Annotated in this window: 49 protein-coding genes, 3 tRNA genes, 2 pseudogenes and 1 riboswitch (1 of these 55 cut by a window edge); of the genes and pseudogenes, 30 read left to right on the forward strand and 24 right to left on the reverse strand. The window is 74.9% G+C overall.

Translation table 11 applies throughout. The features are described 5' to 3' along the window. Positions 1–468: 468 nt before the first annotated feature. Together ACZ5OX_RS05795 and ACZ5OX_RS05800 are read right to left on the reverse strand one after the other, a co-directional pair. Positions 469–1,755 (reverse strand): annotated as a pseudogene (locus tag ACZ5OX_RS05795) (SpoIIE family protein phosphatase); the annotation flags it as partial. 170 nt (positions 1,756–1,925) lie between these two features. After that, positions 1,926–3,311, reverse strand: coding sequence for an NAD(P)/FAD-dependent oxidoreductase (locus tag ACZ5OX_RS05800; RefSeq protein ID WP_465629597.1), 1,386 nt, complete (start codon positions 3,309–3,311; stop codon positions 1,926–1,928). 541 nt (positions 3,312–3,852) lie between these two features. Here ACZ5OX_RS05800 and ACZ5OX_RS05805 point away from each other — a divergent pair. Further along, on the forward strand, positions 3,853–4,743 hold the full coding sequence (locus ACZ5OX_RS05805; protein WP_465628905.1) for a TetR/AcrR family transcriptional regulator: 891 nt from the start codon (positions 3,853–3,855) through the stop codon (positions 4,741–4,743). Positions 4,744–5,081: 338 nt separating this feature from the next. Next, positions 5,082–7,346 carry a sigma-70 family RNA polymerase sigma factor gene (locus ACZ5OX_RS05810; protein ID WP_465628906.1) on the forward strand — a complete coding sequence of 755 codons (2,265 nt, stop codon included), beginning with the start codon at positions 5,082–5,084 and terminating at the stop codon, positions 7,344–7,346. A 106-nt stretch (positions 7,347–7,452) separates the two neighbouring features. Here ACZ5OX_RS05810 and ACZ5OX_RS05815 read toward each other — a convergent pair whose 3' ends face one another. From ACZ5OX_RS05815 to ACZ5OX_RS05825, 3 genes are all read right to left on the reverse strand, one after another. Next, on the reverse strand, positions 7,453–8,157 hold the full coding sequence (locus ACZ5OX_RS05815) for a DsbA family oxidoreductase (protein WP_465628907.1): 705 nt from the start codon (positions 8,155–8,157) through the stop codon (positions 7,453–7,455). A gap of 87 nt (positions 8,158–8,244) precedes the next feature. Beyond that, positions 8,245–8,766, reverse strand: coding sequence for a universal stress protein (locus ACZ5OX_RS05820; protein WP_465628908.1), 522 nt, complete (start codon positions 8,764–8,766; stop codon positions 8,245–8,247). Between the two features lie 153 nt (positions 8,767–8,919). Continuing rightward, positions 8,920–11,073 (reverse strand): asparagine synthase-related protein, encoded by a 2,154-nt coding sequence (locus tag ACZ5OX_RS05825; RefSeq protein ID WP_465628909.1) that lies wholly within the window; start codon positions 11,071–11,073, stop codon positions 8,920–8,922. A gap of 828 nt (positions 11,074–11,901) precedes the next feature. On the opposite strand from ACZ5OX_RS05825, the gene ACZ5OX_RS05830 reads away from it, so the two are divergent. The 8 genes from ACZ5OX_RS05830 (at position 11,902) to ACZ5OX_RS05865 (ending at position 20,755) form a co-directional block, all read left to right on the forward strand. Beyond that, entirely contained in the window at positions 11,902–13,329 is a 1,428-nt protein-coding gene (locus ACZ5OX_RS05830) for an MFS transporter (protein WP_402415666.1), read from the forward strand. A 139-nt stretch (positions 13,330–13,468) separates the two neighbouring features. After that, positions 13,469–13,532: transfer RNA gene (locus ACZ5OX_RS05835), tRNA-OTHER, on the forward strand. 425 nt (positions 13,533–13,957) lie between these two features. Further along, a complete protein-coding gene (locus ACZ5OX_RS05840) occupies positions 13,958–15,535 on the forward strand; it encodes a TROVE domain-containing protein (protein WP_465628910.1) in 1,578 nt (525 codons plus the stop codon). A 209-nt stretch (positions 15,536–15,744) separates the two neighbouring features. Beyond that, the gene (trmB, locus tag ACZ5OX_RS05845) at positions 15,745–16,575 is read left to right on the forward strand and encodes a tRNA (guanosine(46)-N7)-methyltransferase TrmB (RefSeq protein WP_465628911.1); all 831 of its coding nucleotides are present in this window, start codon (positions 15,745–15,747) and stop codon (positions 16,573–16,575) included. A gap of 355 nt (positions 16,576–16,930) precedes the next feature. Next, positions 16,931–18,019, forward strand: a complete 1,089-nt coding sequence (locus ACZ5OX_RS05850; RefSeq protein ID WP_465628912.1) for a PrsW family intramembrane metalloprotease — start codon at positions 16,931–16,933, stop codon at positions 18,017–18,019. 50 nt (positions 18,020–18,069) lie between these two features. Next, positions 18,070–18,143, forward strand: a tRNA-Met gene (locus tag ACZ5OX_RS05855). Positions 18,144–18,339: 196 nt separating this feature from the next. Continuing rightward, entirely contained in the window at positions 18,340–19,128 is a 789-nt protein-coding gene (locus ACZ5OX_RS05860; protein WP_465628913.1) for a hypothetical protein, read from the forward strand. Between the two features lie 478 nt (positions 19,129–19,606). Then, positions 19,607–20,755, forward strand: a complete 1,149-nt coding sequence (locus ACZ5OX_RS05865) for a hypothetical protein (RefSeq protein ID WP_465628914.1) — start codon at positions 19,607–19,609, stop codon at positions 20,753–20,755. On the opposite strand, the gene ACZ5OX_RS05870 is transcribed toward ACZ5OX_RS05865, so the two are convergent. The 3 genes from ACZ5OX_RS05870 to ACZ5OX_RS05880 all read right to left on the reverse strand — a co-directional run bounded on the left by ACZ5OX_RS05870 (position 20,752) and on the right by ACZ5OX_RS05880 (position 22,860). Then, entirely contained in the window at positions 20,752–21,204 is a 453-nt protein-coding gene (locus tag ACZ5OX_RS05870; RefSeq protein WP_465628915.1) for a GNAT family N-acetyltransferase, read from the reverse strand. The two genes, ACZ5OX_RS05865 and ACZ5OX_RS05870, sit on opposite strands and share 4 nt — an antisense overlap. Positions 21,205–21,418: 214 nt before the next feature. Beyond that, complete coding sequence (locus ACZ5OX_RS05875) at positions 21,419–22,159, reverse strand: sensor domain-containing protein (RefSeq protein WP_465628916.1); 741 nt, start codon at positions 22,157–22,159, stop codon at positions 21,419–21,421. 113 nt (positions 22,160–22,272) lie between these two features. Continuing rightward, a complete protein-coding gene (locus tag ACZ5OX_RS05880; RefSeq protein ID WP_465628917.1) occupies positions 22,273–22,860 on the reverse strand; it encodes a GNAT family N-acetyltransferase in 588 nt (195 codons plus the stop codon). Between the two features lie 42 nt (positions 22,861–22,902). Between ACZ5OX_RS05880 and ACZ5OX_RS05885 the strand changes: the two genes are divergently transcribed. After that, positions 22,903–23,778 carry a hypothetical protein gene (locus ACZ5OX_RS05885; protein ID WP_465628918.1) on the forward strand — a complete coding sequence of 292 codons (876 nt, stop codon included), beginning with the start codon at positions 22,903–22,905 and terminating at the stop codon, positions 23,776–23,778. A 59-nt stretch (positions 23,779–23,837) separates the two neighbouring features. Here ACZ5OX_RS05885 and ACZ5OX_RS05890 read toward each other — a convergent pair whose 3' ends face one another. Next, the gene (locus tag ACZ5OX_RS05890; RefSeq protein WP_449788080.1) at positions 23,838–24,686 is read right to left on the reverse strand and encodes a M23 family metallopeptidase; all 849 of its coding nucleotides are present in this window, start codon (positions 24,684–24,686) and stop codon (positions 23,838–23,840) included. 12 nt (positions 24,687–24,698) lie between these two features. After that, positions 24,699–24,857, reverse strand: a riboswitch (cyclic di-AMP (ydaO/yuaA leader). 195 nt (positions 24,858–25,052) lie between these two features. Here ACZ5OX_RS05890 and ACZ5OX_RS05895 point away from each other — a divergent pair. From ACZ5OX_RS05895 to ACZ5OX_RS05940, 10 genes are all read left to right on the forward strand, one after another. Continuing rightward, the gene (locus tag ACZ5OX_RS05895; RefSeq protein WP_449788079.1) at positions 25,053–25,343 is read left to right on the forward strand and encodes a YiaA/YiaB family inner membrane protein; all 291 of its coding nucleotides are present in this window, start codon (positions 25,053–25,055) and stop codon (positions 25,341–25,343) included. Positions 25,344–25,418: 75 nt separating this feature from the next. Beyond that, a complete protein-coding gene (locus ACZ5OX_RS05900; RefSeq protein WP_465628919.1) occupies positions 25,419–26,300 on the forward strand; it encodes an alpha/beta fold hydrolase in 882 nt (293 codons plus the stop codon). 126 nt (positions 26,301–26,426) lie between these two features. Continuing rightward, positions 26,427–26,993 (forward strand): TetR/AcrR family transcriptional regulator, encoded by a 567-nt coding sequence (locus tag ACZ5OX_RS05905; RefSeq protein ID WP_465628920.1) that lies wholly within the window; start codon positions 26,427–26,429, stop codon positions 26,991–26,993. Between the two features lie 294 nt (positions 26,994–27,287). Beyond that, the gene (locus ACZ5OX_RS05910; RefSeq protein WP_465629598.1) at positions 27,288–28,550 is read left to right on the forward strand and encodes an ATP-binding protein; all 1,263 of its coding nucleotides are present in this window, start codon (positions 27,288–27,290) and stop codon (positions 28,548–28,550) included. Continuing rightward, on the forward strand, positions 28,534–28,947 hold the full coding sequence (locus ACZ5OX_RS05915) for a roadblock/LC7 domain-containing protein (protein ID WP_392881869.1): 414 nt from the start codon (positions 28,534–28,536) through the stop codon (positions 28,945–28,947). The genes ACZ5OX_RS05910 and ACZ5OX_RS05915 overlap by 17 nt, the downstream gene beginning before the upstream one ends. Then, positions 28,944–29,291 carry a DUF742 domain-containing protein gene (locus tag ACZ5OX_RS05920; protein WP_465628921.1) on the forward strand — a complete coding sequence of 116 codons (348 nt, stop codon included), beginning with the start codon at positions 28,944–28,946 and terminating at the stop codon, positions 29,289–29,291. The genes ACZ5OX_RS05915 and ACZ5OX_RS05920 overlap by 4 nt, the downstream gene beginning before the upstream one ends. After that, positions 29,269–29,904 carry a GTP-binding protein gene (locus tag ACZ5OX_RS05925; RefSeq protein WP_449788075.1) on the forward strand — a complete coding sequence of 212 codons (636 nt, stop codon included), beginning with the start codon at positions 29,269–29,271 and terminating at the stop codon, positions 29,902–29,904. Before ACZ5OX_RS05920 ends, ACZ5OX_RS05925 begins: the two co-directional genes overlap by 23 nt. Further along, positions 29,901–31,373 carry a cytochrome P450 gene (locus tag ACZ5OX_RS05930; RefSeq protein ID WP_465628922.1) on the forward strand — a complete coding sequence of 491 codons (1,473 nt, stop codon included), beginning with the start codon at positions 29,901–29,903 and terminating at the stop codon, positions 31,371–31,373. The genes ACZ5OX_RS05925 and ACZ5OX_RS05930 overlap by 4 nt, the downstream gene beginning before the upstream one ends. Beyond that, on the forward strand, positions 31,358–32,443 hold the full coding sequence (locus ACZ5OX_RS05935) for a cytochrome P450 family protein (protein ID WP_465628923.1): 1,086 nt from the start codon (positions 31,358–31,360) through the stop codon (positions 32,441–32,443). Before ACZ5OX_RS05930 ends, ACZ5OX_RS05935 begins: the two co-directional genes overlap by 16 nt. A gap of 43 nt (positions 32,444–32,486) precedes the next feature. Beyond that, on the forward strand, positions 32,487–32,747 hold the full coding sequence (locus ACZ5OX_RS05940) for a hypothetical protein (RefSeq protein WP_449788073.1): 261 nt from the start codon (positions 32,487–32,489) through the stop codon (positions 32,745–32,747). A 130-nt stretch (positions 32,748–32,877) separates the two neighbouring features. Here ACZ5OX_RS05940 and ACZ5OX_RS05945 read toward each other — a convergent pair whose 3' ends face one another. Then, positions 32,878–33,702: an isocitrate lyase/PEP mutase family protein gene (locus tag ACZ5OX_RS05945; protein WP_465628924.1), complete on the reverse strand. Its 825-nt coding sequence runs from the start codon at positions 33,700–33,702 to the stop codon at positions 32,878–32,880. Beyond that, the gene (locus ACZ5OX_RS05950) at positions 33,699–34,199 is read right to left on the reverse strand and encodes a carboxymuconolactone decarboxylase family protein (RefSeq protein ID WP_449788071.1); all 501 of its coding nucleotides are present in this window, start codon (positions 34,197–34,199) and stop codon (positions 33,699–33,701) included. Before ACZ5OX_RS05950 ends, ACZ5OX_RS05945 begins: the two co-directional genes overlap by 4 nt. A 141-nt stretch (positions 34,200–34,340) precedes the next feature. Here ACZ5OX_RS05950 and ACZ5OX_RS05955 point away from each other — a divergent pair, with 141 nt between their 5' ends. The 3 genes from ACZ5OX_RS05955 (at position 34,341) to ACZ5OX_RS05965 (ending at position 36,463) form a co-directional block, all read left to right on the forward strand. Beyond that, on the forward strand, positions 34,341–35,123 hold the full coding sequence (locus ACZ5OX_RS05955; RefSeq protein WP_465628925.1) for an NRDE family protein: 783 nt from the start codon (positions 34,341–34,343) through the stop codon (positions 35,121–35,123). 108 nt (positions 35,124–35,231) lie between these two features. Beyond that, positions 35,232–35,447, forward strand: coding sequence for a hypothetical protein (locus tag ACZ5OX_RS05960; protein ID WP_465628926.1), 216 nt, complete (start codon positions 35,232–35,234; stop codon positions 35,445–35,447). A 98-nt stretch (positions 35,448–35,545) separates the two neighbouring features. Then, entirely contained in the window at positions 35,546–36,463 is a 918-nt protein-coding gene (locus tag ACZ5OX_RS05965; RefSeq protein ID WP_465628927.1) for an undecaprenyl-diphosphate phosphatase, read from the forward strand. On the opposite strand, the gene ACZ5OX_RS05970 is transcribed toward ACZ5OX_RS05965, so the two are convergent. Next, positions 36,448–37,158, reverse strand: a complete 711-nt coding sequence (locus ACZ5OX_RS05970) for an alpha/beta fold hydrolase (RefSeq protein ID WP_465628928.1) — start codon at positions 37,156–37,158, stop codon at positions 36,448–36,450. The two genes, ACZ5OX_RS05965 and ACZ5OX_RS05970, sit on opposite strands and share 16 nt — an antisense overlap. Positions 37,159–37,356: 198 nt before the next feature. On the opposite strand from ACZ5OX_RS05970, the gene pdxR reads away from it, so the two are divergent. Then, positions 37,357–38,799 (forward strand): MocR-like pyridoxine biosynthesis transcription factor PdxR, encoded by a 1,443-nt coding sequence (gene pdxR / locus ACZ5OX_RS05975; RefSeq protein ID WP_465628929.1) that lies wholly within the window; start codon positions 37,357–37,359, stop codon positions 38,797–38,799. Positions 38,800–38,894: 95 nt separating this feature from the next. Here pdxR and ACZ5OX_RS05980 read toward each other — a convergent pair whose 3' ends face one another. The 10 genes from ACZ5OX_RS05980 to ACZ5OX_RS06025 form a co-directional block, all read right to left on the reverse strand. Beyond that, positions 38,895–39,077, reverse strand: a complete 183-nt coding sequence (locus ACZ5OX_RS05980; RefSeq protein WP_449788065.1) for a DUF6126 family protein — start codon at positions 39,075–39,077, stop codon at positions 38,895–38,897. Between the two features lie 32 nt (positions 39,078–39,109). Then, positions 39,110–39,745, reverse strand: a complete 636-nt coding sequence (locus ACZ5OX_RS05985) for a helix-turn-helix domain-containing protein (RefSeq protein WP_449788064.1) — start codon at positions 39,743–39,745, stop codon at positions 39,110–39,112. An 85-nt stretch (positions 39,746–39,830) separates the two neighbouring features. Further along, positions 39,831–41,543, reverse strand: coding sequence for a pyruvate dehydrogenase (locus ACZ5OX_RS05990; RefSeq protein WP_465629599.1), 1,713 nt, complete (start codon positions 41,541–41,543; stop codon positions 39,831–39,833). A 136-nt stretch (positions 41,544–41,679) separates the two neighbouring features. Then, entirely contained in the window at positions 41,680–44,085 is a 2,406-nt protein-coding gene (locus ACZ5OX_RS05995) for a glycoside hydrolase family 65 protein (protein WP_465628930.1), read from the reverse strand. Then, positions 44,082–44,828 (reverse strand): HAD family hydrolase, encoded by a 747-nt coding sequence (locus ACZ5OX_RS06000; RefSeq protein ID WP_465628931.1) that lies wholly within the window; start codon positions 44,826–44,828, stop codon positions 44,082–44,084. Before ACZ5OX_RS06000 ends, ACZ5OX_RS05995 begins: the two co-directional genes overlap by 4 nt. A gap of 143 nt (positions 44,829–44,971) precedes the next feature. Then, positions 44,972–45,772, reverse strand: a complete 801-nt coding sequence (locus tag ACZ5OX_RS06005; protein ID WP_449788061.1) for a VOC family protein — start codon at positions 45,770–45,772, stop codon at positions 44,972–44,974. Positions 45,773–46,022: 250 nt separating this feature from the next. Next, positions 46,023–46,511, reverse strand: coding sequence for an SRPBCC family protein (locus ACZ5OX_RS06010; RefSeq protein WP_465628932.1), 489 nt, complete (start codon positions 46,509–46,511; stop codon positions 46,023–46,025). A gap of 132 nt (positions 46,512–46,643) precedes the next feature. Then, positions 46,644–48,356, reverse strand: coding sequence for an LCP family protein (locus ACZ5OX_RS06015; protein ID WP_465628933.1), 1,713 nt, complete (start codon positions 48,354–48,356; stop codon positions 46,644–46,646). 535 nt (positions 48,357–48,891) lie between these two features. Further along, positions 48,892–48,967, reverse strand: a tRNA-Lys gene (locus tag ACZ5OX_RS06020). A 47-nt stretch (positions 48,968–49,014) separates the two neighbouring features. Continuing rightward, complete coding sequence (locus ACZ5OX_RS06025; RefSeq protein WP_465628934.1) at positions 49,015–49,794, reverse strand: nucleotidyltransferase domain-containing protein; 780 nt, start codon at positions 49,792–49,794, stop codon at positions 49,015–49,017. Positions 49,795–49,918: 124 nt separating this feature from the next. Between ACZ5OX_RS06025 and ACZ5OX_RS06030 the strand changes: the two genes are divergently transcribed. The 3 genes from ACZ5OX_RS06030 (at position 49,919) to ACZ5OX_RS06040 (ending at position 52,804) form a co-directional block, all read left to right on the forward strand. Next, complete coding sequence (locus tag ACZ5OX_RS06030; protein WP_465628935.1) at positions 49,919–51,226, forward strand: DNA glycosylase AlkZ-like family protein; 1,308 nt, start codon at positions 49,919–49,921, stop codon at positions 51,224–51,226. Between the two features lie 10 nt (positions 51,227–51,236). Continuing rightward, complete coding sequence (locus tag ACZ5OX_RS06035; protein ID WP_449788056.1) at positions 51,237–51,998, forward strand: SDR family oxidoreductase; 762 nt, start codon at positions 51,237–51,239, stop codon at positions 51,996–51,998. 110 nt (positions 51,999–52,108) lie between these two features. Beyond that, entirely contained in the window at positions 52,109–52,804 is a 696-nt protein-coding gene (locus ACZ5OX_RS06040; RefSeq protein ID WP_465628936.1) for a tyrosine-protein phosphatase, read from the forward strand. 7 nt (positions 52,805–52,811) lie between these two features. Here the strand turns inward: ACZ5OX_RS06040 and ACZ5OX_RS06045 are convergent. Further along, a pseudogene (locus ACZ5OX_RS06045) lies at positions 52,812–53,270 on the reverse strand (RICIN domain-containing protein); the annotation flags it as partial. Positions 53,271–53,359: 89 nt separating this feature from the next. Between ACZ5OX_RS06045 and ACZ5OX_RS06050 the strand changes: the two are divergent. Both ACZ5OX_RS06050 and ACZ5OX_RS06055 read left to right on the forward strand, forming a co-directional pair. Further along, positions 53,360–54,454: a hypothetical protein gene (locus tag ACZ5OX_RS06050; RefSeq protein ID WP_465628937.1), complete on the forward strand. Its 1,095-nt coding sequence runs from the start codon at positions 53,360–53,362 to the stop codon at positions 54,452–54,454. A gap of 74 nt (positions 54,455–54,528) precedes the next feature. Next, entirely contained in the window at positions 54,529–54,864 is a 336-nt protein-coding gene (locus tag ACZ5OX_RS06055) for a hypothetical protein (RefSeq protein ID WP_392881812.1), read from the forward strand. A gap of 107 nt (positions 54,865–54,971) precedes the next feature. Here the strand turns inward: ACZ5OX_RS06055 and ACZ5OX_RS06060 are convergent, their stop codons facing one another. Then, a protein-coding gene (locus ACZ5OX_RS06060) for a TIGR02452 family protein (RefSeq protein ID WP_465628938.1) crosses the window boundary here: on the reverse strand, positions 54,972–55,444 show its 3' portion. Its footprint extends 361 nt past the window's final position; 473 of the gene's 834 nt are visible here — the last part of the coding sequence; its start codon lies beyond the right edge, outside the window; its stop codon occupies positions 54,972–54,974.

A 55,444-nucleotide genomic window follows, 5' to 3' on the forward strand; every position in this document is an offset into this window, starting at 1 on the left:
CTGAGGCCGGGGATGTCAACATATCTGGCGTTGACTTTTGGCACGCTGTTGAGTTCTCAAGGAACGGACGCTTCCTTCGGACCGCCTTCCAGCGGACCCTCCGGGCTTCGTTCTTTCGTGTTTCCAGCTTATCAGATGTTTTCCGCTCCGTTTCCGGGGCTTCGTCATCCAACTCGCCGGTGTCTTCCGGGGCTTGACGCCCTGTCCGACGTTTCAAACTCTAGCCGATCTCCGCTCCGAAAAGCGAATCCGGCCGCAACCCGATAAAACGAGCACGCCAAATAAGCGCTCAGCCGCGACGCGGAAATGCCGACGCGACCCAGCCCGAACCTGGGAAGTGGTGTTTCAGAGGATTGGCCGCCCCGGGACCGTCCGCGCCGATGCGTGTCCGGTGCTCCCTGCCAGGCAGCTCGAAGAACACTAGACCTCTGGACTCTCCGGGTCAAGTGGCGCAAGCGGATTTCCGGCTCCCTCTTCCGCCGGCAGCTGGAAGGCCAGGACGGCGACGTCGTCGTCGTGCTCGGAGGTCACGCCCATCGCCCGCAGCAGCCTGGCGCAGACCACCTCGGGGGCGCCGATCGCTCCGGTCAGGGTGCGGGCCAGGAGGTCGAGGCCCTGGTCGATGTCCTCGTCGCGGCGTTCGACCAGTCCGTCGGTATAGAGGACGCCGGTCGTGCCGGGGAGCAGGCGCAGGGTGTGGGAGACGTGCAGGCCGCCGCCGGTGCCGAGCGGCGGGCCGTTCTGTTCCTCGCTGCGCAGGATGGTGCCGTCGGGGCAGCGCAGCAGGACGGGCAGGTGTCCGGCGGAGGCGTAGGAGAGGGTGCGGCGCTGCGGGTCCCAGACGGCGTAGGTGCAGGTGGCGATCTGGTTGGCGTCGATCTCCATGGCGAGGCCGTCGAGCAGGCGCATCACCTCGTGCGGGGGCAGGTCGAGGCGGGCGTAGGCGCGGACGGCGGTGCGCAGCTGGCCCATGACGGCGGCGGCGCGCAGGCCGCGGCCCATGACGTCGCCGATGACGAGGGCCGTGCGCCCGCCGTCGATGGCGATGACGTCGTACCAGTCGCCGCCGACCGCGGCCTCGGCGCCGCCCGGTTGGTAGGTGGCGGCGACCCGCAGGCCGGCCGGCTGGTCGAGCTTCTGCGGGAGCAGGCTGCGCTGGAGGGTGACGGCGGCCTCGCGCTGGCGGCGTTCGGCTTCGCGCAGGCGGGCGGCGGCGAGGACCTGGTCGGTGACCTCGGCGGCGAAGATCAGCACTCCGGCGGGTTGCCCCTCCACGGGGGGGTCGCCGTTCTCCCCGGCGCCGAGCGGGACGCAGGAGACGTTGTAGTAGCGGTTGCCGGTGAGGCCGAGGATGCAGCGGGCCTTGACGCTGCGCGGGCGGCCGCCCCGGATGACCTGGTCCATCAGGGGCAGGACGCCCATGGTGGCGAGTTCGGGGAGCGCCTCCGCCGCCGGCAGGCCGGTGGGGCGTTCGCCGAAGAGTTCGCGGTACGCGCGGTTGGCGTAGCCGAGCTGGTGGAGCGGGCCGTAGGTGACGGCGACCGGGGCGGGGATGCGGTTGAGGACCTCGCGCAGGTTCTGCGGCTTGTGCGGGTCGAGGAGCTCGGCGGTGGCGGCGGGACCGGTCGGGTCTCGGGGGCTGGGCACGACGACGCCGTCGGGGCAGGGCGCACCGTCCTCGGTGCCGGTCCCGGTGGGCGGGAGGGCACGCCAGGGGACTCCGGCGAGCCGGGCGCTCCAGCGCATGAGGTTCAAACGACGGCCGCTTCCTCGTTTTCCAGGCATATCATCACTTTTTGTGTGCGCAGCACCACAAGGGGTAATGACCAGGTCGGGCTGATCCTGTCAGGCGGAGGCCCGGTTCCGGAAGTCGCACGCCCGGCGTGGCCGTCCGGACGACTGCCGGGCCGGGTCGGCGGGCGCGTTCACCGGGGAGCATCCGGGCCGGCGTCGGACCGCCTCCCGGGCTTCGGGTCGAACCCTCCCTCGAAGGCCGAACGCGGGTGCTCCGTCGCGCCCAGCGAGACCACCTCGCGGGAGAACACCCCGCCGAGTACCCAGTCCATCAGCACCCGCACCCGGCGTTCGGCGCTCGGCAGCCGCCTCAGGTGCCGGGCCCGGTGCAGCCACCAGGCCCGGCGGCCGGTGAGCGTGCCGCCCCGCCGGGTGTGCGCGACGGCCCGGCGCGGGCCGAGCGAGGTCGAGCAGGCGGCGGGGCCCGGCCGGTAGTCGGCCAGGCGGGGGTCGTGCGGCCCGCCGTCCAGCGCCACCACGACGTTGCGGGCGAGCAACTCGGCCTGGGCGAAGGCGTGCTGGGCGTTGGGGGCGCAGGGGGCGCCGTCCGCGTTCGGGTCGGGTACGGCGGCGCAGTCGCCGGCCGCCCAGACCCCGGGCAGGGCGCGTCCGTCCGGTCCGACGGCCTGCAGGGTCGCCAGGCACCGCACCCGGCCGAGGGTGTCCAGCGGCAGGTCGGTCTCGCGCAACAGCGGGGACGGCCGAACGCCCGCCGTCCAGACCAGGGTGCGGGCGCCGAAGCGGCTGCCGTCGGAGAGCGCCACGACCCGGTCGGCGGCGGACTCCAGGGTGGTGCGCAGCCGGATGTCGACGCCCCGCTCGCGCAGTTCGCCCAGGGTGTGTTCGGCGAGTTCGGGCGACTCCCCGGCGAGGATCCGGCCGGTCGCCTCGACCAGGACCCAGCGCAGGTCCTCGGCGCCGACGTTGTGGTAGCCGCGCACGGCGGTGCGGGCCATGTCCTCCAGTTCGGCGAGCGCGCCGACACCCGCGTAGCCGGCGCCGACGAAGACGAAGGTGAGCGCGGACTGGCGCAGCGCCGGGTCGCGGGTGGCGGAGGCCAGGTCGAGCTGCTCCAGGACGTGGTTGCGCAGGCCCACCGCCTCGCCGACGGTGGAGAAGCCGAGGCCGTGTTCGGCGAGTCCGGGCGCCGGAGCCGTGCGGGAGACCGAGCCGGGTGCCACCACGAGGATGTCGTAGGGCAGTTCGACCGGGGCGGGGGGTTCGCCGGGGCCGGCGGCGTCGGCGAGGGCGCGCCGGGCGGCGTGTTCGATCCGGGTGATCCGGGCGGTGAGCACCCGGCAGTCCGGCAGGACCCGGCGCAGCGGCACGACCACGTGTCTCGGGTCGATCGAGCCGGCCGCCACCTCGGCCAGCAGGGGGTGGTAGGTGAAGTAGGCCTGGGGCTCGACGACGGTGATCTCCACCTCGCCGCGCCGCAGCCGTTCCCGCAGGGCGCGCTGGAGGTGGAGTGCGGCGGCCGTTCCGGCGCAGCCGCCGCCGGCGATCAGGATCCTGATGGTGCGCCTCCTGCCGATGCGACGTTTCGTCCCCGGCCGCCCCGCGGCCGGGTGTGTCCCCCCATCACGCCCCTATGAAGGACCGGCGGAGGCGGTCTTGTCCACAGTCCGTACGGGGCTGGTTGCGACACGAGTGACCACCGTGGCCAGTTGTGCCTACTGGGCGACTTTCTGACGCACTTTCGGCCTCGGAGACTGGTGAACTATGGTCGGATTGTGTACCGGGGCGGCCGTCGCCATGACAATCGGCGGCGACGCACCGTGGAGCGGCCACTACGGCCAGTTCCAGCGTTGGCGTGTAAACCCGACTGGGGGCCGGTCATCCGGGGAAGGGTAGTTCCCGGACAGGGCCCCGGACGGTGCCGACGCGCCGAGCCGGACGTGGACCCGGCACGGCGGCACGAACCGTGGTCACCGGATCGGGACGGGCGGCACGAGCAATGGGTCATCGGGTCATTTCTGACGGGCTGAGCTGCACCGGGGGGTGCAGGGGCGGGCGACGACAGGGTCCGGTTTCGGACGCCTGCGGGGGAGAGTTGGGATGATGGATCAGGAGCAGGTGTTGGGGCGGGCGGTCGCACCGCAGACCGGGCCGGGCATGGTTCCCGAGCAACGCGGCCCGGTGGAGCTGCCGCCGCAGAGCGGGCTCGCGCAGGTCGGCATGGTCCAGGCGGCCGTCCCGTACCGGGCCGAGTCGGCGGCGGCCGCCGCGGCGGTGCCCGGGGCCAGGCTGCGGGTGGACGCCCGGCGGAACCTGGAGAGCGTGCTGCGGGCGGCCCGCGAGGTGTTCGGCGAGTTCGGCTACGGCGCGCCGATGGAGGAGGTCGCGCGCCGGGCCGGGGTCGGGGTCGGCACCGTCTACCGGCGCTTCCCGAGCAAGGAGGTGCTGGTCCAGCGGATCGCCGCCGAGGAGGTGGCGTGGCTGACCGCGCAGGCGCGGGAGTCGCTGTACGGCGGTGACGGCGCCTGGGACGCGCTGGCCGGCTACCTGGCCCGCGCGGTGAGCAGCGGTGCCGGGCGGCTGCTGCCGCCGGAGGCGTTCCGTTACGCGGAGGAGCTGGGCCGGGTGCCCGAGCAGCGGACGGCGGAACAGCCCGCGGCGGTCCGCTTCGACCTGCGGGGCGAGGAGGCCCGCTCCGGCGGGGTGGTCGAGCCGTCGGCGGCCGACGCCGACCCCCGGCTGCTCCTCCAGCTGCTGGCCGCCCTGGTGGCGCGGGCCGGTGCCGCGGGCGAACTGCGGCCGGGCGTCACGGTGTCGGACGTGGTGCTGGTGCTGACCGCCTCGGTGCCGGTGCACGCGGTCCGTCCGTCGCTCTCCGCGCCGGCGGCCGGCGGTTTCTCGCCGATTTCTTCGCAGACGGACGGTCAACAGGCGGCCGGGCCCTCGGACCGGCTGCTGCAGATCCTGCTGGACGGCCTGCGGGAGCGCTGACGCCCGCCGGTCGGCCGGTCCGCCACGCCCGGCGGGCACGGGAGTTGGAGGAAGGACCGGCGCGCGGCCCGGGTGCGCGCGCCGGGTGCGGGAGTCGCACACCCCACCGCCGCACGCTGGGCGAACACTCCCGCGACGGCCCCTCGGAGGGGTGGAAGGCGGTCGCTCCGGCTACCGCCCGCCCCTGCGCTATGCCATCCTTTGCCCGTGGTTGGAGCCAATGTCCCGATGCGCGCCGTTCGCGCGCCGTCGGCGCCGTACGCCGGGGAACCGTGCGCCCGCGCACGCCCGCGCGCCCTGCCACACTACGGGGGCTGTCGTGGAATCTGGGGTCCGTTGTGAGCGCCGAGGAACAGAACGACTACGGGTACGGGCTCGACTTCGGAGGCCTCTCCGGTGACGGCGCCGAGGGGTCCGTCACGGGCCCCTGCAGTCTCGGCAAGGCCGGCGGGGCGGCCCAAGTGCCGGGCTCCGCACCGGGTACGGCCGCCGGGCACGTCCCCGACCAGGCCGGGATGCCCAGCCGCGAGACGCTCTCCGCCTCCGCCGCCGCGCTGCCCCCGGGCCGGGTGCCCGGGCAGGCCCCGGCGGGCCGCGGCGGCGTCTCCCCCGAGGCGTTCGTCGGGGAACCGTTCACCGGCGACGGCCGGACCGCCCGGCCGACCGTGCCCGCCCCCGCCGATCCGGTGGACGGCGAGCGTCCGGCCTCCGACGCCGAGTTGACCGCCCGGGTGCGGGCCGGCGACGACGCCGCGTACGAGGAGATCTACCGCCGGCACGCCGACTCGGTGCGCCGCTACGCGCGCACCTGCTGCCGGGACAGCTTCACCGCCGAGGACCTCGCGGGTGAGGTGTTCGCCCGCACCCTGCAGGCACTGCGGGCGGGCAAGGGCCCCGAGTTCGCCGTCCGCGCGTACCTGCTGACCGCCGTGCGCAACGTCGCCGCCGCCTGGCACCGCAGCGAGCGGCGCGAGCAACTCGTCGACGACTTCGCCGTGTTCGCGCAGACCTCGGCCGCCGTGGTCGACGTCGACCTCGCCGACCCGGGCGCCGACGCCTGGGCGATGGCGATGGCCGACCAGCGGATGGTCATGCAGGCCTACGCCGAACTGCCCGAGGACGACCGGGTGGTGCTCTGGCACACCGAGGTCGAGCGGGAATCCCCCAAGACCGTCGCGGTGATGCTCGGCAAGACCGCCAACGCCACCGCCGTCCAGGCCCACCGGGCCCGGGACCGGCTCGCCGCCGCGTTCCTCCAGGCGCACGTCTCGGGCAGCCAGGACCGGGCATGCGAGGCGTACGCCAACCGGCTCGGGGCGTACGCGCGCGGCTCGCTGCGCAAGCGGGCCTCGGCGGAGGTCGGCCGGCACCTCCAGGAGTGCGACCGCTGCACGGCGGCATGCCTCGAACTGACCGAGATCAACACCGGGCTGCGCGCCCTGCTGCCCGGCGGGGTGCTCGTCTGGATCGGCGTCGGCGGGTTCGGCGCCGCCGCGGCCGCCGTGGGCGGTGCCGCCGCCGTCGGCGGTGCGGCAGCGGCCGGGACGGCCGCCGCGGCCTCCGCGTCCTCGGGGGCGGCGGCCGGTGCGGCCGCCGGTACGGCTGCCGCCGGCTCGACCGGGGCGGCCTCCGGCGGGGCCGGTGCCGCCGCGGTCGGCGAGGGCCTGGGCACCGCGGCCAAGGCCGGGATCGTCGCCGCCATCGCGGTGGCCGCGGCCGCCGTCGCCGCCTACGCGTTCACCGGCTCGCCCGAACCGAAGCCCCCGGCGGCCGCTCCCCCGGCCCCCAGCGCGCCGGCCGCCGCCGCACCCGGGGCGCCCGCGGCCTCGCCCGCGCCCCCACCCACGGCGGCTCCGGCCCCGGCCCCGGCGTCCAGCGCCGCCGCCGCGGCCCCGGAAGAGCCCGCGGCGAGCCCCGCGGCCAAGCCGACCACCAAGTCCACGCCGGTTCCGCCGGCCGCCACCGACCAGGCCCCGCAGCCCGGAACGCCCGCACCCGGCGGCCCGAAACCGCCGACGCCGAGCTTCACCCCCCCGGTCGTCACCGTGCCGACCCTGCCGCCACTGCCCACGCCCGACGTGCCGGTCATCCCGACGCCGACCCTGCCGCCGCTGCCGACCCCGACCGTCAGCCCGCCGGTGCCGCCGGTGCTCAGCGACTTCTGGGGCGACTCGCTGCCCGTACTGAAGCCCGGCAACAACCGGGTGCCACCCCCCGAGCCGAGCATCCGGCAGAAGGGCAGCGACAACTTCTGGCAGCGTGACGGCGGCTGGATCGGCGGCGACCACCACCCGCACGCGATCACCGTGCACGCCCCGGCGAGCACCGTGATCGACCTCAACCGCACCTGCACGTCCTTCGACGCGGTGGCCGGGGTGGACGACGCGACGCTCTCGCCGGGCCGGGTCGTCTTCACCGTCCAGGGTTCCGACGGCAGCACCCTGTGGCGCTCCCGCGCGCTGGCCGTCGGCGACGACGCGGTGCCGGTGCACGTGCCGCTGGCCGGGCAGAAGTCGGTCAAGCTGACGGTCACGCCGGTGAACGGGATCTGGTCGGCGCTGAACGTCGCGGACTGGGCCCAGGCCCGCTTCCGGTGCTCGTGACCGCCCGGACGCGGTCCGGGCGGTCATGACCCGAGGCCCGCTCCAGGGCGTCCTGGAACGGGCCTCGGGCCTCGGGGCGACGGTGACCGTCGGGCGGCGTCGACCGTCAGATGGCGCAGGAGCCGTCCGCGCAGGCCTCCCCGGCCGGGGCGACCTGCACCGGGGCGGGGCGGCGCTCGCCGATCTCGGCGGCGACCTGCTCCAGCACCTTGCGGAAGGTCGCCGCGTCCTGGCCGCCCTGGACGGCCCACTTGCCCTCGAAGACGAAGGTCGGCACGGCGCTGATGCCCAGCTCCCGGCCCTCGGCCAGCTGGGCGTCGACCTCGGCGGTGCCCTCGTCGCCCGCCAGGTAGGCGGCCACCCGGTCGCGGTCCAGGCCGGCCGCGACGGCGACGTCGGTCAGCGCGGCGCGGTCACCGACGTCGACGCCGTCGGTGAAGTGCGCCTTCAGCAGCGCCTCCTTCAGCCGGCCCTGGACGGCCGGGCCGTACTCGACCTCGGCGAGGTGCAGCAGGCGGTGGCCCAGGAAGGTGTTGGCGTGCAGCGCGGCGTCGAAGTCGTACGTGATGCCCTCGGCGAGGCCCAGCTCGGCCACCCGCGCGTCCATCGCCACCGACTGCGGGCCGTAGCGCTCGGCCAGCCAGGCGCGGTGCGGGCTCGCGGTCTCGGGGGCGTCCGGGACCAGCTGGTACGGACGGTAGACGACCTCGACCTGCTCCCGGCCCGGGAAGTCCGCCAGGGCCTGCTCGAAACGGCGCTTGCCGATGTAGCACCAGGGACAGGCGATGTCGGACCAGATCTCGACCTTCATGCGGGGGGCTCCAGGGGGCGTCTTGTCAGGGGTGGACAAGATGGGTGAACGATGAACCATCTCGGTACATTCCCGGCACCCCGCCGATCAGGCCGCGGGCGGCGCCGGGACCACCAGCACCGGGCAGGCCGCGTGGTGCACGACCGCCGAACTCACCGAGCCCATCAGCAGCCGGGCGAAGCCGCCGTTGCCCCGGGTGCCGACCACCAGCGTGTGCTGCCGGGTCGCCGCCTCCAGCAGCACCTCGATCACGTTGCCCAGCACCACGTGCAGCGACAGCTCCCCCGCGTACGGCGCGGGGCGCTGGTGCTGCACGGCGGCCACCGAGCGGCGCAGCCCGTCCGCCATGCTCTCGACCAGCGTCTCCACGCTCTCCTGCACCAGCTCCGCCATGCCCGGCGGGTAGCCGGCCGGCGCCGGGTTGACCACGGCGAGCACGTACAGCGGCAGCCCGAACAGCTCGGCCTCCGTCATCGCCCGGTCCAGCGCCCACAGCGACCCGTCCGACCCGTCACACGCCGCCAACACCCCCGGCGGCCGCCCCGACGGCGGACGCCCCAGCACCGACAGCACGACCGGCACCTCCCGCCCCGCGCTCCCACCGGCCACCGCACGTCCTCCTCGCCCCGGACCCACACCCCCGCCATCATCACCGCCCCGTCCACCCGGGCCCGGCAACCGCGCCGCAGACCGGGGCCGACGTACGGGAGGGCCGGGGCCCGCAGGCGGCAGGCCGGGGGCCGGCTGGAGCAGCTGGTGGTGTCAGGACGTGAGCGCGGGTTGGCGGGGGGTGGGCAGGCCGGTCCAGCAGGCGCCGTGGCGGCGGGCGCGGACGCGGCGCAGCCACAGCTCGGTGGAGACGAGGTCCGCGAGGCCGGCGAGGGCGGCCGGGGAGAGCGGGGTGGCGGGGTCGGCGGAGCGGGCGAGGTCGGCCCGGACGGCGGGGAGGTCGATCAGGCCGGCTTCGGCGAGCAGCGGGGCGTCGAAGAGTTCGGCGAGTCCGTCGGCGGCGAGGCGCAGGCCGGCGCGGGTGGGGGCGGTGCGGTCGGGGCGGGGGCTCCGGCCCCAGTCGGGGGGCAGGTCGGTGCGGCCGGCGCCGGTGAGGACGGCGTGCAGGAGGGCGTGCCGGGCGCCGGGTTGGAGGCGGACGTCGTCGGGCAGCAGCCGGGCGGCGCGCACCACCTGGTTGTCGAGGAAGGGCGCGTGCAGCCGCTGGCCGGGCTGTTCGGCGGCGTGCACGAGGGTGCGGAAGGAGCGCGCCTGCCGGTAGAGGGCGTGCCGGGCCCGGTGCGCGCCGGGGTGTTCCTCGGGCGCCGGTCTGCGCGCCGCCAGGCGCAGCCGCAGCGCGACCGAGGAGAGCGCCTCGTCGGAGAGCCAGCGGGCGGCCGGGCCGGGCACGCACCAGGCGAGGTCGACAGCCGAGCGGGCCCCCGCCGTGCCGTCGCCGTCCGGGACGTGGCGGGCGGTCAGCCTGGCGGCCGCCTCGTCCAGCGCCTCCGCGTAGCGGGCCCGGGAGAGCCGGTGGGCGGCCCTGAGCACGGTGAGCGGGGTGCGCAGCGTGCCGGTGAGGACGCCCGCGGCCGCCCGGTCGGCGCCGGCCAGCGCGACGACCGGGGGCAGGAGTTCGCGTGGCCGGCCGGCCCGGATCAGGTCGGCGAGCCGGGCCGGGTGCCCGTCCAGGACCTGGCGGGCGCCGTAGCCGGTGAGGTGGTCGGTGCCGCCGGCGTCGAAGCGGGCCTCGGCCCGGGCGGCGGCGACGAGTTCGGGCCCCGGCTCGTCGGTGAGCCGGCCGGACCGCGGGTCGGCGTCCAGCCCGGCGTACGGGAGGGTGTCCGGGCCGGGGTCGAGCACGGTGTGCCGCAGCCGCGGGGTGTCGGGGGCGAGCGCGAGGCCGGCCGGGGGCTCGGTCTCGCCGAGGGTGACGGCGGCCAACTGCTCGGGGGCGGCGGGTTCCCGGGCGGTGGCGCGGGCCCAGGAGCCCTTGACCGCGCCGCTCCTGGCCCCGGCGGTGGCGGCCCTGGCCGCCAGGACGGACGCCGTGGACGCGGCGGCCGTCGGCGCCGGCGGCAGCGGGACGGCGGCGGCGAGCAGCGCGACGGTCGCGGAGGCCGTCCCGTACGAGAGGTCGACGCCGAGCCGGGCCCGCCCGGCCGGATCGAGGGCCGGGGTGGTGGTGCGGACCCGGGAGCGGACGGACTCCAGCAGGGCGCGGGTGAGTTCGCGGACGGCGGGCGCCTCGTCGCGCGGCTGCTCGGCGCCGGCCGGGTCGTCGTAGCCGGACAGGTACGGGCGGCCGCCGCGGATGCCGAGCACGTGGCCGGGCGGCACCCGCTGGACGCCCAGGTACGGGGTGCCGGTGCCGAGCGCCTCGGGGGACTCGGGGCAGGCGAGCCGGGCGGCCAGGTGGCCGGTGTCCAGCGGGGCACCGACCAGGTCGGCGAGCGGCAGGGCGGCGGTGGCGTACGCGGTGCCGCCGGCCCACGGGGTGTGGAAGACGGGCCGGGCGCCGGCGAGGTCGGTGAGCAGCAGGGTGGAGCGGGTGCCGGAGCGCAGCACGACGGTGTAGCTGCCGGGCCAGGCGGTCAGGTGGCGGACGGCGCCGCCGCGGGCGGCGGCGAGGCCGGCGGCGAGTTCGGCGTCGGTGGCGCCGCAGTGGCCGAGGACGGCGAGCCGGGAGGTGGCGGGGGTGTCCTCGGCCTGGTCGGGGGCGGTGGGGCCGGTGCTGACCACGGCGGGGGCGCCGGGGCGGAGGGTGACCAGGCGGATCTCCCCGGGACGCCAGTCGCCGACGGCCCAGAGCGGGTCGGGCCCGGCCCACAGGGGGCGCGCGGCGATCGGCTCGACCTTGCCCAGCGTCTCGTGCGCCGGGGTGCCCGCGCTCGGCGCGCCCGTGCACCAGCCCGTCAGCCACCGCATCGCGCCTCCACCGGACGAGGACCTGCATCCGTTCGACGCGTTCGCCGCCGCCGGGCGGCCGGGTGGGGTGCCGGACCGGCCCGCGCGCGTCCCGGCGTGCCCCCGCAGCTCGACGCGCCGTCAGGAGACATCGTGCCACCGCGGGGCGCCGCCGTGGTCGGTGTTCCGGGTTCCGTTTCCGTCCGAACCGGCCGTTCGACGGCCGCCACGGCCGCGACGGCGGACGGGGGTGGGCTCCCGGTCGCGCCCGCCGGACCGCTCCGGGCCGGGGGCTCCCGCGCCTCCTCGACCGCTCCGGGTGGACAAGTTCCGCGCGCCGGAGGCGAGTTCGATCCGTCCGTCATTCCCGGGGGCGGGCGGGCCGGGCCTCCCCCTCCCCGGCCCGGAACCACCCGCGAACACCTTTGACATGGGCATCGCGAGATGGCCGAAAGGTGTCGCCCGGCCCGGGAGGGCATCCGCATGCCCTCCCGGACTTCACCGCCACCCGCGGGGATTGAGGCGGCGGCTTCCCCCGGCCCGCCGGGTCCTCGACGGCAGGCCGACCCACGACCACCAGCGAATCGCCGACCTGCCGGTCGGGCCAGGGAGCACGGCCGGGCGCACGTGAACACGGGACCGGAGCACGAGGCTCCGGAGCGCCGCGCGGTCGGCCGGATCCGAGTGGTCCGGACCAACTCCGGTGCTGCACCGCCGAGTGCGCGATCCCGCCATCCGGAATGCGACCTCTTAACCGTCGGAACGCGTCCGACTACGCTAGGTACTGCAGCTACGACCCGGTGCCGCCCGGGCCCCGCGCACAAGGCCGCAGGAGGTGCAGCCGCCACCATGACCGTCAGCCCACGTGGACCGAACGAACGGCTCGGCACGCTCCTGACCCTCGCCCAGATCAGCAACGCCGGGCTGGCCCGCAGGGTCAACGACCTCGGCGCCCAACGCGGGTTGACCCTGCGGTACGACAAGACCTCGGTGGCCCGCTGGGTCAGCAAGGGCATGGTGCCGCAGGGGCCCGTCCCACACCTGATCGCCACCGCGATCGGCGGCAAGCTCGGCCGGCCCGTCCCGCTGGAGGAGATCGGCCTGGGCGACACCGACCCGGCGCCCGAACTCGGCCTGGCCTTCCCGCGCGAGGTCGCCGACGCGGTCCGCTCCGCGACCGACCTGTGGCGGGTCGACCTCGACCTGCGCCGGGGCCCCGGCGGCGGCCGCTGGAGCGACAGCCTGGCCGGCACCTTCTCGGTCGCCGCCTACGCGACCCCCGTCTCCCGCTGGCTGATCAACCCGGCGGACGGCTCGGTGGCCCGCGAGGTCCCGCGCTCCCCCACCGACACCTCCTCCTACCGGGTCGGCCACTCGGACGCCGCCAAGCTCCGCGAGGCCGCCCAGGAGGCCCGCCGTTGGGACTCCAAGTACGGCGGCGGGGACTGGCGTTCGTCGATGGTGCCGGAGTGCCTGCGGGTGGAGGCGGCGCCGCTGCTGCTCGCCTCGTACAGCGACGCCGTCGGCCGGGCGCTGTTCGGCGCGACCGCCGAACTGACCAGACTGGCCGGCTGGATGGCCTTCGACACCGGGCAGCACGAGGCCGCCCAGCGCTACTACATCCAGGCGCTGCGGCTCGCCCGGGCCGCCGCCGACGTGCCGCTCGGCGGCTACGTGCTGGCCTCGATGAGCCTCCAGGCGGGCTACCGGGGTTTCGCCGAGGAGGCGGTGGACCTCGCCCAGGCCGCGCTGGAGCGCAACCGGGGCCTGGCCACCGCCCGCACCATGAGCTTCTTCCACCTGGTGGAGGCCAGGGCCCAGGCCAAGGCACGCAACGCGGCGGCGTGTGCGACGGCGCTCGGCGCGGCGGAGAGCGCCCTCGAACGGGCACGCGCCGGGGACCCCGATCCGGCGTGGATCGACTTCTACGCCTACGACCGGCTCGCCGCCGACGCCGCCGAGTGCTTCCGCGACCTCGGAGTGCCCTCCAAGGTCCGGCAGTTCACCCGCGAGGCGCTGGCCACACCCACCGAGGGCTTCGTCCGCTCGCACGGCCTGCGGCTGGTGGTCTCGGCGATGGCCGAGGCGGAGGCGGGCAACCTGGACGCCGCGGTCGCCGCCGGCGAACGCGCCGTCGAGGTGGCCGGCCGGATCTCCTCGCAGCGCAGCCGGGAGTACGTGGTGGAGATGCTGCGGCGGCTGGAGCCCTTCCAGGGTGAACGCCGGGTACGGGAGTTGACCGAGCGGGCCCGGGCGGTGATCGTCGCTCCGGCGTGAGCGGCGTACGCGCCCGGCTGCGGGCCCGGTGACCGCGCCCGGGCCCGGGCCCGGGGCCACGATCCGGGCCCGGCGGTGGATCCCGACGGTAAATGGAGTGCGGCGGCGGGAGGGGCCTGGCTAGGGTTTCTCCCGTCCAGGTGCGCAGGCAGAGGTTACTTCCACTCCAAATGGGCAGGTCGCGGGTTCGAATCCCGTCATCGGTGCTCCGTGCCGGTGTAGCTCAGTCGGCCAGAGCAGCTTCGTCACCTCAGCCGCCTTCGATCTCTGGACACCTACACGTGAACAGATTCCGCACCTCCCGGTGCGACGGCAGCGGTTACTTCTTGGTGAGGCGTCCGTAGGACGCCGCGGTTCGAGCCCGCGAAACACCGCCGCCATCCTTGATCTCGGGAGGCAACGCGCCCCGGAGTGCCCGGTGCGCAGGCGGGGGTTACTTCGGATCTTGCGGTTCCGGGTTCGAGTCCCGGGCGTGCCGTGCGCGAGCGCGGCCGCTGGCTCAATCGGACAGAGCACAAGGCATACACCTCCGCCGACGTCGGCCGCCCGCGGCCGGCACGATCTCGGGCACCCCTGGCCGCGGCATGCCTCCCTCCCACTGACACCAGCAGGCCGAGGGGGCTGCCGCATGTCCAGGTTCAACTTCCGCAGGACCAAGGCGAGTCCGAGCTCGCCGGTGGCCACCACCGGCCGGCGCACCGTCAACCACAACGGCGGCACCGGATTCGTCCGGGACCGCAAGTCCGAGCTCTTCCTGCTCGCGGTGGCCAACATGGTCGGCCAGGACACCTTCCACGAGCGCGGCGGCGAACGCGACGACCGCTACACCGCGCTGGTGCGCGAACTCGCCGTCGCCGAGCCGGAGTGGACCCTCGGGCTGCTGCGCTGGCTGCGCCACGGCGCCCAGATGCGCACCGCCGCCCTGGTCGGCGCCGCCGAGTTCACCCGGGCCCGGCTGGACGCGGGCGCCCACGGCCACTCCCGGCAGGCCGTCGCAGCGGTGCTGCGGCGCGCCGACGAGCCCGGCGAGCTGCTCGCCTACTGGACCTCGCGCTACGGCCGTGCGCTGCCCAAGCCGCTCAAGCGCGGCGTCGCCGACGCCGTCCGGCACCTGTACGACGCCCGCTCGCTGCTCAAGTACGACACCGCGGGCAAGGGCTACCGCTTCGGCGACGTGATCGAGCTGACCCACCCCTCGCCGGCCCCCGGGAAGGAGTGGCAGGGCGCCCTGTTCGCGTACGCGCTGGACCGCCGCCACCGGCCGGAGGAGGCCGTCCCGCCGGCCGCCGACCGGATGCTGACCGCCAACCGGGCGCTGCTCGCGCTGCCCGTCGAGGAACGCCGGGCGGCGGTGACCGCCGAGGGCGGCGCCGAGCGGCTGGCCGCCGCCGGGCTGACCTGGGAGGCGCTGGCGGGTTGGCTGCAGGGGCCGCTGGACGCCGCGGTCTGGGAGGCGGTCATCCCCTCCATGGGACCGATGGCGCTGGTGCGGAACCTGCGCAACTTCGACCGGGCCGGGATCTCGGACGCCGTCGCGGTCGAGGTGGCCCGGCGGATCTCCGACGGGGGCGAGGTGCGGCGCTCGCGCCAGTTCCCGTTCCGCTACCTGGCCGCGCACCGCAACGTGACCTCACTGCGCTGGGGGCACGCGCTGGAGACCGCGCTCGGCCACTCGCTGGCCAACGTGCCCGAACTGCCCGGCCGGACGCTGGTCCTGGTGGACCGCTCCGGATCGATGTTCGACCGCTCCGGCGGGCCGACCGAGCTCAACCGGGCCGACTCGGCGGCGATCTTCGGCACCGCGCTGAAGGTCCGGGCCGCCGGGGCGGACCTGGTCGAGTTCGGCACCACCAGCCGGGTGGTCGAGGTGGGCCGGGGCGAGGCGGTGCTGCGGGTGCTGGACCGTTTCTCCGACCTCGGCGGCACCAACACCGCCGACGCCGTCCGCACCCACTACCGCGGCCACGACCGGGTGGTGATCGTCACCGACGAGCAGACCGGCCCGAACCACTGGGGCGGCGACCCGCTCGCCGCCGTCCCGGCCCACGTGCCCGTCTACACCTGGAACCTGGCCGGCTACGCCACCGGCCACGGCCCCAGCGGCGGCGCCCACCGGCACACCTTCGGCGGCCTGAGCGACGCGGCCTTCCGGCTGATCCCCCTCCTGGAGGCCGGGGCGAACGCCCGCTGGCCCTGGGAGGAGTAGCGGAACGACGGGGAGAGGGGAGGGAGCCACCGAAGGGGACGGCTCCCCCCTCTCTCCCGAGGCCGGAGCGGCGGCGGCCGGACCGGACGGCGGGAAGTAGCGGCCGACCCCGGCGACGGGAAGCGGCGGCCGGCCCCGGCGGTCGGGCGGATGAGCCCGGTCACAGGCCCCGCCTGAGCGCCCCGACAGCCCCGTAGACTCGGGTGATTGTGACTGCCACCGCCCCGATCCCCCAGCCCTCGCCGTCCGCCCGGCTGTCCGCCGCGCCGGCCGCCTACCCCGCGCCGATGTACCCGCACAAGGCCACCGAGGCCCAGCACCGCGAGCGTCGCATCCGCAGCTTCCAGCCGCGCCGGGGCCGGATGACCAACGCCCAGGCGAGCGCCCTGGACCGGAGCTGGGAGACGTACGGCATACCCATCGACGGCACCCCGCTGGACCTGCCGGAGCTGTTCGGCGGCCTGCCGGTGACCCTGGAGATCGGCTTCGGCATGGGCGAGACCACCGCCGCGATGGCCGCCGCCGCCCCGGACATGGGCATCCTCGCCGCCGACGTGCACACCCCCGGCCACGGCAACCTGCTCGGCCTGCTGGAGCGCGACGGTTCCCGGAACGTCCGGACGGCCGCCGGCGACGCGGTGATCCTGCTGCGCGACATGCTCCCGGACGCCTCGCTGGCCGGTCTGCGGGTCTACTTCGCCGACCCGTGGCCCAAGCCCAAGCACCACAAGCGCCGGCTGGTCCAGCCCGCCTTCCTCGACCTGGTGCTGCCCCGGCTCGCCCCGGGCGCCCTGGTGCACTGCGCCACCGACTGGGAGCCGTACGCCGAGCAGATGCTGGCCGTGCTGTCCGACTCCCCGGAGCTGGAGAACCTGCACCCCGAGGGTGACGGGACCGGCTGGCTGGAGCCCGCGGACCACCCGGACGGCAGCATCCCCGGCTACGCCCCGCGGCCGGACTGGCGTCCGGTCACCAAGTTCGAACGGGCCGGGATCGCCAAGGGCCACGTCGTCCACGACCTGCTGTTCCGCCGCCGCTGACCCACCGGCGCCGTTCGAACAGGCGCCCGCGCGGCGGCCGTTCGGGCCGGCCGGGGACGGCCGGCCCGGCCCGATTCCTCCCGACGGGCCGCCACCGTGGCCTACCCTGTGCCGCATGGGCAGCCCGTCCGGCGGCGGGTTCCGGACGAACGGCCGGACGACGGTCAGCGCCGCCGCCGACGCACCGGAGACGGTCCCGAGCACCGGCGGCACCCGGACCATCCCGGGGCCCCGGAGGCGCCGGGCCCACCGCCTGCTGTCCCGGCCGGGTGCCGCCGCCGGACCGGTCCCGGCCGTCGGCCCGGGGGAACGGCGCCATAAGCCGGCCGGGGCCCCGCCGGGCCGCGGCCGCTCGATGGCGCTCTCCTCCGTCACCGCGACCACCGTGCTGACCCTGATCGGCTGCGGGGTACTGATCCTCCACCTGGTCCAGCGGCAGACCGGCACGGTCGGCCTGCTGGTCGGCCTGGGCCTGGCGATGGTGCCGCTGCCGTTCGTCCTCGGCGGCCTGGCCTGGCTCAACCTCACCGCCCGGGTGCCACTGCGGCACACCGTGTTCTGCCTCGGCTGGGGCGCCTGCGCGGCCACCACCGTCGCGATCCTCGCCAACAACTGGACGGCGAGCTACCTGACCCGGCACCGGGGCCCGTTCGGGGAGCTGCTCGGCGCCGGGATCGCCACCCCGGTGATCGAGGAGACCGCCAAGGCCACCGCCCTCCTGGTGCTCCTGCTCCCGCTCGGCCAGCGGCTGCGCTGCCGCGGCCGCCACACCGGGCGCCCCTGCGCGCCGCTGCTGCGCCGGTCGCCCGCGCCCCGGAGCCCGCGCCCGTACCCGCGCCACCCGGTCGGACCGCACGCCCGCGGCCGGCTGCGGCTGCGCCCGTACCTGCGGCCGCTGCCCTACCTGCGCCCGGCCCCGCCCTCCGGCGCGCCGCACCACCGCTCCCGGCCGCGGACCCTGGCCGCCGGGATGGTGCTCGGCGGGATGGCCGCCTGCGGCTTCGCCTTCACCGAGAACGCCCTCTACCTGGGCCGGGCCTTCACCAGCGACCAGCGCCAGCGGCTGGACAGCATCGGCCTCGGCGACCCGCCCAGCCTGCGCGACTTCGACAGCACCGTGCAGACCTTCGTGCTGCGCGCCCTGCTCTCCCCCTTCGCGCACCCGCTGTTCACCGCGCTCACCGGTATCGGCCTGGCCGTCGCCCTCACGACCGCGCGGCGCTGGCTGGCGCGGTTGGCGGCGCCGGCCGGGCTGCTGCTGGCGATGGCGCTGCACGGCACCTGGAACGCCGCCGCCGACCTCGGTACGGACGGCTTCCTGGTGGTGTACGGGGCCCTGATGGTGCCCTGCTTCGCCGCGCTGGTCTGCTTCGCGGCCTGGGCGAGATGCCGTACGGCCCGGCATCCGGTGCCCGGCCGGGTGCCGGGCACCGGGGTGTCCTGAGGAACCGATTTCCCATCTCGGCGACTTCCCCGTATTGTTGTGTTCACCGACGCGGGGTGGAGCAGCTCGGTAGCTCGCTGGGCTCATAACCCAGAGGTCGCAGGTTCAAATCCTGTCCCCGCTACTCAGTAGCCGGAAGGCCCGGAGGATTCTTCCTCCGGGCCTTCCGCGTTTCCGGGTACGGGCAGAACACGGTCCTGCCACGAAGCTGTAACAGCGGCCGATCCCATGATCCGCTGTCGGAGGCCTGAACCATACTGATGAAAAATTCATCACATTTGGGGCGGGCTGTTCGGGCCGCCCCGGACAGGAATCACCTCATGCTGTCGAAGCGACTGGTCAGCACCGCCGCGCTCTGCCTCGTCCTGGCCGCCGGCACCGCCGCGTGCGGTAGTGAGAAGAGCGACGGGAAGGGCGGGGACGCCAAGGCGGGCGCCTCGAAGAAGCTCGACACCGACAAGCTCAGCGCCCAGGACATCATGAAGCAGGCCAAGGACGCCCTGGCCTCCGCGACCTCCCTCAAGATGGCCGGCACCATCGACGCCGGCGAGGGAAAGATGGAGATGAACCTGTCGCTGGACAACAAGAGCCAGTGCACCGGCACCATGGCGATGCCGGGCATGGGCAAGTTCGAGATCATCAGCGACGGCAAGACCTCCTACGTCAAGCCGGACACCGCCTTCTGGACCAACGTGGGCGGCCCGAACGGCGCCAAGGCCGCCGAGCTGTTCAAGGGCCGCTACCTGACCGGCTTCGAGAACGACCCGTCGATGGGCTCCCTCACCAGCGTCTGCAACCTGGCCGAGTTCAGCAAGAAGATCACCGAGGACAAGAGCGCCAACGAGAAGGCCGAGAAGGGCTCCGCCGGCGAGGTCAACGGCGTGAAGACCTTCAGCCTGAAGTCCACCGACCCCAAGGGCGGGGTCTCGACCATGCAGATCGCCACCGAGGGCAAGCCCTACCCGGTGCGGGTCGAGCACTCCGGCGGCGAGGACGGCAACGGCAAGATGGACTTCAGCGACTTCGACAAGCCGCTGACCATCCAGGTCCCGTCGCCCGACAACACGGTCGACTTCACCAAGTTCAAGGACCAGCTCAAGAGCGCCTGAGCGACGGCCGCGGCAACCCGCGAAATAAATCCGTTGCCCTCCGACCGGGGTGCTGCCTACGCTGGCAGCACACTGAAGGGAGGTGATCCTGAGTTGAGTTACACCAGGATGCGTGAGGTGGCTGCTCGCTAGAGCCGCCCCTGCCTGCGCAGGGTGAGGCCCTCGGCCTCCGGCAGGCGAAATCCAAGCAGTCACCCGGCCCGCGGGCTCACCGGTACATCCCCGGTGCCTCGGCGCCTGGCCAGTGCACGGGCCGGCGCGGAGGAGCAGCCCGCGGGCCGTCTGCGTTCCCGGGGAGCTTCCGGCATCGGTTCCGGAGGCTCCCCGCGGCGTGTCCGGGGTCGGCCCGGGGCGTGGCCGGCGGGGCTGCCCGGGATGTGGCCGGGAGGCCCCCGGGGCGTGGCCGCGGCTGCGGCGCCGCGGCGCTAGAGTCGGCCCGGATTCCGGGGCGGAGCGGCGCGGACACAGGGGGTAGGGGATGGCGAAGGCGCGACGGCTGGGCGGCGGGGCGACCGTGCTGCGGACGGCGCGGTGGGGCGCCGCCGGGGCACTGGCCGGGACGGGGCTGGTCGGGCTGCTGCTGTTCGCGCTCGGCCGGGAGCACCTCTGGCAGGCGCTCGGCGGCGGGCTGGTGGTGGTCGGGGCCTCGGTGGTGCTGGGCGGCGGGCTGGGCTTCCTGTTCGGGGTGCCCCGGGTGCGCGGCGGCGCCGGCTCCGAGGAACCGCCGGGCTCGTACGCGCCGAACACCAATCTGGAGCAGGTCTCGGACTGGCTGACCAAGGTTCTGCTGGGCGTCGGGCTGACCCAGCTCGGCTCGCTCGGCGAGCGGCTGCACGACCTCGGTACGGCGCTGGCGCCCGTGCTCGGCGGGGGCGAGGCGGCGGTGCCGTTCGCGGCGGCGCTGGTGCTGTACTTCCTGGTCTTCGGCTTCCTGGCCGGCTGGCTGGTGACCCGGCTGGCGCTTCCCCAGGCGCTGACCGAGACCGACCAGGCGCTGGACCTCTTCCTCGCCGGGCAGGACCGCGACCGGCACGGCGACAAGGTGGGCGCGGACGACCTGCGGGTCCGCGCGATGCAGCAGCTCGGGCTGCTGGGCGGCACCACGGAGCGCCCGGCCGCGCTGGCCGGGCAGCTGCCGCCCTCCTCCGGCACGCCGGCCGGGCCGGAGGGCGTGGTGGCGGAGGTCCGCTCGACCGCGCGGCGCTCGGCGCTGACCGCCGAGCAGGTGCGGGCCCTCTTCGCGGACGGCTCCGAGGGCCGGCGGATCCAGGCGCTCGCGCTGATGCAGGGCGATCCGGCGCTGGCGGACCTGCCGAGCGTGCTGGACGCGATCGAGCGCCCGCGCTCCGACTTCGAGCAGTACCACGCGCTGCTGGCCGCCCGGGGGCTGCTGTCCCGGCTGCCCGCCGCCGGGGCGCAGCGGCTGCGGGACGCGGTGGCGCGGCAGCTGGTCGACCCGCGGGGCATTCCTTACGGGTCGGACCGCAGCTGGCTGGCGGAGAAGATCCTCTCCCGGCTCCCGGCGGCGGCCGTCCTGCCGGAGCAGCGGTCGGCGCCGCCGGCCGCGCAGGCCGTACCGGCGGTGCCGGACCGGCCGGGCGGGCCGTCCGCCGAGGCCGCCTCCTAGGAGCCGACGGTGAAGCGCAGTTCGGGCCGGTCCCAGGTGATCCTCCCGCGCGCGGGGAAGGTGCCGACGCGTTCGGCGCCCACCCGCAGGTAGAAGCGCTCGGCGCGCGGGTGGGAGACCACGCGCACGCTGGTGACCCCGGCCCCGCGGGCCTGTTCCAGCATGTGGGTGATCAGTTCGCGGCCGGTGCCGCGCCCCTGGGCCTCGTCGGCGACGAACATCAGGTCAAGTTCGGCTGGTTCGCGGATCAGCCCGTAGAAGCCGAGCAGCCGGTCGGTGGCCGGGTCGGTGGCGAGGAACACCTCGTGGCCGGCGATGTACTCGGGTGTCACCCGGTAGCCGTCGACCATCGGCGCGTACTCGCCGTGGTAGGCGGAGGAAGCCTGGATCAGGTCGGTGAGCCGGTCGGCGTCGGTCTCGTCGGCCCGCCGGATCGTCGTCTCGGTCATGCGGGCGAGTATAGGGGTGCTCCGCACTAATGACTATTACATAACCTGGTCGTCGGGCCGCCCGGCGCGGTGGGACGGCGGGAATGCCGGCGGCGGCCACCCGGACGTCCGGACACGCGGCGGCCCCGGCCGCATCCGGAAGCGTCCAGGGTGCGGGCGGGGCCTGGCGGGTGTGGGCGGGGAGCCGGGCGGGGCCTGGGCGGGGCCTGGGTGGTCAGCGGCCGAGCAGGCCCTGGGCGGCGGCCCGGTTGACGTTGGTCAGGCCACGGACCAGCTGGGTGGTGAGGTAGACCAGCACCAGCCCGATGACCGCGAGCCCGGCGATCTGCCACGGCGCCTGGACCTCGTACACGTGCCGGATGCCCTCGTCGTCGGTGAAGTCGAACAGCCGGTACCCGTTCCAGGGGGTGTAGGTCGGGAAGACCCAGTGGTACAGCGGGTAGAGCGTCAGGGCCCAGCCGAGCACCAGGAACACCAGCGTCACCGAGAAGCTGAACACCGCCCAGGGGAACATCACCACCTGGTACAGCACGGCCTTCCAGCCGGCCCCGTCCGCCAGCCGCGCGGTGACGGCGCCCCAGCCGCCCGGGCGGACCTGGCGCACCGGCTCCGGGCCGGGGACGTCCAGGGCCAGCATGCCGCGCACCCGGGCCCGTTCCAGCCGGCCGAAGCCGCGGGCGAGGCCGGTCAGCGCGCCCAGGACGGGCAGGCCGATGACGGTGGCGAAGGTGCCGAGGCCGAGGCACAGCAGGGTGATCGAGGAGGCGAACCCGGCGATCGCCAACGGCAGGCCGCTGAGCGCGAAGCCGACCTCGCGGTAGTAGTAGGCCGAGAACGGCGCCCGCCACAGGGCCGGCCGCCGCTCGGTCCGGCGGGCCCGGACGGGGCGCGGGTCGTCACCGTAACCGCCCGGGACGTCCCAACCCGTGTCCTCCATGCTGCGGCTGCTGCTCATGCTCCCGGCCCCCGGCCCCTCGTACTGTCGGTCGTTCGTCCCGCTGACGGGGTCCAGTCTGGTGGACGCGCCGGCCGGCTGGGATCCGGAGGCCTGGCGGATGCGGGGTGGGGTTAACCCCCCTCCGCCCGGACGGCCGGGCCGCGCCACTCGTCGGCGAGCAGCGAGTAGAGGTAGGAGTCGGACCAGACGCCGTCCTCGAACACGTCGTGCCGCAGCCGCCCCTCCAGTCGGAAGCCCAGCCCGGTGAGCACCTTGACGGAGGCCGTGTTGGCCACGGCGACCCGGGCGGCCAGCCGGTGCAGGCCCAGCGGGCCGAAGGCGAGGTCGCAGAGCAGGCCGACGGTCTCGCCCGCGTAGCCGAGGCCCCAGCACCCGCGGGCCAGCACGCACCCGAGCCAGGCGGCGCGGTGCCCTTCGAGGGTGAGCGAGGCCTGCCCGATCGGCGTCGCGTCGTCCGGCTCCCCGGCGTCGGCGAGCCTGGTGACGGCGAGCCGGTAGGTGTCCCGTTCCTCGGCCATCGCCTCCTCCAGGTAGAGCTCGACCTGGTCGGCGCAGTCCTCCCGGTCGCTCGGCCCGAAGGGCAGGTACCGGGTGACCTCCGGGTCGCCGAACAGCGCGTGCAGCGCGTCCACGTCGCCCTCGGTGTGGTGGTACTCGCGGACGGCCAGTCGCGGGCCGGTGAGTCGTACGGGGACCATGGCTGCCGACCCTATCCCCGCCCGGCGGCTACCGTTCGGACTATGAACGACGAAGACCTGCGGCTCGCCCCGCGCACCAAGGCCGCCGACCTGCTCGCCTGGGCGGCCGAGCAGGGCCGCGCGCCGGTGGCCGAGGAGCCGCTGCGCGCGGTGCTGGCGCTGCTGGAGCTGGGCGAGGGCAGGATGCACGACGGCTGGCCCGAACTGACCTCCGACGCGGTGGAGCACCTGCTCCACGAGCGGCTCCACCTGTACGTCCAACCCGCGCCCGAGGAGGACCCGCTCGCCTACGGCGACGCCGTCCGGCTGCTGATCGACCACCAGCGGGCGGCCCGCCGGCTGAACGCCAAGCGACAGGAGCGGCTGCACGAGGAGGCCGAGTGGCAGGGGGAGGTCGCGGCCGGGCTGCTGCGCCGCGCCGACCTGGTGACCTGGCCCCGGTTGTACGCGCTGCTGCTGCACGCGCACGGGGCGGACGTCACGGATCCGGAGGCGGTGCGGGAGTGGCTGGCCGGCTTCGGGGAGTTCGCCGAGGAGGAGCGGCTGGCGGCGTTCGAGGCGCTGGCGTCGGCCGGCTGGCTGGACGAGCCGGACGAGCGGGGCTGGGGCCCGGGCCGGGTGCTCTCGGTGGGCATGGCCACGGACGGCGCGCGTCGGCTGCTGGAGCAGGGCCTGATGCGGCGCAGCTACCGCAACCTGGCGCGGCTGACCGCGCTGGGCCGGCCGATGCCGGACGAGTTGGCCGGGGACTTCGGGAGGTTCGAGGAGGCGGCGGTGGACGCGGCGCTCGACCTGTTCGGCGCCTGGACGGTGCCGGGGCTGCCGCGGCTGCTGGTGACGGAGTTCCCGGAGCTGGCGCCGGAGCCGGGCCCGGAGGAGATCGACGCGTACCTGGCGCAGCTGCCCGTCGAGGAGTGAGACGCGGCGCGGGAGGCCCCGGTCCAGGGGCCTCCCGCGGGTGCGTCGGTGCGCGTGCGTCAGGGGTTGAGGCCGCGCTGCTGGAGCCAGGGCTCCGGGTCGACCGGGGCGCCGCCGCCGGGGCGGACCTCCATGTGCAGGTGGGGGCCGGTGACGTTGCCGGTCGCGCCGACCTTGCCGATCTGCTGGCCGGTGGCGACGTTGCCGGAGCCCTTGGTGATCGAGGAGAGGTGGCAGTACCAGATCTCGGTGCCGTCGGGCAGGGTCTCGACGATCCGGTAGCCGTACGAGCCGGCCCAGCCGGCCGAGGTGATGGTGCCCTGGCCGAGCGCGTGGACGGGGGTGCCGGTGTCGGCGGCGAAGTCCAGGCCGGTGTGCAGGTTGGCCCAGTAGCGGGCGCTCTGGCCGTAGTGGGCGGAGAGCCGGTAGTCGTTCACCGGGAGGGTGAGGGCGGCGGCCTTGGCCCGCTCGGCCTCCTCGGCGGCGCGCTTGGCCTCGGCCTCCTTGGCGGCGGCCTTGGCCTCCGCCTCCTGGGCGGCCTGCAGCCGGGCGGTCTCCTCGGCGGCGGTGCGCTGGCTGTCGGCCTGGTGCTGGATGCGGGCGGCGAGCGCGAGGCCGGGGTCGGCGGAGAGGGCGACCGGGGTCTCGTCCGGGACCTCGACGGCGGGGGCGGCGGCCGGGGTCGCCGAGGCGAAGCCGGTGGCGCCCAGCGTGGCGGCGACGGCGGTGACGCCGAGCAGCGGGGAGGCCCCGCGGGTCTGACGCGGCATCCGGTGGCGGTTGGTGTCGGCCTCCGCGGCGAACGCCTCCGGGCCGAAGGCCTCGGGGCCGTCCGGGCCGGGGTGGTCGAGGAGCTGGGTACCGGCTGCGGGGCCGGCCGGGTGTGCCGGGGTGTGCGTCGACGCCACGGAGGCGCGCTCCTTTCCTTCCTTCGCGCCTACCGGGTTAGCTGACGGGTTCGGAGCAGGAAGGTCTCCTACGGCCGGGCCGGGGCCCCGCCGATTCACCCCAAGGAACGTGGTTCCCCGGCTCCCTGACCTGCCCGGGGGCGGGTCGGCGGGATTAGGCGACGGCGCACGGTGCCGTCTGGGTACGGCGTTGACAACCGCGCTGCGTTATCAAACGTTAATCCTAGGAAGCTCTGATTCCAAGCCATCCGTTTCGGGCCGCCCGATCACAGGTGAACGGACGTCAACGAACGACCCCTCATGCACGGCCCCATCTGAGTACCCCTACTCATGTGCGGCCCGGCCGGGCGGCCGCATCCTGACGCCATGAGCGCACCGATGCAGACCCGCACCACGGCCGCGTACCACATCCAGGCCGTCCTCTCCTTCGCCCTGTCGGGCATCGCCCTCGCCGCCGGGATCGCCTACCTGCCGGTCGGCGGGTGGACCCGGGCCTTCCTCGGGATCGGCCTCCTCTACACCGTCACCTCCGCGTTCACGCTGGCGAAAGTGGTCCGGGACCGGCAGGAGTCCAACGAGATGGTCACCCGGGTGGACCAGGCCCGGCTGGAGAAGCTGCTCAGCGAGCACGACCCGTTCAAGGTGGAAGGGGTCTGACCGCACCCGTCCGACCGCGCCCCCTTCCCCCGGCCCGCCGGCCGCTTGACGGCTAAGGCTATTAGCCTTAGCTTTATGGCTATCGGCAGTACCGCCGATGCCCCGCACCCGCGGCCCGAGGAGGACCCCGTGAACGGCACCATCACTCCGAGCACCCAGTACCTGACCGTTCCCGGTGGCCGGATCGCCTTCGACGACACCCGGCAGGGCGACGGCACTCCCGTCGTCCTGCTCCCGGGCATGCTCGACAGCCGGGCCGCGTACCGGCACCTGCGCCCGCTGCTGGTCGCCGCCGGCCACCGGGTCGTCACCATGGACCTGCGGGGCTTCGGCGAATCCTCGATCAGCTGGGACGACTACAGCCCGGCCGCCATCGCCGACGACGTCCTCGCCCTGCTCGACCACCTCGGCATCGAGCGCGCCGTCCTCGCCGGCAACTCGTACACCGGGGCGACGGTCGTGAAGGCCGCCGGGGACGCGCCCGAGCGGGTCGCCGGGATCGTCCTGATCGACGCCTTCGTCGAGAGCCCGCCGCCGGGCGCCCTGATGCGCGGCGTCATGGCCCTGATGGGCCCCGCCCTCGTCCACTGGCCGGCCTCCTGGGGCTTCTACCTGCGCCGGATGGCCTTCCCCGGCGCCAAGCCCGCCGACTTCGACGCGTACGTGGACGGGCTGGTCGCCGCGCTGCGCACGCCGGGGCGGAAGACCGCCACCCGCGGGTACGTCCACGGCGACTCGGCGCCGGTCGGCTGGACGGCCGCCGTGCGGTGCCCGGCGCTGGTGGTCATGGGCGACAAGGACCCCGACTTCCCGAAGCCGGAACTCGTCGCCGACCGGCAGGCCGCCGCGCTCGGCGCGCGGAAGGCGATGATCGAGGGGTCCGGGCACTACCCGATGGCCGACAACCCGGCGGCCACCGCGGACGCCCTGCTGCCGTTCCTCGCCGAACTCGGCTGAGCGCCGCCGCCGGCCCCCGCCCGACCCTGACCCTGCCCGCCCCTGCCCGCCCCGCCGACGTCACCGGCACCCGCCCGACAGCGCCCGACGTCACCCGACTTCGACCCGTACGGAGAGCCCGAGCCCATGCCCCGCGTAGGACTGACCCCCGACCAGGTCGTCGACCACGCCCTCGCCCTCATCGACGAGCAGGGCGCCGAGGCCCTCACCCTGGCCTCCGTCGCCGCCCGGGCCGGGGTCGCCACCCCCTCGCTGTACAAGCACGTCAGCGGCGGCCTCGCCGAACTGCGGCGGCTGATCGCCGTCCGGGTCACCGGGGAACTGGCCGACCGACTGGCCGAGGCGGCCGTCGGACGCAGCGGGGACGACGCCGTCGCCGCCGTGCTGCGCGCCTACCACGCGTACGCCACCGAGCACCCGCACCGCTACAACGCCCTCCCCCAGGCCCCGCAGCCGGACGACGACCTGGCCCGCGCGGCCGCCCGGCTCGTCGGCGTGATCGTCGCCGTCCTGCGGGAGTACGGCCTCGACGGCTCCGAGGCGATCCACGCCGCCCGCACCGTCCGCTCCCTCGCCCACGGCTTCGCCTCGCTCACCACCGCCGGTGCCTTCCAGCTCGCCGAGGACCTCACCACCACCCACGACCGCCTCGTGGCCACCCTCACCACCGGCCTGCGCGCCTGGCCCGCGTAGCGGACCGGCACCGGAGCGGACCGGCACCGGTGTTCCCGCACCCGGCCGCGCCCCTTCCGAACACCGTGAGCACGGACCCCACACATCGTGGAACGCGATCCGGCCACCCGGCTCGATTCCGACGTTGCCCGCCGGTGCCGGTCGGGCAGGTACGGCCCCTCGTCAAGCGGTGGGATCGGGGTCGAACGAGTGCCGATTGCCGCCGAATTGACTCGATATTGACAAGATCCGGTCACTTGGCGAGATCCGTTCACACCTTCGTAGGATCATCACCCTAGAATTCGCCGCGTGACGATGACTCAGTGGTCCGTAACGGCAACCGGCGTGCTCGCCGTCCTCGCCCTCATGGCCGCCGCGCGGTACCGCGCCGTGTCCGTCACCCAGCGCGGCCGCGCCGACCGGCTACAGGGCGAACTCGCCGCCGTCCAGGAACAGCTGGCCGCCGAACTCTCCCGCCGCGGCGCCGACCTCGCCGCCGTCCAGCAGGAGCAGGAGCACACCGCCTCCACCCAGCGGGCCTTCCTCAGCGTCGCCCGCCGGATCCTGGTGATGGCCCACGACCAGCAGGCGCTGCTGGACGAGATGGAGCGCACCCACGACGACCCGGCGCTGCTGGAGGGCCTGCTCAAGGCCGACCACGCGGCCGCCCAACAGGCCCGGCTGGCCCAGACCCTGGCCGTGCTCTGCGGCGCGCGGGCCGGCCGGCACTGGCCGGAACCGGTCTCCCTGGAGGACGTCGTCCGCGGCGCCCAGTCGCGCATCCTGCCGTTCCAGCGCGTGGTGGTGCGCAGCCGGATCGAGACCGCGGTGGTCGGCGCCGCCGCCGAGGCGCTGATCCACGCGATCGCCGAGCTGCTGGACAACGCCACCCGCTACTCCCCGCCCAGCACCCAGGTGTTCGTCACCCTGGTGCCCGTGCACAACGGCGCCGTCATCGAGATCGACGACGGCGGCGTCGGCATGCCGGAACAGGCCGTCGCCAAGGCCGCCGCCGCACTGGCCGGCGGCAGCACCCTGGAGGTCTCCCGGCTCGGCGAGGTGCCGCAGCTGGGCCTGGCCGCGGTCGGCCGGCTCGCCGAGCAGTACGGCTTCCGGGTCACGCTCAGCTCGGCGCCCTCGCCGTACGGCGGCGTGCGCGTCGTCCTGCTGCTCCCGAACGCGCTGCTCACCGAGCCGCTGCCGCCCACCGTCCCCGGCCTCGGGCCGGACGACCGCGCGTTCAACCCCGGCCCCCCGCCGGCCTCTCCCTCCGGCCACCCCCTGGTGGAGACCCCACCGACCGGCCGGCACGCCGCCGACGGCACCCCTCCCCCGCTGCCCCGCCGGAGCCACCGGCGCGACCGCAACAGCCGCCCGGCCCAGCACGCCGCTCCCCCTCCGCCGCCCGCGCCGCCCTACCGCTCGGCCCGGGACGCGCAGGCGTTCATGGCGATGTTCCAGGCCGGAACCGCCAGCGGCCGGTCCGCCGCCCGGGCCCAGGCCCAGTTCGACCCTTCCCCGCCCGTTTCCCCCCGACTTCCCCAGCGCTCCGGAGAGTTCCATGACCACCACCCCTGATCTCGGCTGGCTGCTCGCCGACATCATCGCCGTCCCGCAGGTCCAGCACGCCGTCGTCGTCTCCAACGACGGCCTGGAGATCGGCCGCAGCGAGGGCATCGGGCGCGACGACGCCGAACGGCTCGCCGCCGCCTGCTCCGGACTGCAGTCGCTGGCCCGCGGCGTCGCGACGGGCTTCGGCGGACCGGGCAGCGCCACCCGACAGATCATCATCGAGTACGGCGGCGGCTACCTCTTCGTCGTCGCCGCCGGTGCCGGCGCCCACCTGGCCGTGGTGACCAGCGAGGCGGTCGACGCCGGCCTGGTCGCCTACCAGATGCAGGTCCTGGTCGAACGGATCGGCACCCACCTCACCAGCCCGCCGCGCGTCGACCACGCGGCGGGGGGCCACCGGTGAGCGGGCCGGTCCGGCCGTACGTCATCACCGGTGGCCGCAGCCGCCCCACCCGGGCCGAGCTGGCCGTGGAGAGCCTGGTCAGCGCGTCACCCGAACCACCGGACCTGCCCGAGCACGAGCTGCTGAACCGCGAACACCGGCGCATCCTCGACCTCTGCCACAGCCTGCTGTCCATCGCCGAGGTGGCGGCCCACCTGAGGCTGCCGCTCGGCGTCGTCAAGGTGCTGGTCGGGGACCTGTGGGACCTCGGTGCCGTGCAGGTGCTCCCTCCCGTCCCGCAGGCCGAACGCCTGCCCGCAACCCTCCTGGAAGAGGTGCTCGTTGGCCTCCGCCAACTCCGCTGAAGCCGTCCCCGGGGCCGCCGGGTCCACCGACGGGCCGCAGTACCTGCCCTCCTCGGTGCAGGGCGCGGTCAAGATCCTGGTCACCGGTCCGTTCGGGGTCGGCAAGACCACCCTGGTCGGTTCGCTGAGCGAGATCACCCCGCTGCGCACCGAGGAGACCATGACCGCCGCCAGCGCCGGCGTGGACGACCTCACCGGGCGCCCCGGCAAGACCACCACCACGGTGGCGCTGGACTTCGGCCGGATCACGCTCAACTCCCGGCTCGCGCTGTACCTGTTCGGCACGCCCGGGCAGCAGCGGTTCTGGCCGCTCTGGGACGACCTGTCGCGCGGCGCGCTCGGCGCCATCGCCATGGTCGACCTGCGCCGCCCGGACGAGAGCTTCGACGTGCTCGGCCGGCTGGAGGAGCAGCGCATCCCGTTCGCGGTCGCGGTCAACACCTTCCCGAACACGCCGAGTTATCCGGAGGAGGAGCTGCGCTCCGCGCTGGACCTGCTGCCGGAGGTGCCGATCCTGCACTGCGACGCGCGCGACCGCCGGCAGTCCTACGACCTGCTGATCGACTTCGTCGACCACCTGCACCGCAGCTCGATCCTGGAGCTCCAGCGATGACCGCTCCCGAACACCCCGTGACCCCCGGCACCTCCGGCGGGTGCCCCGTCGCCCACGGCGGCAGCCTGCCCGGCGGGCTGCCCGTGGGCGTGCCGCTGACCCCGCTGTACGGCCCGGCCCTCGCCGAGGACCCGCACGGCCTGTACGCCCGACTGCGCGAGCGCTACGGGCCGGTCGCGCCGATCGAGCTGGAGCCCGGGGTCGAGGCCTGGCTCGTCCTCGGCTACCCCGAGCTGCTCGAACTCACCCGCAACGAGGCGCTGTTCTCCAAGGACTCGCGGCGCTGGCGGGTGCCCGCCGAGGGCCGGCTGGCGCCCGACTCCCGGCTCCAGCCGATGACCGCCTGGCGCCCCACCGTGCTCAACCTGGACGGCGCCGAGCACCAGCGGCTGCGCACCGCCGTCGCCGACACCCTCGCCCAGATCGACCACCGGCAGCTGCGCGGCACCACCGAGGCCGCCGCCAACGGGCTGATCGACAGCTGGGGCCCGGACGGCACCGCCGACCTGGTCACCCAGTACGCCAACCGGCTGCCGCTGCTGGTCTTCACCCAGCTGCTCGGTCTGCCCACCGACGCCGGTCCGCACCTGATCCGGCTGATCAACGACATCTCCGACAGCGGCGCCGAATCGGTGCGCGCCAACGAGGAGTTCCACGCGATCCTGGTCGACCTGGTGCGCCGCCGCCGGACCGAGCCCAGCGCCGACCTCACCTCCTGGCTGCTGGCCCACCCGGCCGCGCTGACCGACGAGGAGGCGGTGCACCACCTGGTGGTGATGATGGTCGCCGGGAACGAGACCACCATCGGCTGGACCGGCAACACGCTGCGGCTGCTGCTCACCGACCGGCGCTTCCGGGCCACCCTCACCGGCGGGCGGCTGACCGTCTCCGACGCGCTGGAGGAGGTGCTCTGGCGCGACCCGCCGACGCAGAACTTCCCCGGCCGCTGGGCCACCAGTGACACCGTCCTCGGCGGCCAGTACATCAGCGCCGGCGACCTGCTCGTGCTCGGTCTGGCCGCGGCCAACGCCGACCCGGCCGCACAGGGCGCCTCGGCCGCCGCGCAGGGTTCGCTGGGCGGCAACCGGGCCCACCTCGCCTGGGGCGCGGGCAAGCACGTCTGCCCGGCCCAGCAGCCGGCCAGGATCATCGTCGAGACCGCCGTCGAGACCCTGCTGCACCGCCTCCCCGACCTCCAACTGGCCGTACCGGCCGGTGACCTGACCTGGCGCCCGTCCCCGTGGGCGCGGGCCCTGAACGCCCTTCCGGTGCTCTACAGCGCCTTCACCCCACCCCGTCCGCCAGCCCCCGAGAGGCCCGCATGGACACCACCGACGACGGAACCCGCGCCGAGCCCGTCAGGCTCGACCCCTTCGGCCGCGATCAGCACGGCGAGAACGCCCGGCTCCGCGCGGCCGGCCCCGCGGTCCTGGTGGAGCTCCCTGGCGGGGTGGTGGTCTGGGCGGTAACCCACCACGACACCCTCCAGTCGCTGCTGGCCGACCCCAGGGTCGGCAAGGACGCCCGGCTCTGGAACACCTTCCGGGAGGGACGGCTGCCGGAGGGCTGGCCGCTGCTCAACTTCATCGCCGTCCCCGGCATGGTCACCGCCGACGGCGAGGACCACCGGCGGCTGCGCGGACTGGTCTCCCAGGCCTTCACCCCGCGCCGGATAGCCGGCCTGGCCCCCGCCATCGAGGCCCGGACGATCGCGCTGCTGGACGAGGTCGCGAAGCTGGAGGGCGAGTTCGACCTGCGGCGGCACTTCGCCTACCCGCTGCCGATGCAGGTGATCGGTGAGCTGCTCGGCCTCGCGCTGGAGCAGCAGGACGAGCTGCACGAGCTGTCCGACACCATGGTCTCCAGCTCGGCCACCCCGGCGGCGGCCGTCGCCGCGCAGCGGGGCCTGAACGCGCTGCTGGCGAAGGTCGTGGCGGCCAAGCGGGCCGAGCCAGGCGACGACCTGACCTCCGACCTGATCGCCGTCCGGGAGGAGGGCGACCGCCTCAGCGAGGCCGAGCTGGTCGGCACCCTGCTGCTGATGCTGGTCGCCGGGCACGAGACCACGCTCAACCTGATCACCAACGCCGTCCGCGCCCTGCTCGCGCACCCGGACCAGCTGCGGCTCGTCCTGGACGGGGAGCAGCCGTGGTCGGCGGTGGTCGAGGAGACGCTGCGCTACGACTCCCCGGTCGGGCAGTTCCCGCTGCGCTACGCGATCGAGGACATCGAGGTCGGCGACGTGGTGATCCGGCGCGGCGAGGCGCTGCTGGCCTCGTACGCGGCGGCCGGGCGGGACTCCGGGCACCACCCGGACGCGGACCGCTTCGACCTCACCCGGCAGCCCGCCAGGCACCTGTCGCTCGGCCACGGCCCGCACTTCTGCCTCGGCTCCGGGCTCGCCCGCCTGGAGGCCGAGACGGCGCTGCGGCACCTGTTCGCCCACTTCCCGGGACTGGCCCCGGCGGAGGGCAGGACCGACGAGCCGATCGCCTCGTTCGTCAGCAACAGCGTGCGCACCCTGTGGGTGACGGTCTGATCCCGCCGGTTACCTGAGGGCGGTCCGGGTCGTTCGGCAGGGCATGAAGAAACTCGCCACCCTGGCCGCCCTCACCATGGCGGGCCTCGCCCTCGCCGTCCCGGCGGCCTCCGCCACGACCCAGACCGCCGCCTCGCCGGACGTCACCGGCGGGCTCACCGACGGGCTCTCCCTCTCCCCGGCCGACCTCGCCCTGAAGACCGCCGGCAAGCTCCCGGTGGTCGGAAAGGCCGCCAACGAGATCGAGGCGATCGGGGACAACCAGATGGAACACCCTGGGCTCAGCGGGCACGTCCTGAACTGACGGCCGCTCGGGTGCTCGACCCGTGGGCGGCCGGCCGACCCCCGAACGGCCGGCCGCCCACGGCCGTCGGGCCGCTTCCTTCGGCCCACGGTGCCGGGCCCCCGCGGCGGACGGCCCCGGCGGTTGGCACTCAGCCCGCGGACAGCCGGTTGAGCTCCGGGTAGCTCAGCCCCTCGGCGAGCGCGGTGAACGTGCCGCTCCCGTACACCTCCTCGGCGGCCCGGCGGACCGCCGCGTACGCCACCTCGGCGAGGCCGGGGCCCAGGCTGATCCGGGCCACCCCGAGCTTCGCCAGCTCGGCGACCGTCGGGGCGCCGGGGCCGGCCAGCACGTTCAGCGGCGCCGGGACGGCCTCGACCAGGGCGGCGATGGTCTCCGGATCGGACACCCCGGGGGCGAACACCCCGTCCGCGCCCGCCGCGACGTACGCCCGCAACCGGCGGACCGCCTCGTCCAGCCGGCCCTCCGGGGCGCCGATCCCGCGCAGGAACACGTCGGTGCGCGCGTTGACGAAGAGCGGCACACCGGCCGCGTCCGCCGCGGCCCGGGCGGCCGCGATCCGTTCGGCGGCCTCCTCCAGCGGGCGGCCCTCGTCCTCCAGGTTCACCCCGACCCCGCCGGTGGCGAGCAGCCCGGCGACCGTCTCGCCGACCCCGGCGGCGCTGTCCGCGTAGCCGCCCTCCAGGTCCGCGGTGACCGGCAGGTCGACCGCCCGGACGATCTGGGCCGTCCGGGCCAGCACCTGCTCGCGGTCCGCGCCGCCGCCGTCCGCGCTGCCGAGCGACCAGGACACGCTCGCGCTGGCCGTCGCCACCGCGCGCGCCCCGGCGCCGGCCACCAGCCGGGCGCTCGGCACGTCCCAGGCGTTCGCCAGCACCAGCGGCTCGCCCGGGCGGTGCAGCTCGCGCAGCAGCCCGGCCTTCTCCCGCCGGACGCTCCGATCGGCGGCGCTCACTTCGCCGCCGGGCTCATGCGGGTGGCGATGCTGAGCCGGTTCCAGACGTTGATCGTGGCGATCAGCGCGATCAGCTGGGCCAGCTCGGTCTCGTCGAACTGCGCGGCGGCCTCGGCGTAGACGTCGTCCGGCACGTGGGTCTGGGCCACCAGGGTGATCGACTCCGTGAGGGCCAGGGCGGCGCGCTCGCGGGCGGTGAACCACGGGGTCTCGCGCCAGGCCGGGAGGGAGAGCAGGCGGTGGTCCAGCTCGCCGACCTTCTCGGCCTCGGTGGAGTGCATGTCGATGCAGAACGCGCAGCCGTTGATCATCGAGGCGTGCACCTTGACCAGGTGGGCGAGCAGCGGGTCGAGGCCCTGCCGGGAGGCCCGCTCCACGGCGATCATCGCCTGGTAGTAGGCGGGGGCCAGCTTGAACATCTCCAGCCGCTGCTCGGGGGCGGGCACCGGCCCCTGGTTCGTACGCGTCGTCTCGTCCGTCGTCTCGTCCGTCGTCATGGCCGCCAGCCTAGGAGCGCGGCGGCCCGCCGTCCTGGTGCGATCGGCCATCCGTTCCTTGGGCCACTTCCGGCGTACGAACGGCCGTGCGAGGATCGCTGGCAGGAGATCGCCGACAGGACGAGGTCAGGGGGCACGGCCGTGTGCACGGCGTTCGTCAGCATCGAGCCGGAAGCGGCCGTCCCGGTGCTGCTGCTGTCCGTCCGGGACGAGTACCTGGGCCGGGCCTGGCTGCCGCCGGACCACCACTGGCCGGACCGGCCCGAACTGCTCGGCGGCCTGGACCTCGCGGCCGGCGGCACCTGGCTGGCCGTCGACCCCGACCGGCGCACCGCCGCCTGCCTGCTGAACGGCTTCGGCCCGCTCGCCCCCGCCGACGCCCGGCGCACCCGCGGCCGACTGCCGCTCACCGCCGTCCGGGAGAACGGGATCGGCCACCTGGACCTCACCCCGTACGACCCGTTCCACCTCGTCCTGGTCCGGGCCGACGGCGCCCGGGTGTCCAGCTGGAACGGCGGACGGATGGAGGAGCGCGAACTGCCGACCGGCCTGAGCGTGGTGCTCAACGACGGGCTGGAGGGCCTGGCCGCCGGCCGGACCGCCTCCGCGCGGATCCGCGCCCTGATGGCCGCGCGGGCCGCCCACTTCCGCGCCCGCCTCACCGCCGAGCCCCGGCCGGAGCCGACCGCCGACGGGCCGGCCGCGACGGCCTGGGGCGGCTGGCTGCCGGTCGTCGCCGGGGACGGGCTGGCGCCGGACGCGGACGCCGCGCTGGTCCAGCGGCGGGACTTCGGCGACGGGCGGATCTGGGGCTCCTCGTCGATCTCGCTGCTCGCGCTCGGACCGGACCTGCTGCGCTACGACTTCGCGGCCGCGCCGGTGCGCGCGGACGGGCCGGGCTGGCGGCGGGTCGCGGCGGGCTGACGGCGGGTGGTGGCGGACCGACGACGGGCGTCCGCGGAGAAAAGGACTTGAACCTGACGTCGCGGTAGGCGGCATCGTGGCGCGGGTCGAGCCCGAAGGAGCCCCGCCGTGACCCGTCCGGACCGCCCGCACCGCCATCGCCGCCTGCTCTCCGTACTCACCGTCGCCCTGCCGCTGGCGGGCACACCGGCCGCGGTCACCGCCGTCGTGCTGCTCGGCGACGCGGCGCACCGTGCCGTCCCGTCCGCCACCGTCCTGGCCACCGTGGCAGCGGTGTTGCTCGAACACCTCGGCCACGGTGTCCCGCAGCCGTACGTTCGGTGAACTTCCGACGGCGGGGTTGGCGAACGTCTACACGCGCGTAGTAGCTTCGCGAGGGCCCCTGATCCGGCCGGCCACCGACCCCCGAGCGAAGGTGCGCGATGTCGACCCTGACCTACCCGGAAGCGATAGGCGTCGGCCTGCTCCAGGGCGTGACGGAACTCTTCCCGGTCTCCAGCCTCGGCCACAGCATCCTGCTGCCCGCCCTGGTCGGCGGGAGGATCCAGCACGACCTCGACATGACCGCCGAGGGCTCCTCGTACCTCGCCGCCCTGGTCGCCCTGCACCTGGCCACCGCGCTCGCGCTGGTGGTCCACTTCCGCAAGGACTGGGTGCGGGTCTTCGAGGGGCTGGTCGGCTCGATCCGGCACCGCCGGGTGGAGACCCGCAACGAGAAGCTCGCCTGGCTGCTCGTCCTCTCCACCATCCCGGTCGGCGTGGCCGGCCTCGCGCTGGAGAAGGCGCTGCGCAACGCCCTCGGCAAGCCCGTCCCGGCCGCGGTCTTCCTCGCCCTCAACGGGCTCGTGCTGCTCGGCGCCGAGCGGCTCAAGCGCGGCGGCACCGGCCGCCGCCGGGCCGGGCACGCGGCGGCCGCCGACGAGCCGGGCGTGGACCCGGCGATCGCCTCCGACCGCCGGCTGACCAGGCTGGGCTACGGGCAGGGCGCCTGGATCGGCGCCGCGCAGATCCTCGCGCTGTTCCCGGGCATCAGCCGCTCCGGCGTCACCATGAGCGCCGGCATCCTGCGCGGACTGCACCACGAGGACGCCGCCCGGTTCTCCTTCCTGCTCGCCACCCCGGTCATCCTGGCCGCCTCGGTGCTGAAGGTGCCCGAGCTGTTCAAGCCGGAGAACTCCGGCGTGCTCGGCCCGGTCCTCGCGGGCAGCGTCGCCGCCTTCGCGGCCGGCTACGTCTCGGTGCGGTTCCTCACCAGGTACTTCGAGACCCGCAGCCTGACGCCGTTCGCGCTCTACTGCTTCGTGGCGGGCGTCGGCAGCGCGGTCTACCTGTCGCTCTGAACCCGGCTCCCGGCCCCGGCCAGGATCCGCGCGAGTTCGGCCGGACGGGAGAACATCGGCCAGTGCCCGGTGTCCAGCTCCACCAGCCGCCAGTGGCCCGCCGCGATCAGCTCGGCGGCCACCGGCGGCGGCTCCGGCCAGTCCAGCAGGCACTTCACGTACACCGTCGGGAGCGCGCTCAACGGGCCCGCCAGGACGGCGGGTTCGGTCAGCGACGGGCCCGGGTGCGGGGTCGCCCCGGCGGCCATCCGGTTGATCTGCTCGACCGTCAGCCCCTGCCCGGCGAACTCGGCCGGCGGCAGCGGCGGCCACCAGCCCCCGTGCGCGGCGAGGTCCGCCCGCAGCGCGGCCGGCTCCGGCATCTGGTCGGCGAAGGACTCCCCCGCCACCGGCACGTTGGCGTCCACCAGGACCAGCCCGGCCAGCCGGCCTCCGATCCGCTCGGCGGCCTGGCCCACCGGGATGCCCGAGTAGCTGTGCCCGACCAGCACCACGTCGCGCAGGTCCAGCCGCTCCACCTCGGCGACGACGTCCGCCACGTGCGCCTGCTGCCCGGCGGGCGTGTCGCGCCTCTCGGCGAGCCCGGAGAGCGTCAGCGGGTACGCCCCGTGCCCGGCCGCGCGCAGCTCCGCCACGACCCCGTCCCACGCCCAGGCCCCGAGCCAGGCCCCCGCCACCAGCACAAAGTTCGCCATGGGCGGCACGGTAGCGCGCGGGTACGACAGCGGCCCCGGACGCACCGGGAAACACCCCGTGGAGGAAGTGTGACGACCGCCCCGGACCGTCGGGTGACCCCGGCGGCGCCCGGCCCTCCCGGGCCGACGCCGCTACCCGGCGACGGCCCCGGACTCCGTGCTGCCGAGGCCTCAGGACGGCCGGGCGAGAATGGGGCCGTGAGCACCTCCCGGACCACCTCCTGGACCACCTTCGGCGGCGACCTGCACCTGGACCTCACCGAACGGCGGGCCGCCGGTACCGGACTGCGGGCCGCCCTGGAGGACGCGCTGCGCGAGGCCGTCCAGGACGGACGGCTCGCCCCCGGCACCCGGCTGCCGTCCTCCCGGGCGCTCGGCGAGGACCTCGGCATAGCCCGCAACACCGTCGTCGAGGCGTACGGACAGCTCACCGCGGAGGGCTGGCTCAGCTCCCGGCAGGGCTCCGGCACCACCGTCGCCCGGCAGGCGGTGCCCGAACCGGCCCCCGGCCGGCGGCCCGCCGCCCGGTCGGCACAGCAACGGCCCACCGCCCGCCACGACCTGATGTCCGGCCGGCCAGACCTCTCGCTCTTCCCCCGCACCGCCTGGCTCGCCGCCGCCCGCCGCGCCCTCGCCACCGCACCGCACGAGGCCCTCGACTACGGCAGCCCGCTCGGCCGGATCGAACTGCGGCAGGCGCTCACCCACTACCTGGCCCGTGTGCGCGGCGTGCGCACCGACCCCGACCACCTGCTCGTCTGCACCGGTGTCACCCAGGGCCTCGCCCTGCTCTGCGCCGCCCTGCGAGAGCGCGGCGCCCGCACGCTGGCCGTCGAGGAGTACGGGCTGCCGCCGCAGCACGCGACCGTCCTGGCCGCCGGACTCACCACCGCCCCGGTGCCGTTGGACCGGGACGGCGCCCTGGTCGACCGGCTCGACGCCCGGGCCGGCGCCGTCCTGCTCACCCCCGCCCACCAGTACCCCACCGGCGCGGCGCTGTCCGCCGACCGGCGGGCGGAGGCGGTGCGGTGGGCGCGGGAGCAGGACCGGTACGTCATCGAGGACGACTACGACGGCGAGTTCCGCTACGACCGGCAGCCGCTCGGCGCGATGCAGGCGCTGGACCCGGAGCGGGTGGTGTACGCCGGGACGACCGCCAAGAGCCTCGCGCCGGGCCTACGCATCGCCTGGCTGGCCCTGCCGGACGCGCTGGTCGAACCGGTCGCCCGGCTGAAGGCGCTGGCCGACACGATGTCCCCGGTGCTGGACCAGCTGACACTGGCGGAGCTGATCACCTCCGGCACGTACGACCGCCACGTGCGGCGCTGCCGGCTGCACTACCGGCGCCGACGCGACCACCTGGTCGCGGCGCTCGCCGAACACGCCCCGCACGTCCGGGTCACCGGCATCGCGGCCGGCCTGCACGCCGTCCTCCAGCTGCCGCCCGGCTCCACCCCCGAACCCGAGCTCCTCGCCCGCGCCCGGCAGGCCGGCCTCTCCCTCAACGGCCTCACCTGGCACCGCGCCACCCCGCCCGCCACCGAGGCCCCGCCCGCCCTGGTCATCGGCTACGGCACCCCGCCGGAGCACGCCTTCCCGGCGGCGGTCCAGGCCCTCTGCGAGCTGCTGCGCGGGGCGTAGGGGGAACGCCGCCGGGGTCTGCCGGGGGGCTGGTTCGGGAACGGCGGTCCGCCCGCCTCCCTCGGGGGTGGGGCGGGCGGACGTCGGGGGCTGAACTACTTGTTGCGGCTGCCGAGTTCGAACAGGAGGATGATGAAGCCGGCGAAGAGGTGGCCGCCGGCGGTGTAGATCAGCAGGCGGAGGTAGATCCGCTTGTTGGCCCACTTGCCGGCGTCCATGGTCTTCGGGCCGGCGGCGGTGTCGGGGGCGACGGTGGTGGTGGTGGCGGGATCGGCCATGGTGATCTCCTCCGGGGTGTTCTGACGGCGGGTCAGTGCAGGGCGGCGGGGCCGCCGCCGAGGCAGAGTTCGCCGCCGGGGCTCTGCAGCAGGGTGTGGACGAAGAGCAGTTCGACGCCGCTGTCCGACTCCGCGGCGATGCAGTGCGGGGTCAGCGAGTCGTAGTGGGCCGAGTCGCCCACCGCGAGGTGGTGGACGCGGTCCCCGAGGGTGACCCGGAGCGCGCCCCTGAGGACGTACAGCCACTCCTCGCCGGGGTGGACCCGGACCACCGCGTCCTGCACGCCCGGCGGGACGTGCACCCGCAGGGCCTGCATGGCGCGGCCGGGGGCGCCGGCCCGACGGTAGCCCCAGCCTCCGGCCCGGCCGGGCTCGATGGCGCCGCCGCGGACGATCGGGTCGGGCTCCGCCAGCGTCTCGCCGAGCAGGCCGGAGACCGAGGTCCCGTACGCGCGGGCGAGGCCGAGGAGGACGGGCAGCGAGGGCTGCCGGCGGCCGGTCTCCAGCCGGGACAGATAGGCTGGGGAGAGTCCGACCCTCCCGGCGGCCACCTCCAGGGTGAGGCGGCTGCTGAGCCGGTGCTCACGAAGGCGGGCGGCGAGACCGGCGACCTCCTGGTCGTCGAGCTGTTCGCCCGTGGCGGCGGCACCGGTGGAGCTGCTGGTCATGTGTCCAGTGGACACCCGCCGTGCCGCAGGGGCAAGAATTTTGCCCTAGAGGCAAACCGTCCCGGAGCCCCCGGCGGCCCCGCCCTCACGGCCGCGGGATGTTCCGCAGGTTGCTCCGCGCCAGGTCGATCATGCGCCCGACGCCGCCCGAGAGCACCGTCCTGCTCGCCGCCAGCGCGAAGCCCTTCAGCTGGGCGGCGGTGATGTGCGGCGGGATGGACAGCGCGTTGGGGTCGGTGACCACGTCCACCAGCGCGGGGCCCGGCCGTTCCAGCGCCTCCGCCAGCACCTCCCGGACCCGGGCCGGCTCGGTGACCCGCTTGGCCTGGATGCCCATCGCCCGGGCGATCCCGGCGTAGTCCACGTCCCCGTTGTCGATCTCGGACTCCGGGTAGCCGGAGACCAGCATCTCCAGCTTGATCATGCCGAGCGCCCCGTTGTTGAAGACCACCGTCTTCACCGGCAGCCGGTGCTTGGCCACCGTGAGCAGCTCGCCGAGCAGCATGCCGATCCCGCCGTCGCCCGCCATCGCGACCACCTGCCGCCCTGGGCAGGCGAGCTGGGCGCCGATCGCGTGCGGGAGGGCGTTGGCCATCGAGCCGTGCAGGAAGGAGCCGATCACCCGGCGGCGGCCGTTGGGCTGGAGGTAGCGGGCGGCCCAGACGTTGTTCATGCCGGTGTCCACGGTGAACACGGCGTCCTCGGCGGCCACCTCGTCGAGGACCGAGGCGACGAACTCGGGGTGGATCGGCAGGTGCTTCTCGATGTCCCGGGTGTACGCCCCGATCACGCCCTCCAGCGCTCGGACGTGCTTGCGCAGCATCCCGTCCAGGAAGGCCCGGTCGGACTTGGCGTCCAGCAGCGGCAGCACGGCCCGCAGGGTGGCGGCCACGTCGCCGTGGACGGCCAGGTCGAGGGCGGTGCGGCGGCCGAGCCGGGTGGCGTCGTGGTCGACCTGGACGGTGTGCGCCTGCGGCAGGAAGGAGTCGTACGGGAAGTCGGTGCCGAGCAGCACCACCAGGTCGGCGGAGTGCAGCGCCTCGTGGCAGGCCCCGTAACCGAGCAGGCCGCTCATGCCGACGTCGTACGGGTTGTCGAACTGGATCCACTCCTTGCCGCGCAGGGAGTGGCCGATCGGCGCGTTCAGGGCCTGCGCGGCCGCCGTCACCTCGGCGTGCGCGTCGCGCACCCCGGCGCCGCAGAACAGCACCACCTTGCGGGCCGCGTTGAGCAGCCGGGCCAGTTCCTGCACCTGGGACCAGGGCGGCGCGGCGACGGCCTGCTCGGTGAGGAAGTGGCTGGTGCCGGTGGGCGCGGCGGCGGGGAGCGCCGCGACGTCCCCGGGGAAGGAGAGCACCGAGACGCCGTGCGAGCCGAGCGCGTGCTGGATGGCGACCCGCAGCAGGCGGGGCAGCTGGGCGGGGGTGGAGAGCATCTCGCACCAGGTGCTGCAGTCGGTGAACACCCGCTCGGGGTGGGTCTCCTGGAAGAAGCCGGTGCCGATCTGCCCGGACGGGATGTGCGAGGCGAGCGCCAGCACGGGCAGGCCGCTGCGCTGGGCGTCGTAGAGGCCCTGGACGAGGTGGGTGTTGCCGGGGCCGCAGGAGCCGGCGCAGACCGCGAGCCGGCCGGAGAGCTCGGCCTCGGCGGCGGCCGCGAAGGCGCCGGCCTCCTCGTTGCGCACGTGCACCCAGCCGATGCCGTCGGCCCGGCGGATCGCGTCCACCACGGGGTTGAGGCTGTCGCCGACGACCCCGTAGACCCGCTCCACCCCGGCCTGCCGGAGCACCTCCACCATCTGTTCGGCCACGCTGGGCACGGCTGCACTCCTTCGGTCGCCACGGGACACCTGCACCCTCCGCCGGGGAGGTCGGGGGCGCAGCCGGGGCGGGCCGAAGGAGTGACCGGGGTGGAGGGAACGGCCGGGGCGCGGGCTACTCGGCCGCCAGGTGGTCCTGCTGGCCGAGCTTGCCCGCCGCGAGGCCGGCCTGGGGCTGGCGGCGGGCGGGTTCCCGGCCCGGGGGCTGGGCGACCCGCTCCTGGGAGGGAGGGACGGTGGTCGGCACGGTGACCGGGGCGCCGGTCTTGACCTGCACCGCCTCGCCGTCGTGCCACAGGTGGAGGACCTCGCCGCGGCGCAGGGTGTACGTCGTCCGCTCGTGGGTGATCTCGATGCCGAGCAGGTGGCCGCGCACCAACAGCGAGAAGCTCAGCCGCATCAGCCCGGAGGGCAGCCGGGGCCGGAACGAGAGCGTCTCGCTGTGGTCGCGCAGTCCGCCGAAGCCGGCCACCAGGGCGATGCAGGCCCCGGCGAGCGAGGCCATGTGCAGGCCGTCGCGGGTGTTGCCGCCGAGGTCGTGCAGGTCCATCAGGGCGGCTTCGGCGGTGTAGTCGTAGGCGAGGTCGAGCTGGCCGACCTCGGCGGCGATGACCGCCTGGGTGCAGGCGGAGAGCGAGGAGTCCCGGACGGTCAGGCGCTCGTAGTAGGCGAAGTTGCGGGCCTTCTGCTCGTCGGTGAAGGCGTCGCCGCGGACCTGCATGGCGAGCACCAGGTCGGCCTGCTTGACCACCTGCTTGCGGTACAGGTCGAAGTACGGGTAGTGCAGCAGCAGCGGGTAGTTCTCCGGCGGGGTGTGCTCGAAGTCCCAGACCTGGTGGTGGGTGAAGCCGTCGGCCTGCGGGTGGACGCCGAGGTCCTCGTCGTACGGGATGTACATCGCGGCGGCCGCGTCGCGCCAGGCGGCGGTCTCCTCGGTGTCCACGCCGAGCAGGGCCGCCTCGTGCGGGTGGCGGACGGCGGCCTCGGCGGCGGCGCGCAGGTTGCTCTGCGCCATCAGGTTGGTGAAGACGTTGTTGTCCGCGACGGCGCTGTACTCGTCGGGGCCGGTGACGCCCTCGATGCGGAACCTCCCGGCCACGTCGTGGTGACCGAGCGAGCGCCACATCCGGGCGGTCTCGACGAGCAGTTCGAGCCCGTACTCGCGCTCGAACTCCGCGTCCCCGGTGGCCCGGACGTAGCGGGCGACGGCGGCGGCGATGTCGGCGCCGATGTGGAAGGCCGCGGTGCCGGCCGGCCAGTACCCGGAGCACTCCTCGCCGCGGATCGTCCGCCACGGGAACACCGCGCCGGACAGACCGAGTTGGATCGCCCGCTCACGGGCCAGCGGCAGGGTGCTGTGACGCCAGCGCAGGGCCTGGTTGACGGCGGTGGGCAGGCAGTAGGTGAGCACCGGCAGGACGAAGGTCTCGGTGTCCCAGAAGCTGTGCCCGTCGTAGCCGGGGCCGGTCAGCCCCTTGGCCGGGATGGCCCGCTCCTCGCTGCGGGCGCCGGCCTGCAGGACGTGGAAGACGGCGAACCGGACGGCCTGCTGGAGTTCGACGTCGCCCTCGATCTCGATGTCGCTGGTCTCCCAGAACTCCTTGAGGAACTCGGCCTGTTCGGCGACCAGCCCGTCCCAGCCGGTGTACCGGGCGGCGGTCAGGGCCGCCTCCACCTGGTCCCGGAGGGCGGGCAGCGAGCGGGTGCCGGACCACCCGTAGGAGACGAACTTGGCCAGCCGCAGCCGCTGCCCGGGCTCGAGCACGGTGGTGACGCTGATCCGGCAGTGGTCGGCCTCGGCCTCGGCGACGGTGTCGGACTTCTCCGGGCCCTCGATGACGTGGTCCATCCCGGCCGCGACCCGGATGCCGCTGTAGCGGGTGCGGTGCACCAGGACGGCCTTGGTGGCGCTGGCGTGGTGCGCCTCGGGCTGCAGCGGCGCCTCCAGCACGGCGGCGGCCCGGGGGTCCCCCTCGGGGCCGCCGGGCAGCTGCTCGTTGGCGACCAGCTCGGACTGGAGCACGATCCGCACCGGGCCGTCCACCGCCTCGACGCTGTACTCGACGGCGGCGATGGCCCGCTGGGTGAGCGAGACCAGCCGGGAGGAGCGCACCCTGATCGTCCGCCCGGCCGGGGAGGTCCACTCGGCCTCGCGGTGCAGCAGGCCCTCCCGGAAGTCCAACCAGCGTTTGTGGCTGACCAGTTCGCCGTAGCGCAGGTCGAAGGGCTCGTCGTCCACCAGCAGCCGGATGATCTTGCCGTTGGTCACGTTGATGACGCTCTGGCTGGACTCCGGGTAGCCGTAGCCGCCCTCGCCGTACGGCAGCGGGCGCAGTTCGAAGACACCGTTGAGGTAAGTGCCGGGCAGGCCGTGCGGCTCGCCCTCGTCCAGGTTGGCGCGCAGGCCGATGTGCCCGTTGGAGAGCGCGAAGACGGACTCGGCGCGGGCCATCGAGGCCAGGTCCAGGCCCTGTTCGGTGATCTGCCACGGATCGATCGTGAAGTTGGCCTCCGGGCTCACGACTCACCACCCAGGAGTTCGGAGAGGTCCTGGACGACCACGGTGGCGCCGTCCCGGCGCAGTTCGGCGGCCTGGCCGGTGCGGTCCACCCCGACCACCGCGCCGAAGCCGCCGGCCCGGCCGGAGGCGACCCCGGCGAGCGCGTCCTCGAAGACCGCGGCGTGGGCGGGTTCGACGCCGAGAGCGCGGGCGGCGTACAGGTAGGTGTCGGGGGCGGGCTTGCCGGGCAGGCCCTCGGCCTTGGCGACGTTGCCGTCGACGATCACCTCGAACAGCTCCTCGATGCCGGCCGCCCGCAGCACGTCGCGGCAGTTGGCGCTGGAGGAGACCACGGCGCTGGGCAGCCCGGCCGCGCGCAGCCGGTGCACGTAGTCGACCGAGCCCTGGTACGGCCGGACGCCCCGCTCCCTGATCAGCCGCAGCACGGTGTCGTTCTTGGCCCGACTGATCCCTTGCACGGTACGGGAGTTGGGAGGGTCCTCCGGGGTGCCCTCGGGCAGTTCGATCCCCCGGCTGAGCAGGAACGCGCGGGTGCCGTCCAGGCGTGGGCGGCCGTCCACGTAGGTGTCGTAGTCGGTGACGGCGTCGAAGGGGACGAACTGCCCGCCGCTGCGGGCGGCTTCGGCGCGCAGGAAGGCGTCGAAGGTGTCCTTCCAGGCCGCGGCGTGCACCTTCGCGGTCTGGGTGAGCACCCCGTCGAGGTCGAAGAGGAAAGCGCGGATGTCGTCCGGTAGCCCCAGCATGGGTGCAGTCTTACCCGGGAAAGCGGGGGAAGCCGCCCATTTCCCGGCGGCGCGTCGCGGGAAGGGCGGCTTCCGGCCGCGGGCCCGTCGGTCGGCGGGCCCGGGTCGATCGACCGGCCGGGGCGGGGCGGCCACGGCGGCCGTTACGGGGAGTCGGGCATCTGGGCTTCGGGCGCCTCGATGACCGCGAAGGCCGCGCCCTGCGGGTCCTGGACCACCGCCATCCGCCCGGACTGCATGTCGAAGGCCGGCTGGATCACCGAGCCGCCGGCCTTGACCAGGGCGTCCACCGTGGAGTCGGTGCTGTCCACCGAGAAGTAGGTCATCCAGTGCGAGGGCGTGCCGGGCGCCAGGTAGTCGGGGATCCCCTGCATGCCGCCCACCGTGCGGTCGCCGACGTTGAGCGAGAAGCAGCCCTCCATGCCCTGGATGGTGGCCGGGCGCAGCCCGAGGGCCGGCTGGTAGAAGCGGCCGGCCGCGCCGGTGTCGGAGGTGTTGAGCTCGTTCCAGACCAGCGCGCCGGGCTCGTTGACCACGCCCGCGCCGATGAAGTCCATCGCCTGCCAGACGCCGAACACCGCGCCGGTCGGGTCGGCGGCGACCAGCATCCGGCCGATCGTGCCGACGTCCATCGGGTCGTAGAGGATCGTGCCGCCCGCCTCGGCGATGGACGTCCTGGCCGCGTCGGCGTCGTCCGAGGCGAGGTAGGTGGTCCAGGCGACGGGCGGCACCGGCTGCCCCTCGGGCGCCATCTGCGCCATGATCCCGGCGACCGGCCGGCCGTTGAGCGTGCACACGGCGTAGCCGCCGAACTCGGCCGGGCCGACCTCGCCCTGCCAGCCGAACAGGTCGCGGTAGAAGTCGAGCGCGGCCTGCTGGTCGCTCGCCATCAGGTCGACCCAGCACGGGGTGCCGGGCGTGTACGGATCGGTGACTACGGGCATTGCTGGGCCTCCCGGAGGCGGTGGTGGCCGGCTGTGGTGGTCGGGGCGGTCGGGGTGGCCTGAGCCGTCCGGCCGTCTGGGCTGTCGGGGTGGTCGGGCCGTCCGTCCCGACCGGGCCGGACGGGAGTGCGGCCCGGCCGGGAGGACGGCGGTACACCGCCACCTTCGGCCCGCCGCCGCGATCCCGCCACCGGACGGCGCCCTGGCGGGCGACCGGCGGCCGGTCCGTCACGGGGCGTCCGCGGGGTGTTCACGGGGCGTCGTGGCGGTGCGCGGTGACGAAGTAGGGCTGCACCTTGCCGCTCTGCGCGTAGTCCTTGAGCCGGACCAGCAGTTCGGCCCAGGTGCCGGCCACCGCCGGGACGCCGTCCTCGCTCCCCGGCTGCCAGCCGCCGTGCCGGAACAGCAGCCGGGTGCGCTCGGGGGCGGCGGGCTGCCCCTCGGGCGCGGCGGGCTGGTCGGGCGCCGCGGGCTGGTCGGCCAGCTCCCAGCTGATCCAGGTGCCGGCCCAGTGCGGCGGGAAGGAGCCTGCGTTGGTCCACACCACCCGGTCCCGGTCGGCGCGCTCCACCCGCAGCCGGAACGGCTCGGGGACGTCGGGGAAGTCGAACAGCAGGACGTCGCCGTCCCGGTCCGCCGCGGTGGTCCACCAGGCGGTCAGCCCGTCGTGCGTGGTGAGCGCGGCGAGCACCACGTCCCGGGGCGCGGCGATGTCGAGCTGGAGGGCGATCTCGGGCATGGGGTCCGCCTTTCGCCGTGACCGCTGGGTCCCCGCCCTGGGGCCCACCATGGCACGACCCCCGGGCCCGCGCGCCCCGGAGGGCGCCGGCCCGGGGGTCGTCCCCGTGGTCGCGTGTTCCGGCCGGGCCGGTCAGCCGCCGCTGCCGTACGTGGTGTTGGCGCAGATGTCGTCGTCCGCCGAGCGGGCGTCGTTGGTGACGGTGGTGGGCAGCGGCTGCGGGGGCGCCTGGACGCCGGGGGCCGCGGGCTGTGCGGCGCCGCCGGCGGGTGCGGCGGGTGCGGCGGCCGCCATCCCCGCGGCGGCCGCGAAGTCCTGGCCGACGATCACCGAGATGCCCCGTGCGCTGCTGGGCTCCAGACCGGCGCCCGGGAACAGCTCGGCGACCTTCTCGGCGTTGGCCTTCTGCCCGGAGCCGTACTCGATCGTGGTGGTCTTGTACTTGGTGCTCGCCGCCTGGCCCGCGGTACTGGCGGCGAACTTGGCGCCCTTCAGCTGCTCGGTCGCCTTGCCGGCCAGGCCGTTGAAGAGCGTGCCGTTGTAGACCGCGACCCGGATCGCCGAGTTGCCGGCGTCCCCGGCCGGGGCGGCCGGGGTGGTGGCCGGCGCGGGCTGCTGCGGGGCCGGGCTGGTGCCGCCGGTCGGGGCCGCGTCCGGCTGCTGGCCGGTGGCGTTCTGGCCGTCGATGGTCTGGTCGGCCTTGAGGGTGTCCCAGAGCTTGTTGGTGTCCGGCTGGACCAGGTCGATGTCGGCGTCCTGGGTGCGGAAACGCCAGGGCGTCGTCACGAACTTGAGGTCGTGCATGTCGATGTTCTTCAGCGACAGGCCGAAGGAGAGCAGTTTGTCGGCCGAGTCCAGGCCCGGGTCGACGACCAGCGACTTGGTGGCGGCGTCGGCCAGCGGCAGGAGGGTGGTGGGGTTCATCCCCTCCTTCTTGATCTTGGTGGCGAGCGAGCCGAGGAACGCCTGCTGGCGCTTCATCCGGCCGATGTCCGAACCGTCGCCGATGCCGTGTCGCAGCCGGACGTAGTCGAGCGCCTTCTGCCCCTCCACGGTCTGCTTGCCCTGCGGGAGGACGAGGTCGCCCCGCTTCTTCAGGTTGGGGTTGATGTCCCCCTCGTAGATCGCCTTCGGCAGGCAGATGTCCACGCCGTTCACGGCCTGGGTCATCGAGGAGAAGCCGTTGAAGTCGACCACCAGGGTGTGGTCGACCCGGATGCCGGTCAGCTTCTCCACCGTGTTCTGCGCGCAGGCCGGGTTGCCGTCGTCGGTGCCACCGGTGGCGAAGGCCTCGTTGAAGCGGGCGTTGGCCCTCTCCTTGGTCCACTTGCCGTTGGGGAGCTTGCAGGACGGGAGCGTGACCAGGGCGTTGCGGGGTATGGAAATGCCCACGGCGTGCTTGTGGTCGGCGTAGACGTGCAGCAGGATCGTGGTGTCGGAGCGGGCGCCGCCGTCCTCGCCGCCGCCGAGGTCGGCGTTGTTCTTGCCGCGGCTGTCGGAGCCGATCAGCAGCACGTTGACCGGCTTGTTGCCGTCCGCGTCGGCCTGCGCCTCCGGCGGGCGGTTGCGGGCTATCGCGTCGGCGTCGAAGGACTTGATGTTGGCGTTCAGCTTGAAGTAGATCGCGCCGCCGACACCGGCGATGACCACCAGCACGCCCGCCGTCGACCAGGCGACGATCTTCTTCACGTTCTTCTTGGGCTTGGCGCTCTTGCGCGCCGCGGCCCGGCCCCCGCCCGCGGCCGCCGGAGCACCACCCTTGCCCTGGGCGGCACGGCGGGCTTCCGCCCGGCCGCCGCCGCGCGGTCCGGGTACGGAGCCCGTGGCGTCTTCCGTCTTGGGCACGTCACCACCCCGAGCCGGGCTCTCGCCCCTCCGACCTGACATGCGCGTACCTTTCACCGACGGAAGCGACGCCCCTGACGATCCGGCGCACCGCACACAGAGAGACGGCCCGAACCGTTCCCAGGTTGCACATACGACCGTCACCACTAACCGACGATCGTGGCTTCCGATCATATTTAGGCCCGACGCGATCACCGACGCTCGCCCCTCGAACAACCCCACCAATCGGTAGGCAACATCCTTACAGAACGGCCGAAACCGCCCTATTCCGACGTGACCCATGCCACTCCACCGGACTCCCCCGGCGCCGGGCCGACGCCGAAATCCGGCCACGGGCACGCCCCGTGGGCGTCGTGGCGGCGGCACCCCCCGCGGACCCCGTCCCTTCCGCGGCGGCACCGGAGCGGCCCGCGGCCCACCGGGATCCGCAAGGTCGCGGCGGGGCAAGGGAGTTGGGCGCGGTCCGCAGGCGGAGAGAACCGCGCCGGAGAACGGAGGAGGCCGGATCGGGGATCGCCCGATCCGGCCTCGCGCGTGGTGGGCCACCAGGGGCTCGAACCCTGAACCTACGGATTAAAAGTCCGCAGCTCTGCCAATTGAGCTAGTGGCCCGCGGCCCCTGCGCGCCCGGAGTTCCGGGCGGGAGGACCACGGCGATCCTACCCGGTGGGGCCCAGGGCTCCGCCAGTGGATTGCCCGGGCGTGCCGGGGTTGTGGACCGGTTCCCGGGGCGGGGCGTAGTGGGCGGCGCGGACCCGGCGGAGCCAGGACTCGGCGGGACGCGGGTCGGGCGCGGCGGGCAGCACGCCGGGGCGGGCGAGGCGATCGGCGGCCCCGGCGAGCAGACCCTCGGCGAGGGTGGGGCGGTCGGCGATGCGTTCGCCGAGTTCGCGGACGCGTTCGGGGTCGGGCAGCCGGATCAGGTTGCGGCCGGTCTCGTGCAGGCGGACGGCCTGCTCGACCAGCCGGACCAGGTGCCGGGCGTGCTTGGCGGCCCGGCGGCGGGTGGCCGGGTCGGTGGTGTCGCGGCTCAGCAGTTTGCGGAACTGCTGGTCGGCGTAGCCGAGGTAGGCCTTCCGTACGGCGGGCGCGCTGAGGAACGACGCACGCAGGCCGACCAGTTCGTCGCCGAGCGGGGTGCGGACCTCGTACAGCTCCTGCGGCAGCCAGACCAGTTCGGAGGCGGTCGGGTTGCAGCTCAGCGCCAGCCGGCACCACTTGGCGGCCTCGTGCAGGGTGAGGTCGGGCGCGGTGCCGACATGGGACTCGGCGGGGCGCGCCAGGCCGTGCAACTCCTCGGTGGGGGTGGCGAACAGGCCCAGCCGGTCGATGTCGGAGCCGGCGTGGGCGAAGCCGTACGCGGTGGAACCGACGATGCCGGAGAGCAGCACCGTGCCGGGGACAGCGGGGGCGGCGGGGAAGGCGGGGGCAGTGGGCATCGGCGGGCTCCTCTCGGACGGACGGGCGGGCACCGCATCCTCGTTCCGGCATCCTCGCCGCAGCGGGCCGCGCCCGGGAAACGAATTCCCGTCCGGGGCCGGTCCGGCCGCCGATACTGGGCCCATGAAGCACGACCCGCCCACCGAAGGCCCCCCGGAAGCCGCCGAAACCGCCAAGCTGCGCGCCTGGTGGTCGCACCGGCAGTGGCTGGACCGCCCGCACACCGGCGCCGGTGTCGCCGAGGTGCTGGCCGCCACCGGGTGGGCCCGCTCGGTGGGCGGCGCGGCCCCGTACCTGGGCCTGTTCGCCCGGGCCGGGCTCGGGCGGGCGGCGGTGGACGCGGCGGTGGCCCGGCTGGAGGTGCACGAGCTGCCGTCCGCACGCGGCTGCACCTACGTGCTGCCGGCCGCCGACTTCGCGCTCGGACTGGCCGCCGGGGCGGCCGCGCCGGCGGGCGAACTGGCGGCGGCGGAGAAGCACCTGGGGATCGGCAGGGACGAGGTGGAGAAGCTCTGCCTGGCCGTCGAGCGGGTGCTGTCCGAGCACCGGCCGCTGGCCCCCGCGGCGATCCGGGAGGCGGTCGGCGACGCCGTCCGACCGCTCGGCGAGGCGGGGCGCAGGCGCGGCCTCACCAGCACCCTGCCGCTCGCCCTCGGGCTGATGCAGTCCCGCGGGCGGATCCGCCGGGTGCCCGTCAACGGCCGTCTGGACCAGCAGCGTTACGGCTACGTCGGCTGGGACCAGCCGGTCGCCGGAGACGCCGTCGACCTCGCCCACCGCTACTTCTCCTGGGCCGGCCCGGCCACCCTGCGGCACTTCCGCTGGTTCTCCGGCTTCACCGCCGCCACCGCCCGCCGGGCCGTCGCCGAGGCCGGCCTGGTACCGCTCGGGCCCGGCTCGGAACTCCTGCTGCCGCCCGGACTCGCCGAGGAGTTCGCCGGGTTCGAGGTGCCGGACGAGCCGCACTACACCCTGCTCGCCGGCATCGACGGCATCCACCTGCTGCACCGCGACCTGCCCCGGCTGCTCGACCCCGCCGACGCCGCCCGCCCGCTGCCCGCCGGCCGGGCCGGGCGGGTCTTCGGCACCGAGGCGGACCCGCAGACCCACGTGGTGCTCGACCGCGGCCGGATCGTCGGCCTCTGGGAGTACGACACCGAGCGCTCCGAGCTGGTCCTGCTGCCCTTCGTCCCGCTCGACGACGCCCTGCGGGAGGCGGTCGCCCGCACCGAGGCCTTCGTCCGGGACGACCTGGGCGACGCCCGCGGCTTCAGCCTCGACTCGCCGAAGAGCCGGGCCCCGAAGATCGCGGCCCTGCGGGAGGCGGCCGCGCGGGCCCCCGGCGCCGGGGGCCCGGCCGCGGGTGTCCAGGGTCCGACCGCGAGTGTCCGGCGTCCGACCGCGGATGTCCGGGACCCGGCCGCCGGGTAGCGTACGGGCCATGCCGACCACCCCGACCGACGAGGTCCTGATCATCACCGGCGCGAGCCGCGGCATCGGTGCCGCCACCGCCCTGCTGGCCGCCCGCCGCGGCTACCGGGTCTGCGTCAACTACCGTACGGACGAGGCCTCGGCGGCCGCCGTCGTGGACGCGATCCGGGCCGAGGGCGGCACCGCCCTCGCGGTCCGCGCCGACGTCTCCCGCACCGCCGGGGTGGAGCGGCTGTTCACCACCGTCGACGACGAACTCGGCCCGCTCACCGGGCTGGTGAACAACGCCGGCACGCTGGAGAAGCAGTGCCGGCTGGAGGAGATCGACGAGGACCGGCTGAACCGGATCTGGGCCGCCGACATCACCGGCCCGTTCCTGTGCGCGGCGCAGGCCGTCCGCCGGATGTCCACCCGGTACGGCGGGCGCGGCGGCGCCATCGTCAACGTCGGCTCGGCCGCCTCCCGGATCGGCTCGCCGAACGAGTACGTCGACTACGCGGCCGCCAAGGGCGCGGTGGACTCGATGACCCGCGGCCTGGCCCTGGAGGTCGCCGCCGAGGGCATCCGGGTCAACGCGGTACGGCCGGGGCTGATCCACACCGGCATCCACGCGCTCGGCGGCGAGCCCGGCCGGGTCGACCGGGTCGCGCCGAACCTGCCGATGCGCCGCGGCGGGCAGCCGGAGGAGGTCGCCGAGGCGATCCTCTTCCTGCTCTCCCCGGCGGCCTCGTACACCACGGGGGCGTTCCTGGAGGTCTCGGGCGGGCGCTGAGCAGCCCGCACCGCCCCGGCCGGGAGCGGTTTCGGCCGACGTCGTCCCGCCACCGGACGGCCGCTCCGGTTTCCTTCCGCCGGTACGCCCCCGCCCGTACGGTGGTGGCCATGACCGACGCCTTCATCGACATCCCCGGGGTGCGCAACTTCCGTGACGCGGGCGGGATCGGCGCTCTCCGCCGGGGCGTGCTGTACCGCTCCGGGTCCTTCCACACCCTCACCGAGGAGGGCGCCCGGCGGCTCGAAGCCCTCGGCCTGCGGACGGTGTTCGACCTGCGCAGCGCGTACGAGCTGGAGGCCTGGCCGGACCAGCGGCACGGCCTCGACCACGGCACCGTCAACCTGCCGACCCTGCCCCCGCACCCCAGGAACGGCGACCGGCCCTGGCCCGAGGACCAGGCCGCCCTCTACCCGTTCATGGCCGAGACGGCCGGCCCCTCGATCGCCGCCGTCGTGCGCCGCCTGGCCACGCCGGACACGCTGGCCGCCGTCGTCCACTGCGCCGTCGGCAAGGACCGCACCGGGCTCACCATCGCCGTCCTCCAGTCCCTGCTGGGAGCCTCCGAGGCCGATATCACCGCCGACTTCCTGCTCTCCAACATCGGCCTCGGCCTCGACAAGGGCCCCATCCCGTACTTCGACGAGACCGGCACCGAGCGCCTCTCCCGCCCGGTCGACGCCGAACTCCTGGCCTCCTCCCTGGCCTGGATCCACGACCACCACGGCACCGTCCCCGACTACCTCCGCCACCACGGCACGACGGACGCCGAACTCGACGCCGTCCGCGCCCACCTGTCGGACTGACCGGAACTCAGCCCGCCCGGCGCTCGAAGCGCCACCACTGGGTCGGGGCGTCGACGTCCTCGTGCTGGTGGACGTCGGCGTCCGGGGCGTCGCCCGCCGTCAGGGGCTTGCCACTGATGAAGCTGCTGACCGTGTAGGTGCCGGGGGCGTCGACGTGGGCCTCCAGCAGCCACTCCTGGGCGCCGAAGGCGTTCGCCCACCACTGCTGGATCCGGACGCCGTCCTGCGTCGAGGCTCCGGTGACGTCCAGGCGCTTGCCGCTGTGGACGTTCTCGATGTGGAACAGCGCGCCGCCCGGGTGGACGGCGGTGAGGCGCCAGAGCTGGGCGTCGCCGCCGTCGTCCGCGCCGAGGACGATCCGGGCACCGCCGCGCCGGGAGGCGCCCGCGACCTGCAGCAGCAGGCCGCTGCCGACGTTGCGGACGAGGTAGTTGCCGTCGGTGATCTCGGAATCCGTCACGCTCGCAGTCTGCCACCGGGCACCGACAGGCCCCGTACGGCCGGGGAAGCGGAGGAGTTTCCACCGGACCGGCTGCGCCCCCTATGCTGCGGCGAATGTCCACCGAGCAGATACCGTCGCACCGTCAACAGCCCACCTTCGCCGAAGCCGTGGCCGCCCTGGAGGCCGTGGTCGCGGCCGGGGACGACGAGCAGTTCGGGCCCGCCCTCGGGCTGGTCGGCGGGCTGTTCGGCGCGGCCGACCCGGCGGAGCGGGTGGCGGCCGGCCCCCGGCTGGCCGCGCTGCTGCCGGACGCCCCGCCGTTCCCCCGCGCGCACCTGGCGATGGTGGTGGGCGCCTGCGTCGAGCACGGCGCCGACCCGCTCGCCTGCTCCGGCCCGGTCCTGGCCGGCCTGCGCGGGGCGCTGACCGGCGCCCAGCTGCTGGTGCGGCGGTGGGTCTCCACCGGCGGCGGCCCGCTGCCCGACGCGGAGCAGGACGATCCGGCCGAGGCGCACGAGCGGATCGCCGACCCGGCGCACCTGGACGAGTGGCACGCGCACCTGGCCGTGGTCGCCTGGTGGACGCTGCACCTGTGGCAGCAGGCGGCCTGGGCGGTGTACGCGCACGCGGAGGTCCGGGCCGAGGCCCGCGCCTCGGGCGTGACCGAGGTGCTCCTGGAGCTGTTCGACCGTTACCAGGGCGAGCAACACGACTTCAAGGGCCTGGTCCACCTGGCACTGATGCTGGACGACGAGCCGCTGCTGGTCCTCGACCGCCCCACCGGCACCGGCTACCTGCTGCGGATGAGCGGCCTGAGCGACACCTTCCAGCTGCACACCCTGCTCGCCGACGTCCTGATCGGCGGCGGCCACCTGCCCGGCGCCCCGCAGGACCGGGAGGTGGTGGCGCTGGCCCGGACGGCGTTCCTGGACGGCCGCCGGGTGATCGCCACCGGCGCCTTCAACCTGGTCGCGCCGGACGGCTCCTGGATCTGGAACGAGGGGACGCCGAGCGACGTCCCGGTGGTGGACGGCGTGCGCACCCTGGTGCTGGAGCCGCTGCCGTACGAGCGGAGCTGGTCGGCCGGGCGGTTCATCCAGGAGGTCCCGGGCGACCTGCGGCTGGAGCGGGTGCTCGACCCGGCGGAGGCCGCCCGCCGGCTGGCCGCCACGGTGCCGGGGCAGACGCCCGCCGAGGCGTTCCGGTAGGAGGCCCCGACGGCCCCGCGGGTCCACCGGGTTATGGTCGGAAACCGACACAGCCCCTACGAGTGGAGTCGACGATGGCGAAGGTCCCGAACGTTCTCGCGGCGGCCGCGCCCGCCGCGCTGACCGCGGCGAGCGGTCTGGTCGGCGGTTACGGCGTCGCCCGCTGGAGCGGCCGGCGCGAACTGGGCGGCGCGGTGCTGGCGGTGGCCGGTGCCGGGGCGGCCGCGCAGTGGCGCCGCAGCTCGGGCACGGGCACCGCGGCGGCGCTGACCGGCCTGTACGTGGCCGCCTTCGGCGGGTCGCACCCGCTGGCCAAGCGGATCGGCGCCTGGCCGTCCGTCTTCGCCGTGACCGGCGTGGTCGCGGCGGCCTCCACGGCCGCGACGGCGCTCTCGGCCCGCCGGAAGTAGCCCGCCGGTAGCGACCTTCCGGAAGCAGCCGGCCGGAAGCAGCCGGCCGCCACCGGAAGCAGGCCGCCGCCGGGGGCCGCCGGCCCGGGCCCGCGGGCGCGGGCCGGCTACCGGACCGCCGCACCGAACCGGGCCTCGAAGGCGGACCGGTTCGCGGAGACCGGCGAGCGGTCCCAGACCGCGAACACCACCCGCTCGAAGGCCGCCCCGTACCGGGCCAGCGCCCCCTCGAAGGCCTCGGCGACCTGCGCCGGGTCGTTGCGGAACACCCCGCAGCCCCAGGCGCCGAGCACCAGCGTGCGCACCTCGTGCCGGGCGGCCGCCGCGAGCACCCGCACGGCCCGCTCGGCGAGCACGTCCCGGACGTCCGCACCCGGCGAACGCCGTTCCAGCTGACCGGCGTTGGGCGCGGGCGAGGTCAGGAAGGTGACCGGGTACGGCTGTGCCAGCAGCTCGCCGTGCCCGTCCCGGATCACCGGCACCGCCGGCGAGACGATCACCCGGTGGCTGTACCGGAGGTCGGTCGAGGCCCGGTGCGCCTCGTAGTAGTCCGGCGCCTCCAGCAGGCAGCTGTACAGCA

It is taken from the genome of Kitasatospora sp. NPDC032121 (assembly GCF_055580145.1).

Coding starts and splice junctions, on each gene's coding strand:
- ACZ5OX_RS05910 (WP_465629598.1), top strand. CDS start 27,288: ATGACTCAGTGGTCCGTAACGGCAACCGGCGTGCTCGCCGTCCTCGCC.
- ACZ5OX_RS05870 (WP_465628915.1), bottom strand. CDS start 21,204: ATGACCGAGACGACGATCCGGCGGGCCGACGAGACCGACGCCGACCGG.
- ACZ5OX_RS05950 (WP_449788071.1), bottom strand. CDS start 34,199: ATGACGACGGACGAGACGACGGACGAGACGACGCGTACGAACCAGGGG.
- ACZ5OX_RS05815 (WP_465628907.1), bottom strand. CDS start 8,157: ATGAAGGTCGAGATCTGGTCCGACATCGCCTGTCCCTGGTGCTACATC.
- ACZ5OX_RS05885 (WP_465628918.1), top strand. CDS start 22,903: ATGAACGACGAAGACCTGCGGCTCGCCCCGCGCACCAAGGCCGCCGAC.
- ACZ5OX_RS05840 (WP_465628910.1), top strand. CDS start 13,958: ATGTCCAGGTTCAACTTCCGCAGGACCAAGGCGAGTCCGAGCTCGCCG.
- ACZ5OX_RS05965 (WP_465628927.1), top strand. CDS start 35,546: ATGTCGACCCTGACCTACCCGGAAGCGATAGGCGTCGGCCTGCTCCAG.
- ACZ5OX_RS06005 (WP_449788061.1), bottom strand. CDS start 45,772: ATGCCCGTAGTCACCGATCCGTACACGCCCGGCACCCCGTGCTGGGTC.
- ACZ5OX_RS05970 (WP_465628928.1), bottom strand. CDS start 37,158: ATGGCGAACTTTGTGCTGGTGGCGGGGGCCTGGCTCGGGGCCTGGGCG.
- ACZ5OX_RS05805 (WP_465628905.1), top strand. CDS start 3,853: ATGATGGATCAGGAGCAGGTGTTGGGGCGGGCGGTCGCACCGCAGACC.
- ACZ5OX_RS06000 (WP_465628931.1), bottom strand. CDS start 44,828: ATGCTGGGGCTACCGGACGACATCCGCGCTTTCCTCTTCGACCTCGAC.
- ACZ5OX_RS06030 (WP_465628935.1), top strand. CDS start 49,919: ATGAAGCACGACCCGCCCACCGAAGGCCCCCCGGAAGCCGCCGAAACC.
- ACZ5OX_RS05895 (WP_449788079.1), top strand. CDS start 25,053: ATGAGCGCACCGATGCAGACCCGCACCACGGCCGCGTACCACATCCAG.
- ACZ5OX_RS05980 (WP_449788065.1), bottom strand. CDS start 39,077: ATGGCCGATCCCGCCACCACCACCACCGTCGCCCCCGACACCGCCGCC.
- ACZ5OX_RS05865 (WP_465628914.1), top strand. CDS start 19,607: ATGGCGAAGGCGCGACGGCTGGGCGGCGGGGCGACCGTGCTGCGGACG.
- ACZ5OX_RS05985 (WP_449788064.1), bottom strand. CDS start 39,745: ATGACCAGCAGCTCCACCGGTGCCGCCGCCACGGGCGAACAGCTCGAC.
- ACZ5OX_RS06055 (WP_392881812.1), top strand. CDS start 54,529: ATGGCGAAGGTCCCGAACGTTCTCGCGGCGGCCGCGCCCGCCGCGCTG.
- ACZ5OX_RS06010 (WP_465628932.1), bottom strand. CDS start 46,511: ATGCCCGAGATCGCCCTCCAGCTCGACATCGCCGCGCCCCGGGACGTG.
- ACZ5OX_RS05900 (WP_465628919.1), top strand. CDS start 25,419: ATGGCTATCGGCAGTACCGCCGATGCCCCGCACCCGCGGCCCGAGGAG.
- ACZ5OX_RS05940 (WP_449788073.1), top strand. CDS start 32,487: ATGAAGAAACTCGCCACCCTGGCCGCCCTCACCATGGCGGGCCTCGCC.
- ACZ5OX_RS06035 (WP_449788056.1), top strand. CDS start 51,237: ATGCCGACCACCCCGACCGACGAGGTCCTGATCATCACCGGCGCGAGC.
- ACZ5OX_RS05850 (WP_465628912.1), top strand. CDS start 16,931: ATGGCGCTCTCCTCCGTCACCGCGACCACCGTGCTGACCCTGATCGGC.
- ACZ5OX_RS06025 (WP_465628934.1), bottom strand. CDS start 49,794: ATGCCCACTGCCCCCGCCTTCCCCGCCGCCCCCGCTGTCCCCGGCACG.
- ACZ5OX_RS05825 (WP_465628909.1), bottom strand. CDS start 11,073: ATGCGGTGGCTGACGGGCTGGTGCACGGGCGCGCCGAGCGCGGGCACC.
- ACZ5OX_RS05830 (WP_402415666.1), top strand. CDS start 11,902: ATGACCGTCAGCCCACGTGGACCGAACGAACGGCTCGGCACGCTCCTG.
- ACZ5OX_RS06050 (WP_465628937.1), top strand. CDS start 53,360: ATGTCCACCGAGCAGATACCGTCGCACCGTCAACAGCCCACCTTCGCC.
- ACZ5OX_RS05990 (WP_465629599.1), bottom strand. CDS start 41,543: ATGGTGGAGGTGCTCCGGCAGGCCGGGGTGGAGCGGGTCTACGGGGTC.
- ACZ5OX_RS06040 (WP_465628936.1), top strand. CDS start 52,109: ATGACCGACGCCTTCATCGACATCCCCGGGGTGCGCAACTTCCGTGAC.
- ACZ5OX_RS05905 (WP_465628920.1), top strand. CDS start 26,427: ATGCCCCGCGTAGGACTGACCCCCGACCAGGTCGTCGACCACGCCCTC.
- ACZ5OX_RS05930 (WP_465628922.1), top strand. CDS start 29,901: ATGACCGCTCCCGAACACCCCGTGACCCCCGGCACCTCCGGCGGGTGC.
- ACZ5OX_RS05875 (WP_465628916.1), bottom strand. CDS start 22,159: ATGAGCAGCAGCCGCAGCATGGAGGACACGGGTTGGGACGTCCCGGGC.
- ACZ5OX_RS05880 (WP_465628917.1), bottom strand. CDS start 22,860: ATGGTCCCCGTACGACTCACCGGCCCGCGACTGGCCGTCCGCGAGTAC.
- ACZ5OX_RS05860 (WP_465628913.1), top strand. CDS start 18,340: ATGCTGTCGAAGCGACTGGTCAGCACCGCCGCGCTCTGCCTCGTCCTG.
- ACZ5OX_RS05915 (WP_392881869.1), top strand. CDS start 28,534: ATGACCACCACCCCTGATCTCGGCTGGCTGCTCGCCGACATCATCGCC.